Source organism: Salinibaculum sp. SYNS191, assembly GCF_037338445.1.
GTDB lineage: Archaea > Halobacteriota > Halobacteria > Halobacteriales > Haloarculaceae > Salinibaculum > Salinibaculum marinum.
Genome location: NZ_CP147838.1, coordinates 1,146,842 through 1,200,926, shown reverse-complemented (window position 1 = coordinate 1,200,926; position 54,085 = coordinate 1,146,842). Strand labels below are relative to the sequence as shown.

The window sequence follows — 54,085 nt, the reverse complement described above, 5'->3', positions numbered from 1 at the left end:
TTCCGGTCGCCCCGGCCCTCGCGGTCGGCCACGTAGGCCTCCGCGATTTCGACGGCGCGGTCGAGTTCCTCATCCGTCGGGGCGCGCTCGCGGGCGCGGACCTGCACGGTGGCGGCGTAGGACCCGCCGGCGATCTGCCCGCAGCGGGTGCAGGTCTCGCGGCCGATTTTGACGGGGACGGTCACCTCCTCGGCGACGGGCGTGCCCCGCAGGACGCCGGAGAACTGACAGTGCATCCGGATGGTGGTCTCGTCGACCTGCTCGGGCGCGACCTGCCAGGAGATGCTGTCGGCGGCGACGTGCACCGAGAGGGCTTCCGTGACCTCCTCGACGGCGACGTCGGTGTAGTCCTCGGCACCGACGTCGACCCAGCGGTTGCCGCGGTGGACCGCGCCGCACTGGCTGCAGACCCTGACCTGGACCCGCTCTGGCGCGTCCACGAGGTCGTATTCGTCGAGGTAGCACTCGTCGCACAGCGCCGCGTCGGGGCCATCGACGTCGAGCGACGTCGCTCGCTCGATTGGGTCCCCGCACCGCGGACAGAACTCCCCTGACCGGCTCATTGTCCCCCGATAGGCCGCTCCGGCGTTTAAGTCGCACGTTCGTGCCCGGCCACCCGGTCACTCTGGACTGTCCGCGGACGGAGCAGTTTTTGTTCGCCCCGGCCCTACACCCGGGTATGCAGTGGCGCACAGACTGGGGGCTCCGTGGCCGGATGCTCCTGACCATCGTCCTCCTCGGCGCGCTCTACGTCGTCTTCATGGCCGTCCTCTGGACGGCGTTCCGGAGCGTGCTGGCGATTGCCCTCCTCATGGGCGCGTTCTCGCTCGGCCAGTTCTTCTTCAGCGACCGCCTGGCGCTGTGGAGCATGGGCGCGAAGGAGGTCAGCCCGTCGGAGTACCCGGACCTCCACCGGAGCATCGACCGCCTGTCCCAGCAGGCCGACCTGCCGAAACCGACCGTCGCCGTCGCGGAGACGAGCGTGCCCAACGCCTTCGCGACCGGGCGCTCGCAGTCGTCCGCGACGGTCTGTGTCACGGAGGGGCTGCTGGGGACGCTCGACCGCGAGGAACTGGAGGGCGTGCTCGCCCACGAACTCGCCCACGTCAAGAACCGCGACGTGGCGGTGATGACCATCGCCTCTTTCCTGTCGACTATCGCCTTCCTCATCGTCCGCTGGGGCTGGCTGTTCGGCGGGGGCGGCGACCGGCGCGGCCACCCATCCATCTTCGTCGCCATCGCCGTCTCGCTGGTGGTGTGGGTCGTCTCCTTCCTGCTCGTGCGCGCGCTCTCGCGGTACCGCGAGTACGCGGCCGACCGTGGTGGCGCGCTCATCACGGGCAAACCCAGCGCGCTCGCATCCGCCCTGTTGACCATCGACGGCCGGATGGACCAGGTGCCCGACGAGGACCTGCGCGACCAGGCCGAGATGAACGCGTTCTTCGTCATCCCCATCGACCGCGGGTTCGTCGGCCGCATCGCCCGCACCCACCCGCCGACCGAGAAGCGCGTCGAACGACTCCGCGACCTCGAACGGGAGCTCGAGACCTGAGATGGGGGTCCTCGACGCGCTCAAGCAGGTGCTCGGCGTGAAGGCCGACGCCGACGCGACGCGGGACGCGGACCCCGACGACCTCTTCGGGATGAGCACCGCCTACGTCACGATGGAAGCCGACCTCGACTACGTCCCGGCGGGCGAGGCGGGGCTGTGTTTCGCCGGCGTCGACAGCACGCAGTTCGAGGCGGCCGTCGACGAGATCCGGACGATTCTCGACGCCGGCAGCGAGGAGACCGGCACCATCGCACAGCTCCACGAGGACGACCACGGCTACCGGTGGATCGTTCTGGAGGACGACGACTTCGAGGACCTGGTGACGACCATCCACTTCGCCGTCCGCACGCTGGTCGACCTCGACTTCGGGTCGCGGCTGCTCGCGGCCGTCTTCGCCTTCCGGAACCCCCGCGAGGACCAGACGGTCTACTGGATTTACTCCTTCCGGCGGGGCTCCTTTTATCCGTTCGTGCCCGAGGGCACCCAGGAGCGCGACCAGCGCGTCGAGTTCAAACTGGAGGGGGTTCTCGACGGCGAACTCACCGTCGAGGACGACAAGGCCTACTGGTACCCCCTCTGGCCGGACACCCCCGGCGGCCACCCCTGGGAATAGCCCACACACTCCCGTTCAGACCCTTCAACCCTTGCCGGCTCTCAGACACACGCCGCTTCCGTCCCTCTGTTTCACTTTCACCCTCCTGTTAACGGGGGTTTATGTGCGAGGGGGAGCAACCGACGAGTATGTCCACAGGTGAAGACCTCGAAGACCTGCCGGGAGTCGGTCCGGCGACAGCAGAGAAGCTCAAGGACAACGGGTTCGACAACTACCAGGGTATCGCCGTCGCCAGCCCCGGCGAACTCTCCAACACCGCCGACATCGGCGAGTCAAGCGCCGCCGACATCATCAACGCCGCCCGCGAGGCCGCCGACATCGGCGGCTTCGAGTCCGGTGCTGCGGTCCTGGAGCGCCGCGAGCAAATCGGCAAGCTCACCTGGGGCGTCGACGAGGTCGACGAACTCCTCGGCGGCGGCGTCGAGACCCAGTCCATCACGGAGGTCTACGGCGAGTTCGGGGCCGGCAAGTCCCAGGTCACCCACCAGCTCGCGGTGAACGTGCAACTCCCCGCCGAATACGGTGGGCTGGAGGGCAGCGCCATCTTCATCGACAGCGAGGATACGTTCCGCCCCGAGCGCATCGACGACATGCTCCGTGGCCTGCCCGAGGAGGCCATCGAGGCGGCGATGGTCACCCACGAGGTGGTCGAGGAGGAGGAGGACGCCGACGCCGACGACGACGCCCTCATGGAGGACCTGCTGGAGGCGTTCCTCGACAAGATTCACGTCGCGAAGGCGTTCAACTCCAACCACCAGATTCTCCTCGCGGAGAAGGCCCAGGAAATCGCCGGCGAGACCCAGGAGGAGGAGTTCCCGGTCCGCCTGCTCTGTGTCGACTCGCTGACCGCGCACTTCCGCGCGGAGTACGTCGGCCGCGGCGAACTCGCCGACCGCCAGCAGAAACTCAACAAGCACCTCCACGACCTGATGCGCGTCGGCGACCTGAACAACACCGCCGTCGTCGTCACGAACCAGGTGGCGGCCAACCCCGACTCCTTCTTCGGGGACCCGACCCAGCCCATCGGCGGCAACATCCTCGGCCACACCTCCACGTTCCGCATGTACCTCCGCAAGTCCAAGGGCGACAAGCGCATCGTCCGCCTCGTGGACGCGCCGAACCTCGCCGACGGCGAGGCCGTCATGCGCGTCGAGGAAGGCGGCCTGATGGAAGAGTAACGCCGCTCGGTCCGCTCCCGTTCCCCGTCGCCTCTTCGTTTCCTGACGTGTGTCTGACGAACCGGAGTGAAAGTGGCCCCTGTGAACGGCAACCACGGGAGGGCGCGGCAGTTCTAGCTGAAACGGACGGGTTGGAACGCGGCGGCTTACTCGGACAACAACTCGGGGACGGCGATACGTTCGTCGACGGCGAGGTCGCCGCCGCGCAGGCGCGTCCAGAGGACGAACGCGCCGACGCCGGCGGCGAGGCCGGCGAGCATCACGACGCCGCCCTCCGGGCCGAACGACCCGCCGGTCACGAGCGTCGGGCCGTCCGTCGTCACGGTCACCAGGGCGGTGTCGGTCGTCAGTCCGCTGACCGGGAGGCCGAAGACGGAGCCGACGCCGAAGTTCCAGGCGATGTGCGCGCCGATGGGGAAGGCCAGGCGACCGGTGACGGCGAAGACGAGCCCGAAAAAGAGGCCGGCGACCGCGATGTTGACCAGCGAGAGGACGGTGCCGCCGGGGTTGGCCGCGTGCAGGACGCCGAACAGGCCGGCGGTCCCGAGGACGGCGGCGAGCACCGCCGTCCGGCCGGTGTCGACCGCGCCGCGCAGGCCCTCCGCGACGTTGACGAGGAGATACCCACGGATGACGAACTCCTCGAAGAGGCCGACGCCGCCGAAGAAGATGAGTGCGTAGAGCACTCCCGCCGCGCCGCCGCCGAGAACGATGCTCGGGTCCGTCGGCGCGGCCGCCGCGACGGTGGCGAACCCGCCGGCGACGAGGATACCGACGCTGACGACGGCCATCAGCAGTCCGACCGCGAATCCGACGGCCAACTCCGCCAGCCACGCGCGGCCGCCGCCCAGCCCGATGTCCCGGAGGGTGCGGCGGTCGAGGAGGCCCGCGAGGAATGCGACGGCGCCGGTCAACAGCGCGAGTACCACCGAGTTCGCGACGGGGTCGGGCAGTGCCACGACGACCTCGACCCCCGCGACGAGGAGGACGACGACCTGTGCGACGAGCACCACGAGCACGAACATCGCGGCGATGCGGACCGGCGCACGCAGGCGTCGCTCCGCCGGATTCCAGAACACCTGCCTGAGGCCGTCGACCCGTTCGTCCATGCACGTCGCCATCCGCGCGGCCACCTTAACGTTCCCGGGTCACCTCCGTGATACCCGGTGACGACCGTGTAACGGAAACCCCTATGACGACGGCCGGGCAAAGGCGGGGTATGACAAAGCGCCACGTCTCGCTTCCCCCCGCTGCGGAGGAGGGCTTGCAGACGTTCATCACAGAGGTAGACGAGCGGCTGTCCGGTGAGGAGGACACCTGTGACGTGGTCGAGGACATCCTCGTCGACCTCCACGGCGACCGCGAGGCCTACGAGCGCTGGCAGTCCGGTGGCGACGTCTCCGCGGCCGAGCGGGTCCGTCTGCAGGGGTACGACCCCTGTAACTCGACGCTGGAGAGCGAGTACTACGCCGAGGTCGAGACGATGGACGACGGCGAGTACGAGCGCTCGAAGTACCTCCAGTGGCTCTGGCGGCAGTTCGACGCCACGCCGATGGCCGACAACATCGAGTTCGCACTGCGCTTTCGCCGGATGCTCGCCAAGCACCTCTTCGAGGAGTGTGGCGAGGGCTGTCGCTTCTTCAAGGGCATCACCTTCACCTACGGCCACAACATCTCCGTCGGCGACAACGTCGTCGTCCACGACGACGTCCACCTCGACGACCGCGGGAAACTCACCATCGGCGACCGCGTCTCAATCTCCGACAACGCGCACATCTACACCCACGACCACGACGTCGTCGACCAGACACACGTCGACAACTACCACACCATCATCGAGGACGACGCCCGCGTCACCTACGACTCGATGGTCCGCGCCGGCGTGAAGGTCGGCCGCAACTCGATTCTCGCGGCCAAGTCAGCCGTCTCGAAGGATATCCCGGACCACCACATCGCGGCCGGGTCGCCCGCCGAGTCCATCGCCGTCAAGCCCGGCTGGGAGTCCGTCGCCGACCCGCTCGACGAGGGCAACGTCGACCGCCGCGAGCAACGTCGCATCGAGTACGAGGTTCCCGACGACCTCCGCGTCTTCGACGAGTTCCAGCGCGACCTCAGTCCGCCCGACGCCTGACCGGCGCTGTCCCGGCCCGACCTGTTACGCGAGCCGAACACCCAAGTAGTGGGAACCGCTAGCATAGTATATGGACGCGTGGGCCTGGCTCATCGCTTACCTCATCGGGTTCGCACTGCTCCAGCTCGTGCTCTACCGGTACTTCCAGCGGGGCGAGTCGACCCACGAGGGGGACCGCGAGCCGGGGTACCAGCGGCTGGAGCGCCGGTCCGCCGCGGCGGACGTCGGCAGCGCCGAGGACGCGGACGGCGTCTACTGCCAGCACTGCGGCGCGCGCAACGACCGCGGGTTCAGCTACTGTCAGAACTGCGTCGAACCGCTCCGGTGACCACGCGCCACGCTTTTTGCCGTCTGCGACCGACGGACGCCTGATGCGGGCCATCGCCATCAACGTCGGTGCCAACACCAACGAGCCGGGCTTTCGCGCGCCGGTCCGTCCCGACGGCACCTTCGAGTACGTCCCGATTCCCGAGTCCGAACCCGCCCGCGACCCGCCGACCTACGGCGACCTCGCGCCCCACCTCGACACCCCGATTCCCGACGACCTCCGGGCCACGCCGGTCCACCTGGACCCCGAGTTCCCCGAGTACCCCCACTGCGAGCGGTACACCTACGGCGACGAGCACGGCATCAAGGCCGGTCCGCTGTCGGGGCTGGCGGCGGGCGACTACGTCTTCTTCTACGCGACGCTCTCCGTGACCGACCCCGCTCCGTGGCTCCCGCCGGCCTGGGGCGCGTTCCTCATCGGTCACTTCCGGCTGGCGCAGGACGCCATCACCGGCGAGGAGTACGCAAGGCTGACCGAAGCCGACCGCGCCCCGTTCGCGAACAACGCCCACGTCCGCCGGGAGACCGTCGACGCCCGCGTGTTCCTGCTCGGCGACCCCGACGAGTCACGGCTGTACGAACGGGTCCTCCCGCTCTCGCGGCCCACCGGCGGGACCGACGCCTCGCCGCTCGTGACCGCCCTCTCCAGTGACTCCGGGAAGGGGCCGTGGTGGCGGCGGCCGCTCCGGTTCGACGAGAGAGCGACCCGCCGGCTCCTCGCCCTCCGGGACTCGTTCGCGCACGGACTGTCCGAGTATCACGGCTGAGAACGGCGAGCAAACAACTATATCCGGACGCAGTCTTCGATTCACCATGCGCGTTCCGAGTGGCGTCCCTGGGTTCGACGAGCTCATCGAGGGGGGGCTGCTGGCCGACCGGCTCTACGTCGTCAGCGGGCCGCCGGGCAGCGGGAAGACGACGTTCTGCTCGCAGTTCATCGCCCAGGGGGCGAGAGACGGACACGATTGCCTGTACGTGACGATGCACGAGACGAAGGAGGAACTCCTCCGGGACATGTCCGGCTTCGAGTTCGGGTTCGACAGGGCGATACAGTCCGAGACCGTCCAGTTCCTGAACCTCGTCACCGAGTCGGGCAAACGCACCATCACCCAGTTCGGGACAGACGGCGGCCTCACCAACCGGCTCGTCGCCTTCATCGAGTCCCACGACGTGAACCGCGTGGTCATCGACTCCACGATGCTGCTCCAGCACTTCTTCTCGGACATGTCCGACGAGATTACCGGCTTTCTCTCGGCGCTGAAACAGACCGACGCGACCATCCTGCTCATCTCGGAGATGACCGACCCGACCTCCTACTCCGACGAGCACTACCTGGCCCACGGGGTCGTCTTCTTCCACAACTTCCTGGACTCCTCGGGGATGACCCGCGGCATCCAGGTCATCAAGATGCGGGGGACCGCCATCGACTGCGACATCCGCGAGATAAGCTTCTCCGACCAGGGGCTGCGGGTCCACCCGGACCGGAAGGTCCAGGGATAGCATGAGCAGGTACGAGCGCGCCTACGGCACGGACTGGGACGGCCTCGACAAGGACGGGGCCATCGACCGTGCCTACGCGCTCGGCGTCGCGGCGTCGCTGGGCGAGTACCACCCCGACGAACTCGAACGCATCCGCGGGGAGATGGACACCGCCTACAACAAGAGCGTCGTCGACCTGGCTTTCGACGAGGGGAAAAACGAGGCCCGGAAGGTGGACGTCGAGGCAGCGGAGAGCGAACAGCGCGCGGTCTGGGCGGAACTGGTCGAGGGCGAGACGGTCACCGTCGACGAGGACGAGGTTCCCACCGGTGGCCGCGACGGCCTCCCCGAGGCAATCGACCGGATGGAGGCGCTGGACAGGCCGACTCCCGACAAGAACGAGGCCGTCGAGCGCCCCGACTTTCTGGAGAAGGACTGACTCCCGCCCCCTCTCAGCCGAACAGCCGTTCGAGCAGCCCCCGGTCCGTCGCCGGTTCCGCCAGGGCGAACGAGCAGTCCAGGTCGTCGACGACGTCCAGATAGAGCGCGTCGCGGGCCAGCCGCGACAACAGCCCGCGCTCTGAGGCCCCGAGCAAGACGAGTGTGTGGTCCTCTGCCTCCCGGGCGATTGCGCCCTCTATATCCCCGGTATCGTCGACAATCCGGACGGCGTCCTCCAGGTCGTGCTCGGCCGCCCAGCCGGCGAGGAACCGTTCGCCGTGGTCACGTTGCTCCGGGCCGTCGACCACGTGCAGGAGGCTCACCTCGGAACCGTCGACGGCGCGAAGCGTCCGTGCCACGTCGGCATTTATGTCGGAGGCGGCGTCGCCCGCTGTCGGTAACAGCACCCTCGACGTGTCGAGGCCCCGGTCCTTGAGGACGAGGAAGTCACAGGGGAGCTGTCGCGTGAGTTCGTCGAGCGGTCGGTCGGCCCGGGCGGCTCTCCACACTCCCTCGTCCCCCCACTTCATGACCACGAGGTCGGCGTCCTTGCGCTCGGCGACGGTGAACAGTTCCTCGAAGGACCGGTGTGACAGCACCGTCGAGGTGTCGCAGTCGACGCCGTACCCGTCTGCGACGTCGTGGATGTCCGACATCAGCGCCTCCGACTCCTCGATGATGCGCCGGCTCTGCTCGACGCCGTAGCTGCGCGAGGACTGGCGCGGCATCTGGACGATGTGGACCACGTGGACGATGGCATTGTCCCTCTCACTGGCCAGCTTGCAGGCGAACTCCTTGAGCCGCGTTTCGGTGCGCGGGTTCGTAATCGGGACGACGATACGGAACTGGTCCTCGCCGGTCGCGGCGGCCGGCTCGGCGGTGTCGATGAGCGGGACGTACGAGCGGCCAGCGTAGCCGCCGAACAGCCACTCCTGTCGCGACAGCCGCCGGTCGGCCCCCTCGAACCTGGCGGATTCGAGCCGCTGTTCGGTCGTCTGGAAGTAGTTGACGACCGTCACCAGCACGACGCCACCCAGCGTGTTCCCGACCAGCACCGGCAGCACGAACTCGACCATTCCGACCAGCAGCGACAGGTCGCCCAGCAGAACCAGATACACCATCTCCGTGTACGAGACGACGACGTGGAACAGGCCGCCGATGGGGATGGAGAGGAAAGCGAGGTAGACGACGACCAGCCGTGAGATGGTGTCGCGGGCGGCGTACTCGACCCAGACCACCCCCGCGACGATGAGGCCCGCGAAGGCGGCTTTCGTAAAGAGCACCGATGACCCGGTCTCGATGCCCTTCGTGGCGATGCTGGCCGCGGCTGCACCGGCCTCCGGCGAGAGGACACCGCCCCACGCGAGCGCGATCGCACCGAAGGTCCCGCCGGCGAAGTTCCCGGCCAGGACGACGACCCAGTTGCGAAGGAGCGCGGGCACGGATGCAACCCGCTCCAGGGTTAGCGCCACCGGCGGCAGTGTGTTCTCGGTGTAGAGCTGGTACCCGCCGATGATGATGTAGATGAAGCCGAGCGGGTACAGCAACGCGCTGAGAACCGGGTCACCGCCCGTCGACGCTGTCAGTGAGACGTACAGGAGAAACGTGATGGTGATGGCGAAGCCGGCGGCCAGCCCGCTGAAGAACAGCTCCCGGCTGCCAGCGGTGATTTCCTCGTCGGCGGCGGCAACGATGCGCTGGAAGACCTCGTCGGTCGAGAAGCGGTCGCGGACGACCCGCCCGACAGCGGGCGCACCACTCCGTGACCGCTCGACGGCGTCTCGCAGCCGCTCTTCCCGGTCGTCCGGTTCTGTCTCGTCCATTCGCCGAACTGATGGGCGCCCCTCACTAAACCTCTGGCTATCTTGATGCAGCGAGTACCCGGCACCGAGACCGGGTCGCTGTCGCCGCCCGGTCGAATCAGGTCACGCTGACGACCGGACTCAGTTCTGCGAGGAGACCATCACCGGCCGGGTCGCGTCCAGCAGCACCGACTGGGTCACGCTCCCGAACAGCACCTTCCCGCTCGGACTGCGCTTGCGGCCGCTCATCGCGATGAGGTCGGCGCCGACCTCATCGGCCATCGAGAGAATCTCCTCGGTCGCCGCGCCGTGGACGCGGCGCTTGTCGACGGTGAACCCCTCGTCGGTCAGCATCTCGACGACCGTGCCCACGCTCTCCGGGTAGTCCGTCTCGTCGAAGAGTTCCTCCGTACTGACGCGGCCGGTCCCGTCGCCGACATCGTACGGTTCCTCGACGTTGAGGGCGACGACCTCCACGTCCTCGGGGTCTCTCGGCAGGCCCATCACGTCCCGTGCCGCCTGTTTCGCGCGCTCTTCGTTGTGGTCGACTGGCAGGAGTACTCGGTACACGTTGCAACCTCCAGATGACCGACACGTAATTCCTCCGGTCTGTTTTCACGACCCTGGGTTACGAGGAGCGTTTATGCCGTTGGACGCCAGTACGCGCGCTCACGACGGCGCTCCCCGAACCAGTCACCCTTCGCCGACGCGCCCGTCGTGTCCCTCCCACTCCCGCTCGCGGAGTTCGAACTTCTGAATCTTCCCGGTGGATGTCTTCGGGAGTTCGTCGACGAACTCGACCCGGCGGACGGCCTTGTAGGTCGCCAGGCGCTCCCGCGTGAACTCGGTTATCTCCCCGGCCGTCACGCCCGGGTTCTCCGGGTCGCCGTTTCTGGGGATGATAAATGCCTTCGGCGTCTCCCCCCACTCCTCGCTGGGCGAGGGGACGACGGCGACCTCACGGACCTCCGGGTGGTCGTACAGGCAGTCCTCCAGTTGCAGCGTCGAGATGTTCTCCCCGCCGGAGACGATGATGTCCTTCTTGCGGTCCTTGATGCGGAGCATCCCGTCTTCGTCGACCGAGGCGAGGTCGCCGGTGTGGAACCACCCCTCCGCGCGGGCGTTGAACGCCTCCTCCGTCTCCTCGGGCTTGTTCCAGTACCCCTCCATTATCTGGTTGCCCCTGACGACGATTTCGCCGATTTCCTCGTCGTTCTCGGCCACGTCGTCGCCGTGCTCGTCGACGACGCGGAGTTCGGTCCCGAGCATCGCGAAGCCCTGTCGTTTCTTGATTTCGAAGCGGGCGTCGTCGTTCTGGTCGAACAGGCGCTTGTAGTCGGAGGTGACGATGAGCGGGCCCGTCTCCGTCGAGCCGTACATGTGCTTGAAGTACCACCCGATGTCGTCCTCCAGCGTGCGCATCGTGGCTTCGGGCGGGGCCGCGCCGCCCGACGCGATGCGCAGGTCGTTGTCCCCCGTCGTCTGGGGGTCGTGGTCCTCCCAGTACTCGATGAGCCTGTTCATCACCGTCGGCGCACAGCACATGTAGGAGACGTCCTCCGCGGCGATTTTCTCGAAGGTCGTGCCCGGGTCGAACCCGCGCGCGCAGACGTGGCGTGCGCCGACGCCGGTGACCGCGAAGATGTGTCCCCAGCCGTTGACGTGGAACATCGGCAGCGTCCAGTAGTACACGTCGTCGCTCTCGATGGACTGCTGGTGGGCGGTCAGGTAGGCGTGGACCGTCTCGGTGCGGTGGGTCCGCATGACGCCCTTCGGGTCGCCGGTCGTCCCCGACGTGTAGTTGATAGTGACGAGTTCGTCCTCGTGCATCTCCGGGCGGTCGTAGTCGTCCGGGTCGTACTCGGCGATGACCGCCTCGTAGTCGGCCCACTCGGCGTCGGTGTCCGCGCGGTCGGGGTCGGTGCAGATGTAGGTGTGGACGTCCACCGCGTCGCGGATGGGGTCGACGTTGTCGACGAAATCCCAGTCGCAGACGATGACGTCGATGCCGGCGTCGTCGACGATGTACTCGTTCTCGCCCGGCTTGAGCCGGTAGTTCAGCGGCGTGTGGACCGCGCCAATCTGGATTGCGGCGTAGGCCGTCTCCAGGTGGTAGTGGGTGTTCGGGTCCAGCACGGCCACCCGGTCGCCCTTCTCGACGCCGCGGTCCTGCAGCGCCGCCGAGAGCCGGTCGACGCGGGCCCCGAGGTCGTCGTAGGTCAGCCGCTCGCCGTCGACTGTGAGGACGGCCTCGTGGTCCCCGAAGTGCTCGCGCGCCCTGTCGAGAAACTCCGTGGCGAGGAGAGGCTTCTCCATACTCTACTCTACCGACGGTAGCGCGCACGAAATGGGTACAGGTTGCTATGTAAAACTCGCCAGCGTTACAGCGAGACCCGTTCGTGGCCCGTCTCGCCGAGGTGGGTCGCGTCGCGGTCGCTGTAGCCCTTCCGCCCGATGGCCTCCTCGCCGAGCGCGCCGTAGATGGCGAGGCGAGCGTCCTCCTCGGTCTCGAAGTGCTCGTTCGGCAGCGTCTCCAGCACGTCGCCCAGCGTCGCCGCGCCGTTTGGCAGTTTCAGTTCGACGTCGCCGTGGTCCTCGACGAACTCCGCAGCGGTCGACGGGAACGTGTGCGTGGCAAACGAGTCCTCTGCATCTCTCACGATTCTCATGAACGACCGTGGGGAATCCGCAGGCATAAACCTTCACTATTTATAATCTCATTCTGGTAAAGGACCTCTAGTGGATACTAGGGACAGTCCCGGACGGCGAGCAGAAAAACCGATGTAGCGCCGGGCCGTCCGGCCGGTATGGTCGTCGCGGACCTCCACGTCCACACCACGAACTCCGACGGGTCGCTCACGCTCGAAACCATCCCCGACGCGGCCCGGGCAGCAGACGTGGGGACCGTCGCCGTCACCGACCACGACCGCGTCCATCCGGACCTGCGGACCCCGGTCGCCGTCGTGGACGGCATCACCGTCGTCCACGGCATCGAACTCCGGGTCGACTCGCCGGCGGGGAAGGTCGACCTGCTGGGCTACGGCGTCGAGCGGACCGACGAACTCGTCGCGGAAGTCGACCGGTTGCAGGAGAACCGCATCGAGCGCGCCCGCGCCATCGTCGACTGCGTCGAGGACCGCCTCGACGTCTCGCTGGATGTGACCTTCGAACCCGGCGTCGGTCGCCCGCACATCGCCCGCGCAGTCGCCGACAGCGACGCCGACTACGGCTACGACGACGCCTTCGCGGACCTCATCGGCGACGACTGCCCCTGCTACGTCGCCCGCGACATCGTCGACTTCGAGCGCGGCCGGGACCTGCTCGCCGACGCCTGCGGCCTCGTCGCGCTGGCCCATCCCTTCCGGTACGACGACGTCGAGGGGGCGCTGGCCCTCTGTGACTCTCTCGACGGCGTCGAGCGCCACTACGACTACGGCCGCGAGGTCGACCCGCGACCGGTCGAGCGGGCCGTCGAGCGGTACGACCTCGTGGTCACGGGCGGCAGCGACGCCCACGACGAGGTCCTCGGCAGGGCGGGGCTGGACCGCGACGAGTACCACCGCTTCCGGAGCTACGTGTAGGCCCTCGACTGCCCCCGTGTCGCGGTCACCGTCCTGTCGGCTCCCCGCTGGGTGCACCGAAGCGACGCCTGCGGTGCGTCCCCGTTCTATCTCTCGTCTTCGCCGTCTCTCTCGGCGTCGGATGCGTAGCCTTCAATGCCGTCCCTCTCGAAGGGTCGCGTATGGAGTGTCACTACTGCGACCGGGCGGCGGACATCGCGGTCGAGAAAGACGGTATCAAGGTCGGGGTCTGCAAGGAGCACTTCAAGGAGCAGATGGAGCAACTCGCCGACTCCGATTGGCTCGACGGCGTCGAGGAGGACCTCGACATCGACCGTCGGGAGTGACACGACAGGGACAGAGCGGTCCTGTTCTCGCTCGAACGGGGTTCAGTCGTCAGCGGGCGTTCCGGAACTCGGCTGTTCGGTGGCTCCGGTCTCGCGGCCGACGACGTTCTGATTCGCAGCGACCCAGCGCAACAACAGGAACGCGAACACGTATTTTGCGAGGATATCGAGCCCGGAGTACCCCCACGACGTGACCCCGACACCGAGGACGGCGAAGCCCTCCGAGCCGAGTGCCCACAGTATCGGGTAGCCGAGCCACAGAACCACAGTCAACGTCTTGAGGGTGTTGAATATCTCCGCAGTGCCGGCAGCGGCCGCGTCGGCCGGCCACTCGACCAGGAGGACGTAGAGGACTGCGACGAAGAACGCACAGCTGAGTGCGTAGAACACCCACCGCAGGAGGTAGGAACCCGTCGTCAGCGCGGCGGCCAGCCCGGTCACGCACATCCCTACGTCCATCGTAATCGCCGTGAACAGTTTCGCCCGGTCAGTTCCGGCCAGCAACCCGAGCGCGGTCAGAATCATCGGGGTCGATAACGCCCACGTGAGATACCGTCCCCACGGGGAGAACACCCCTCCTTCGCCCGCGAGCGCGTGCCCAGCGGGCATCTCGAGGAAGCCGACAGTCAGGCCGGAGACCAGTCCGAGGTAACTCGAAAGAGAGACCAGCGGGACCAGCAGGGTTGCGACCCAGATGAGCTGTGCCCGCGTCCCTTCGATGTTCCTGCCCATGTAGACGAACAGTAGAATCGACACGCCCGCCAGGGCGACGTTCGTCCACAGCGACGACGCCAGCAGGCTGTCGCTGTGGATGAAATCGAAGGCCTCGGACTGCGTCATCTGGAGTGCCGTTTCGAACTGTACTACCGTCGCAACGTCCGCGAGTGGCGCAGCTATCATTGGTGTTGGTTCGCGCTACCGGTCGCCCCAGCGATGCCGGCCACCGTTGGCTCGCTCCGTGCTGGTTCCGGGAGGGTTCGTATTCCGTCGTCGATTCGGGACATTCAATCGTTAATATGTCACTGAGTGATAAAAACGGATGGGGCAAACGTATCGGTACCGGTGGCTGTGGCTCCATCGGCCCTGCGAGCAGGGACCGTCCGCTTCCGGCCGTCGGTCAGTGCTCTCCCTCGTCGCTCGTCTCGAACTCGCTGTACGGGGTCGTGTACTCGTTGCGGCTGCGGTCTTCGTCGTCGACCGCCACCCGACGAACGCGGTTGCGGACTGTGTTCGAGGAGGCGCTGCTGCAGGAACGCTCGCCAACTGTCCAAGATAAAATGTCCGCACGGGAGACGACGAATCCCGTCACCGCTCCGCCGACGAAATCGAGGTCGTGTCGGTTACTCTTCGTCGTGCAGTTCGTGACTGTCGACGATGAGCACCGGCAGGTGGGTCCGCCGCAGGACCTTCTCGGCGACGCTGCCGAGGATGACCCGCGACAGGCCGGAGCGCCCGTGCGAGCCCATAACGACGAGGTCGATGTCGTTCTCCTCGACGAACTTCCGGATGGCCCGGGCGGGTTCGCCGACCTGCAGGTGCTGTTTGACATCCAGTCCGTGTTCGGCGGCCCGGTCGGCGACGTAGCTGGTCGCCTCCTCGGCGTCCGCTTTCACCTCGGGCATCTCGTCCAGGTGGCCCTGGCGGATGCGGTCGACCTGTTCGGTGCCCAGCCCGTAGCTGGTGGCGTCGACGTCGATGACGTACAGCGCGTGTACCGTCGCGTCGTACTTCTCGGCGATGTCGATGGCGTTGTCGACCGCGAACTGCGACGTTTCGCTACCGTCCGTCGGAACGAGGATGTGTTCGTACATGGTTTTAGTCGTCTGCTGGGGCGTCGCTGCCGGTCACGACGTCTTCTGCGCTCTGTTGCTGCCCCATCGGCTCGGGGCTGTGACACTGCCGGACCATCCGCTTGGTCCGCATGTCCGGTTCGGGCGTCATCAGCGAGACCGCGATGGTGACGATGAAGACCGCGGGCGTGCCGACGAGGGCAGCACCGATTGCCGGCACCCACTCCGCGAGCAGCGGGCTGAACGGTTCCGAGAGGACGGTGCTGTTGACGGTCGCAGTGATCCACAGGACGAGCCCGAAGATCATCCCGGCGAGTGCGCCCTGGCGGTTGGTGTTCTCCCACCAGAGTCCCAGGAAGAACATCGGGAACAGCACGATGCCGGCCAGCGAGAAGGCCAGCGCGACGAGCTGTCCGATGAGTGCAGGCGGGTTGAAGGCCGTCACCGTCACCAGCGCGCCGATGGTGATAATCGTCGCGCGGCCGATGAGGACCTGCTGGCGCTGGGTGGCGTCGTCGTTGATGAGTTCGCTGTAGATGTCGTGGGCGACTGCGGACGAGGCCGTGATGAACAGGCCCGCCGTCGTCGCGATCGCGGCGGCCATCGCGCCGGCCGCGACCAGCCCGACGAACCACTCGGGGAGGTTCGCGAACTGTGCTGCCAGCACGACGATGACGTCACCTTCGGCACCGCTCATGCCGCCCTCTGCTGCGAACGCGCTGACGCCCTGCGTGACCTCGAACAGGTTGACGCCGAAGGCCGCCATCGCGGGTGCGGCCCAGTACAGCAGCAGGATGAAGAACAGGCCCCACACCGTCGACCAGCGGGCGGTCCGCTCGTTTTCGACCGTGTAGAAGCGCACGAGCACGTGCGGGAGTCCGCACGTGCCGACGATGAGCGAGAACGCGGTGCCCGCCCACAGCCACGGCGAGGAGTTCGCGAACGGCTCGGAGAACTCGGCCCCCAGTTCGCTGAAGAGCGCGCCGTACTCTATCTGCGGGAGAACCGTCGAGTAGCCCTGCGTGAAGCCGACCACGTACACGCCCGCCAGGAACGCCACGATGAGGATGACGTACTGGACGGCCATGTTCTTGGTCGCGCCGAGCATGCCCGACAGCGCCAGGTAGCCGACGGTGATGGTCATCATCACGATGATCATCGGGATGATGTCCAGCCCGAAGACGTACTGGCCGACCAGGCCCATCCCGCGGGCCTGGCCGACGGAGTAGACGTACGCGATGAGCAGCGTGGTAAACGCCGCGAGCGCACGTGCGGTCGGCGAGTTGAAGCGGTCACCCACGAAGTCGGGTGCCGTGTACTTCCCGAACCGGCGCATCTGCGCGGCCAGGAAGATGAGCAGGATGAAGTAGCCGGTGGTCCAGCCGACGATGAAGGCCAGCCCGTAAAAGCCCGCGAGGGCGACCAGTCCGGCCAGTCCGAGGTAGGACGCGGCGGACATCCAGTTGGCGCCGATCGCCATGCCGTTCTCGATGTTCCCGATGCCACGGCCGGCGACCCACATGCCCTCGGTGTCGGCCACTTTGAACACGTAGCCGATGACGAGGAACGAGGCCATCATCAGGAAGACGATGATGGCGGGCAGGAGCTTGAACCCGATGTTCAGCGCGTCTGCCTGCAGGGGAAGTGTCTCCATCATTCCTCGATACCCCCGTCAGTGGCCGTGACTTCCTCGCTGGTACCGCTGCCGCTGCCGCTCTCGACGCTCGAGGGGTCGATACCGTACTTCTCGTCGAGTTTGTCCCGCTGGCGGGCGTAGATGCCGGCCAGGAGCAGTGCGCCGGTCGGCGCACCGATTGCGATGAGGAAGTAGTGCAGCGGGAAGCCACCGGGAATCGTCTGCGTCATCGTCTCCGGGGCCAGCCACGTGGCGATAAAGGGCCCCCAGACGATGAGCACCCAGGCGGCGAACGTCCCCCAGACCACCTTCAGGTGGTCGCGCATGAAGGGGGTGCTGGGGCTGAGTAGGTTGATTTCTGTTTCGAGGTAGTTGACGTCCGCCTCCTCGGCGGCCACACCTCCGTCCGTTTCGAGTTCGTGCGAGCTATCTTCGCTCGCGGTATCAGTGTCGCTCATTGTCTTGCGTGGGTATGTGGAGGGTCAGTTGCCGCGGACCTTCTCCGCGATCTCCTCGACCACGTCGGGGTTGCGCAGCGTCGAGGTGTTCCCGAGTTCGTCGCCGTTGGCGATGTCCTCGAGCAGACGCCGCATGATTTTGCCCGAGCGCGTCTTCGGCAGTTCGTGGGTGAACACGACCGCCTCTGGCCGTGCGATCGGGCCGATGCTGCCCTCGACGGACTCGATAATCTGCTGGCGGAGGTCCTCGTCGCCCTCGTAGCCGTCCTCGGTGATGACGTAGGTGTAGACCGCTTCGCCTTTCATCTCGTGGTCGCCGCCGACGACTGCGGCCTCGGCGACGCCCGGCACGCCGACGATGGCCGATTCGATCTCCATCGTCCCCAGGCGGTGGCCGGAGACGTTGATGACGTCGTCGACGCGGCCGAGAATCGTGATGTAGCCGTCGTCGTCGATCTTCGCGCCGTCCTCGGGGAAGTAGACCCACTGGTCCTTCTCCGGGATGGAGTACTCGTCCCAGTACTCGTTGATGAAGCGCTCGTCGTTCTTGTACAGCGTCCGCAGCATGCCGGGCCAGGGCTTGTTGACGATGAGGTAGCCCGCGCGGCCGGCCTCGACCGGGGAGCCCTTCTCGTCGACGATGTCGGCGCTGACACCCGGGAGCGGCGGCCCGGCGGAGCCGGGTTTCATGTTCTTGATGGCCGGCAGCGTGGTAATCATCATGCCGCCGGTCTCGGTCTGCCACCAGGTGTCGACGATGGGACACTCCTCGTTCCCGATGTGCTTGTAGTACCACTTCCACGCACGCGGGTTGATTGGTTCGCCCACCGTGCCCAGCAGGCGGAGGCTGGAGAGGTCGTGCTGTTCGGGGTACTCCTTGCCCCACTTCATGAACGCGCGAATCGCGGTGGGCGCGGTGTAGAGCTGGGTGACGTCGTGGTCGTCGACGATCTCCCACATGCGGTCCTTGTCGGGGTAGTCCGGGGTGCCCTCGTACATGACCGAGGTGGTACCCAGCGCGAGCGGGCCGTAGACGATGTAGGAGTGTCCGGTGATCCAGCCGATGTCGGCCGAGCACCAGTAGTTGTCCTCGGGCTTGACGTCGAGGACCGCGTGGCTCGTGAAGGCGGTGTAGGCCAGGTAGCCACCGGTGGTGTGCTTGACGCCCTTCGGCTTGCCCGTCGTCCCCGACGTGTACATGAGAAACAGCATGTCCTCGGCGTCGCGGGAGACCGGCTCGACGTCCGCGCCCTCCTGATCGGCCAGCAGGTCGTGGTAGTCGTGCTGGCTCGGGCCGAGGTCGTGGTCGAACTCGTCGCCGAGGCGGTCGACGACGACGGTGTCGACGTCCTGGTCGACCTGTTCCAGACCCTCCTCGGCCTTGTTCAGGTGCTCCAGCCCGTCACCGCGGCGGTAGTAGCCGTCGCAGGTGACGAGGTACTCGGAGTCGGCGGCGTTCATCCGGGTGGCGAGTGCGTCCGCCGAGAAGCCCGCGAAGACCACCGCGTGCGGTGCGCCGATGCGGGCACACGCGAGCATGGCGACGGGCAGCTCCGGTATCATCGGCATGTACATCGTGACCACGTCGTCCTCCTCGACGCCCATGTCGCGGAGGACGGCCGCGAACTCGTTGACCTCGCGGTGGAGTTGTTCGTAGGTATAGGTGCGCTCCTCGCCGAGTTCCCCCACCCACTCGATGGCGGCCTCGTCGCCGCGGTCGTCGAGGTGTCGGTCCAGGCAGTTCGCGCTCGCGTTGAGCGACCCGCCCGTGAACCACTCGTAGAAGGGTGCTTCGCTCTCGTCGAGCACCTCGTCGTAGTCCTCGTCCCAGTCGAGGAGGTCGGCCGCACGCTCCCACGCCTCCGGCCAGTTCTCGTCGAACTCCTCGTAAATCGATTCGTCTGTCACGTTCGCCTGCTCGACGAACGATTCCGGGGGCTCGAACTCGTCTTGCTCCTCGAGCCTCGCCTCCAGTTCGACCTCGATGTCGTCGTCATCTGACATTGCAACCATGTATCCAGCAACGTCCATATTAATGGACGCCGCTAATTATCCCAATCTATAATTATTCCTCCGTGTTTCCGTGAAAAATTCCGGTCTGTAAATGGTGCAAAATACTGCCGTTACCACCGGTTATTTATACGTACAGCCCTGCGCACCGCGACCACCCCTGGGTTACCCGTGGTTTCGGGGTCCCGTCTAGATCGTCGGGCACACCCTACCCTAGACATCTAGTGGTAGCGGTTGACATGGGTGACATACGCAAGTGGCAACTACTCCTCATCAAACGCGACGCCGAGGAGTTTCTGCTGGGCGCGTCTGAGGTGGTTGTGCAGCGTCGGCGAGGAGATGTCCATCGACTCGGCCAGTTCCTCGGCGGTCGACCCGCGGGGCCACTCGAAGTAGCCCGCGTGGTAGGCGGCTCGTAACACCGACTGCTGCTTGTCGGTGAGCCGCTCGTCCATCGATTCGCGGAACCCGGTCGGCGTCTGCTCGGTCGGCGTCACCTCCTGTTTGCTCCGCAGCGACATCGACGGGTACTGCCGGCTGAGTTCGTCCACGAGCGCGCGCACTCCGACGTTGGGCGCGAACTCCGCGACGACCTCGGCGGACGCTCCCTCGACGGTTAGCTCGGTGACCGTTCCGCCCCGCTCGGTCAGCGCCAGCATCGGGGAGCCACACTGCACGATCACCTCCAGGAGCGCGCCGTCCTCGTAGCCGCGGATGAGCCTGGCGTCGCCGATGCGGTCGGTCTCGGAGACCCAGCCCAGCACCGTGTCCCCCGAGACGCCCTCGACCGTGAGAAAGCACAGCAGCGAGTGGGCGTCGGCCGCCACGACGCCCTCCAGGTCGACGGCACAGCCGAGCGTCGCCGCGAGGTCGACCAGCACCGCCTCCCGGTCGGTGTACCGCAGCGTCAGGGCGACGACGGTGTCCCCGAGCAGGAGTTGCCGGCGCTCCGTGGCGGTTATCGTCAGCCCGATGCGCCGCCCGAGGTCGGCCAGCACGGTCCGCTCGGGGTCGTCGAAGCCCCCGCGTCCCTCGGCCCGGACGACGAGCGCCCCGTAGTTAGTCTCCCCGTGGACGACGGGGACCGCCGCCAGCAGCCCCCGTTCGTCGGCTCCCGGCCGCGGGTGGTCCGGCGCGACCAGCACCCGGTCGGTCTGGAGCGCCTGCTTGACGATTGTGGTGTTGCCGGCTCCCGAGAACCGGTCGGGGTCGTCGCCCGCGTGGTCGCGGACGACGATGCGGTCGCGCTGGCGCTCGCGCTCGGTCATCCACGCCGCGGTGTACGTGTCGTCCGCGACCAGCGTGGCACACACCGCCGACTCGATTTCCTCCCGCGACCCGGCCGCCGACAGCGCCTCCCCCACGCAGTCCATCGTCGCGACGACGCCGCCGAGCCGTCCCGAGCGGCTGACGGTCTCCTGTGGCTCGCTCAGCCCCTCGAACGCCGCGGCAATCTCGTCGCGGGTGGGCTCGTCCAGCGCCGGCAACAGCCCGTCGACGCCCTCCCAGCCGCCGACGGCGGTGACGATGCGTGGGTCCACGCCCTGCTCGACGAGCAGTTGGCGGGCGAAATAGCGCCGGAGGACAGAGGGAGTCACCGACTGGAGGCTCGGCCGGCCGGTCCAGTCGGCGGCGCGCTCGCCGACCTCGCGGACCAGCATCTGGACCCGGCGGGTCGAGACGTCGATGACCGGCTCCGTCGTGTCGATGTCGTTGCTCCTCACGTACTGCCAGAAGTCGTGGGCGACCCGCGAGGGCAGGTACGTCTCGCGGGTCCCGCCGTCGCTCTCGTGGACCTCCAGGAAGTACTGCGTCCGCCCCTCCCCGCCCTGGCTCGTGACGTCCGCCGGCGTCACGCGCGGAATCTCGGCCGCCCGGAGGCCGACCTCGCCGCACAGGCGCACGAGCAGTTCCTCGCGGTAGGTCTCCGTCGACTGCCGCAACTGCTCGTACTCGCGCTCGGTCAGCCGAATGTCCTCGGCGGCCTCGCTCATATTTCGAACTACGTTGAATATGCGAAACCGTGTATATAGATTTTGCCCCCGGTCAGAGCCGAGCACCTCGCGTCCCTGCGGGTTTTCCGGGCGCACTGGGGCGGACTACCCGATTCGCAATCTCTGCGAGAACCGAAACACCTCGTTCAGTCGGGGTCGACGGCCGACTCTATCTCGCCGACGACTTCGGGGTTGCGCAGCGCGCTCAGGTCGCCCAGGTCCTCGCCGTTGGCGATGTCCTCCAGCAGGCGGCGCATGATTTTGCCCGAGCGCGTCTTCGGCAGGTCCGGCGTGAACACCACTGCCTTCGGGCGGGCAACCGTCCCCACCTCGTCGGTGACGGCGTCGATGATAGCCTCGCGGAGGCGGTCCTCGTCGCCGCACTCGGCCGTCGTGCTGACGTAGGCGTAAACGGAGTCGCTGCGCACCTCGTCGGTGCCGCTGACGACGGCCGCCTCCGCGACGCCCTCGACGCCGACGATGGCGGATTCGATCTCCATCGTCCCGAAGCGGTGGCCGGAGACGTTGATGACGTCGTCGACGCGGCCGAGAATCGTGATGTAGCCGTCGTCGTCGGCGAGTGCGCCGTCCTCGGTCGGGTAGGCCCAGTCGAAGGAGTCGAGCGGCGGCGCCGCCTCGGTGACGCGCTCGACCCAGTCCCGCCCCTCGCAGAGTTCCTGGGGCATCCCCGGCCAGGGCTGGTCGATGACCAGGTAGCCGCCCTCGCCGGCCGCCACCTCGTCGCCGTCGCCGTCGATGATGGTCGCGCCGACGCCTGGCAGCGGCGGCCCGGCCGCCCCCGGCTTCATGTCTTTGACCGCCGGCAGCGTCGACACGAGAATCCCGCCGGTCTCGGTCTGCCACCAGGTGTCGACGATTGGACACTCCCCGTTCCCGATGTGTTCGTAGTACCACTTCCAGGCGCGGGGATTGATTGGTTCGCCCACCGTGCCCAGCAGGCGGAGGCTGGAGAGGTCGTGTTGCTCGGGGTACTCCTCGCCCCACTTCATGAACGCGCGGACCGCGGTGGGCGCGGTGTAGAACACGTCGACGGCCTGGCGCTCGATTATCTCCCAGAGCCTGTTCTTCTCCGGGTGGTCCGGCGCGCCCTCGTACATGACGGTGGTCGTCCCGAGCGCGAGCGGGCCGTAGACGATGTAGGAGTGGCCGGTAATCCAGCCGATGTCGGCCGAGCACCAGTAGGTATCCGCGGGCTTGATGTCCAGCACCGCATGAGATGTCCAGGTGGCGTAGGAGAGGTACCCCCCCGTCGTGTGGGTCACCCCCTTGGGTTCGCCGGTCGTGCCGGAGGTGTAGATGCGAAAGAGGTCGTCCGTGGCGTCGCGGGCGACCGGTGTGACCCGCTCCCGGCGGTGGTCCTCGACGAGGGGACCGTACTCGTACTCGTCCTCGCCCAGCGTGTACTCGAAGCCGTCGAGGCGGTCGACGACCACCGTGGTCACGTCCTCGTCGACGGTGACGCAGGCCGTGTCGGCCTTGTTCTTCAGCGAGACGGCGTCGCCGCGGCGGTAGTAGCCGTCGCAGGTGACGAGGTATTCGGAGTCGGCAGCGTTCATCCGGGTGGCGAGTGCGTCCGCCGAGAAGCCCGCGAAGACGACCGAGTGGGGTGCGCCGATGCGGGCACACGCCAGCATGGCGATTGGCAACTCGGGAATCATCGGCATGTAGATGGTCACCACGTCGTCCTCCTCGACCCCGAGGCTCCGGAGGGCGGCCGCGAACTCGTTGACCTCCTGGTAGAGTTCGAGGTAGGTGTAGGTGCGCCGTTCGCCGAGTCGCCCCTCCCAGACCAGCGCGCGCTGGTTCTTGCGCTCGTCCAGGTGGCGGTCGACGCAGTTGTAGGCGGCGTTGAGCCGGCCGCCGTCGAACCACCGCAGGGGTTCGCTCTCGCCGGCGAGGACGGTGTCGTACTCCTCGTCCCACTCCAGCATGTCGGCTGCGCGCGCCCAGGCGTCCGGGTCGGTGAACTCGTCGTAGACCGCCGGGTCGGCGACGTTGGCCTGGTCGACGAACGACTCCGGTGGCGTCAATCGCTCGTCAGCAGGCTGGTACGTGTCCAGCTCCGGCTCGTTCCCGTCCGGCATCTCTCCTTTGTGACTCAACGCGCTTTAGCGGATAAACTTTCTCACCTTTCTCAGCAACTGGACCATTCGTATCCACTCTCGCCTGGCCCGCTGGCACTCGCCGAGGCGGTCGAGCCCTGACAACGAACAGCATATCCGGCCCCGGATGCACGTCTGTCACATGGAGCGGACCCGAATCGACGACATCGACAGCTGGATGAGCCCCGCGAGCAGCAAGCGGTCCGTCTCGAAGGCGCTCGGGGCGGAACACCTCGCACTGAACCACTACGAACTCGCCCCCGGCGAGACCTTCGGCTTCGGCTACCACCGCCACGCCGAGCAGGAGGAGCTGTTCTACGTCCTGGAGGGCGAAGCCACCTTCGAGACCGAGGAGGGGGACGTGACCGTCGGGGCCGGCGAAGCCATCCGCTTCGCGCCCGGCGAGTGGCAACTGGGGCGCAACGCTGGCGACGAGCGCGTCGTCGCACTCGCCATCGGTGCCCCTGCGGAGACGGGTGAGACGGAGATTCTCCGGGAGTGCCCGGAGTGTGGCGAGCGCCGGGAAGTCCGCATAGAGGCCACCGAGGACCGCGACGCGCTCGTCGCAATCTGCGAGGTGTGCGGTGCCGAGACGGTGCGTCACTCCTGAGCGGTCGCCCCGTTCCCGCTGGGCTGCCAGGTCGCGTCCCAGTCACGGGAGTCGATGATGTCTGCGTAGACGGATGTGCTGTCGCGCAGCGTCCGGGTGTGGTCGTCGTAGTCGACGGCCGCCAGGCCGAAGCGCGGCCAGAAGCCCTTGTCCCACTCGAAGTTATCCGTCAGCGACCAGTGGAGGTAGCCGTTGACGGGCGCACCGGCCGCCCGCGCCCGCTCGATGGCCTCGATGGACTCGCGGATGTACCACCCGCGGTGTTCGTCGTCGCTGTCGGCCAGGCCGTGCTCGGTCACGAGTAAAGGGAGGTCGTACGCGGCGAGGCGGGTACACAGCGCCTCCAGCCCGCTCGGCGAGAGCGGCCAGCCCATGTCCGAGCGCGGCTTCGACCCGTTCAGGAGGTTCCGACCGAGCACGTCCACCTCGTACTCGACGTAGTAGTTGATGCCGATGAAGTCGAGGTCCGGCAACAGTGCCTGCAGGAAGCCGTCGTGTTCGACGTACCGCAGCAGCCAGGCGAGTTTCCTGTTGAGGGCGTTGTCGGTGTAGGGTTCGAACGACCCGGCGGCCAGCGAGACGCCGACGAGGTTGTCGGTGGTGTGCAACGCGTCGAAGGCGCGGCGGTGGCCGCGGACGAGGTTCCGCCAGGCTCGCGGTGCCTGCCACAGCTTCGTCTGCGCCGGCGGGAACCCGCCGAAGACGTACGAGGCACGGACGTACGCCGACGGCTCGTTCATGGTTATCCAGTAGGTCACCAGGTCGCCCAGCGCGTCGTGGACGCGCCGTGCGTAGTCGTGGAACTTCGCCGGCGCGAGGGAGTGGTGCCAGCCGTAGTCGTCGACGAACCACTGGGGGTGCGCGTAGTGCCACACCGTCACGACGGGTTCGATGCCCCGGTCGCGCAGCGCCCGAATCTTCTCGCGGTAGTGGGCGACGGCGTCGGCGTCCAGTTCTCCCTCGGTCGGTTGCAGGCGCGACCACTCCAGCGAGAACCGCAGGGCGTTCAGCCCCATCTCCGCCGCGAGGTCGGCGTCCTCCTCGTAGCGGTTGAAGTGGTCCGTCGCCTGCCCGGAGATGTAGTTCGACGGGTCTGCGGCGGCCGACGGCGGGTTCGCCTGTCCGAGCGCTCGCCTGGCCCGGCCGAGCAGGCCCGGTTGCGCCCACTCGTCGGCGTTGCGACGTTCCCAGCGGGTCCAGTCGTTCTCGACGCCCCCCTCGACCTGGTGGGAGGAGATGGAGGCACCCCAGAGAAACGTCATCTGCGCGCACCTCCGACGGGGCGGACTGGTGGTCGCTGTGGCTGTCTGTGAACTGGGCGGCCCTGCATGTGCTCTGACGTTGTGTACGATGGGGCTGAAGGCGTATTTCCTTTGCGGCCGGGCCGAACGCCGGATAGTTCCGTCGTAGGTATCTGCCGGCGCAAGGCGGCAGCGACAGGTGGTACTCCAGAATGCGGTCCCGGGCGGGCCGGGGTTCAGTCGTCGGCGCTGACGGCCGACGCGTCGCCGTCGCGGGCGTGCCGGCGGACGTAGTCGGTAAAGTTGTCGAACAGTTGCTTGGCCTCGCAGGCGGCGTCGTAGTTCTCGGCGGTGATGCCGTCGAGGACCCGCTGGATGCGCTCGTCGGGCAGGTCCTTGCCGGTCGTCACCGTCTCGGCGGTCTCCATGTCGTACTCGGGGTGGAACTGCACGCTGAAGACGTGGCCCTTCCGGAAGCCGTGGATGCCGTAGTCGTTGCGGGCGAACACCGTCGCGCCCGGCGGGGCCTCGGTCACGCGGTCGGAGTGGGTCGTGAAGACGGTGAAATCGCCGTCGACGCCGGCGAGCAGGTCGTTCTCGCCGTCGTGTTCGACGCTCCGGTAACCGATTTCGTACTCCCCCATGTCCTCGACCGACCCGCCAAGGACGTCCGCCAGCAACTGGTGGCCGTAACAGACGCCGAGCATCGGCAGGCCGGTCTCGATGGCATCGCCCACCCAGGACTTCAACTCGCCAATCCAGGGCTCGTCCCAGTAGACCGAGGCCCGGGACCCGGTGACGACGCAGGCGTCGAACTGGAAGGTCTCGGGGAGGTCCCGCGAGGGACAGTGAAACTCCACGAGGTCGGCGTCCAGTTCGCGCCGGAAGTTCCGGCGGGTGTCCTCGGGGTCGTGGGCTGCGTTCAGCAGGGCGATGCGCAGTCGGCTCATCGGCCACACGTACCGCCTCGACCCGTAAAAACGTGCGTATCGTCGGTCAGCGTTGCCGGTCTCTCTCAGCCCAGCCACTCCAGCACCGTCGCCGACCACGTGTAACCGGTGCCGGCGGCGAGAAAGAGCACGACGTCGCCGGCGTCGACCCGGCCCCGTTCCAGTCCCTCGTCGAGTGCGAATATCTGGTCGACGCTCTGCATGTGGCCGTACTCGTCGAGGTAGTAGCCGTCCGTCTCGGGGTCGACACCCAACTCCTCCAGCAGGGTGTGATGGAAGGACCGCTTCATGTGCGTCACGGCCACGAAGTCCAGGTCGTCGCGCTCGAAGCCAGACTTCGACAGGGCCTCGTCGGCCACCGAGAGGTAGTTCGGCAGCGACACCGGCGCGATGCGCTCTTTCATCCCGTCGGGGTCGGGCACGTCCAGGTAGTGCAGGTCCTGTTCGACGGTGTCGTGGGAGGCCGGATTGCGCGACCCCCCGGCCGGCATCACGACGTCCTCGGAGAACGACCCGTCGGTAATCGCGCCGCTGCCGTGGACCCGGGCGAGCGTGCGGTCCTCGTCGGGGTCGGCCTCCATCACGTACGCCGCCGCACCGCTGCCGAAGTTGAACATGAAGGAGGAGTCGGCGTTCTCGTAGTCGAGCAGGTCCTCCTCGCGGGATGCGGTCACCACGAGCGCCGTCTCGACGTCCTCGGCTATCATCTGTGCACGGACCTGTCGCATGGCGATTGGACAGCCGGCACACAGCGTGTAGCTCTCCGTCGCGTAGGCCTCGTCCGCGCCGATTCGTTCGGCGACGTTGGCCGCGGCCGACCACACTACGAAGTCCTTGTACTCGCTGCCGTGGTACAGCACCAGGTCGAGGTCCTCGGCGGCGACGCCGGCCCCGGCCAGCGCCTCCTCGCCGGCGGCGATGGACATGTCCGTGCAGTGGTCGTCGTCGGGCGGACAGACCCGCTTCTCGCGCATCCCCATCTTCTCCGTGACGATCTCCTCGGGAATGCCGCTGTGCTCGGCGATTTCCTCGCCCGTCACCACCTCGTCGGGCGTGTACCGCCCGTAGCCGGTCAGTCCGACGGTAGTCATACCACGGCGTGGACGCCCCCGGGGAAAGAAGCTTCCCATCCTTCACGATTTTTCGCCGGTGACTCCCAGACCCTACCCGCCGTACTCCTCCTCGATGGCCTGCCGGTCTATCTTCGACGGCCCGCTCGTCGGCATCTCCTCGATGAACGCGATGTGCTTGGGAATCTTGAACTTCGCAATCCGCCCCTCCATGAACGCCTGCAACTCCTCCAGCGTCAGCGAGTCGTCGCCCTCGATGACCGCTTTACCGACCTCGCCCCACGTCTCGTCGGGCACCGGCACGACGATTGCCTCCTCGACCTTGGGGTGGTCGGTAATGACGCCCTCTATCTCCGGCGGGTAGACGTTCTCGCCGCCGGAGACGAACATGTTCTTCTTGCGACCCTCGATGTAGTAGTAGCCGTCCTCGTCGACGCGGGCCAGGTCACCGGTCGCAACCCACCCCTCCCCGAACACCTCGTCGGTCTCCTCCTCATTGCGCCAGTAGCGGTCGCCGGCGTGCGGGCTGGCGAGTTCGAGTTCGCCGACTTCGTCCCGGTCGACCGCTGTGCCATCCTCGTCGACGACGCGAGCGTCGACGTACAGCGCCGGCATGCCGATGCTGTCGGTCTTTTCCCGGGGGAAGTCGTCGGGCATCGCGAAGTTGTTCGGGCCGCACTCGGTGAGGCCGTAGCCCTGCGAGAGGTCGATGCCGCGGTCGCTCCAGGCCTCGATGATGGCGTCGCGGCAGGGGCCGCCGCCGCTCTTGGCGAAGCGCAGCGACGAGAGGTCGGTCTCCTCCCAGCGGTCGTCCTGGACCATGAAGCGGAGGACGGCGGGCACCGCGACGAGCACGGAGGCGTCGTACGCCTCGATGAGGTCGAGCACCTGGCGGGCGTCGAAGTCCCGCGAGATGATGACCGTCCCGCCGAGGTGGAAGAAGGGGATGGTCAGGACGTTCCAGCCGCCGGTGTGGAACATCGGGAACACCATCGGGGTCACGTCGTCGGGCCGGAGCCCCCAGGAGAGGATGGTGTTGAACGCGTTCCACATGATGCCGCCGTGGGTCTGGACGACCTCTTTGGGCAGACCGGTCGACCCGCCGGTGTGGAGAAAGAGGTGCGGGTCCGACAGCGCGAGGTCGGCCGTCTCGACCGGGGAGTCGTCGTCGGGCACTGCGTCCTCGTAGCGGTCCCAGTCGTGGTCCGCGACGTCGCCGTCGTCCGCGAGGCCGACCACCGGCGGCACCGCGAACTCGCGGTCCTCACTGGCGAGCGCCTCGCCGACCGCCTCCTCGAAGGGTGCCTCGACGACGAGCATCGCCGGTTCGACGTCGTCGAGCATCTCCGTGATTTCCCGGGACGAGAGCCGGTGGGACAGCGGCGCGAGGACCGCGCCAACCTTCGCCGTCGCGAAGTAGAGGTCCACCAGTTCGGGCCGGTTCCGGGCGACGGCCGCGACGCGGTCGCCCTTCTCGACGCCGCGTTCGCGGAGGAGGCGTGCGGCGCGGTTCGCCCGCTCGTCGAGGTCGCTGTACGTGTACTCCGCGCCCGTGTCGGCGTCGACCAGGCCGACCCGGTCGGGTGACAGTTCGGCCCGTCGCTCGCTTATCGCCCCGACCCAGCCGTACGGTCGCGCTCCGTGGGTGTGTACCGTCATCTGTGGTCACCTGTCGCCGTCGTCTCGGACCGTCCGCAGCGGGGAGGGCCCCACCAGGGCGGTGGTCGCAACGGCCCGGTACAGGCCGGGCCGCCGTCCGAGTGCGAGTCTGACACACGGCGGTACAGACCCGCCGGCAAAAACGTTTGGCCCTCCAGTGATTTCCCGTCGCTGTCCCCGCCGCGTGCCACCGACTCTCCCCCCGCCGCGTGCCCCCAGTGACCACACCGGCGTGATAAACTGAGATGGCACACCGGTGTGATAAACTGAGGTGGAATTGACAAGCGTTTTGTCGGGACGGCGGTACGCGTCTGGCACGAACCATGGACGACGGAGAGCCGACTGGACTCAGGCAGTCACTCGACGAGGGCGCAGGGGACATCGGGGAATCGACGGCCGCGGACCTCCCGGACACGGTCGCGGAGGTCAGGGGCCGGTTACCGGAGACAGTCGACACGGTGCTCGACGCCGACCGCTCGACTGACGACTTTACTCTCGAAAAGGTCCTGGAGGGGACGCCGCTCGCTGGCGTGTTCACTCCGGGCCGCGGGGACGAAGAGGCCAGCGCGGACGACTGAGTCACTCACCGTCGCCGTACTCGTCTAACTGTTCGAGGAGGCGCTCGGTGACCGCTCGCGAGTGTTCCACGAAACAGAGGTGGCGACCCTCGACCGGTTCGTAGCGTCCGCGGGGCAGGTCCTCGGCCAGGCTCTCGCCCGCCGACGCCGGGACCACCGGGTCGTCGACGCCGTGACAGACCAGCGCCGGCAGCGATAGCTCGTACAGCGGGCCGGCCTCGAACCCTGTCATCGCCGCCATCTGGGCGTCGAGGGCTGCACCGACTGCGTCCTCCTCGCGTCGCCACTCCCGAATCTGCTCGACGAGGTCCGGCCGGGCCTCGCGGAACGCCGGGGTAACGGCCCCGTCGAGCGAGTCGTCGAGGCCGCTCCCGTCGTCGGGGTGCAGCGCCCGCAGCGCCGCCCCGTCGACGGCGTCGCCGCTGGCCGCCGTCCCGAACACCGTCAGCGTCCGCGCCCGGTCGTACTCGCGGGCGTACCGGAGCGCGACCATCCCGCCCAGGCCCGCCCCGACGACGTGGGTCCGCTGGACGCCAGCGTCTGCGAGGACGGCCTCGAAGTCCGCGGCGAGGGCGTCCACGTCGTACGGACCGGGTGGGGCGTCCGAGCGACCGGTCCCGCGGAGGTCCCACACCAGCGCCTCGCGCGGGCCGGCGACGGCCCCGTGTTGCCAGCCCCACAGCCACGCGCCGTAGCCCACGTCGGAGACGAACGCCACCGTCTCGCCGTCGCCGTCTGTCTCGTAGTGGAGCGTGACGCCCTCGCGTGTCGCCGTCGGCATGTCCCCGCCTTCGGTGGCGGCTGCCGAAACCCTGGCGTTTCCAGGTTCGATAACCGAGCCACACGGTTTTTGGGAGTCTGGGACCAACCCGACCCAATGACGCTCGCGGACATCATCGACGACGTCGATTCCCGTCAGCACACGCTGACGGTCCTCAACCGGGAGGAGTACGACCCGGTGGTGAACCTGCTGGAGAAGATGTTCGACTCCGAGCACGTCGACGTCAGGGAGGGGGGCACGGAGCCGGCGGCACCGGGGAACGTCCTCATGCTGCAGGACGAGGAAGGCCTGGCAGTCGCCACGTCGACGCTCGACGAGGTCCGCGACCAGCTGTTGCTCGTCAACTCGGACCTGTACATCACCGGCACCCGCCCGCTCGCCGAGGTCGAGACCTCGGACGTCGTCGCCAACATGGACGACACGACCTTCACCGTCTCGGGCAAGAGCAAGTTCCTGCTCATCCACATCTCGCGCCACGTCGAGCGGATGGCCCTGGAGACCGGCGGGGGGGTCCTGCACTCGGGTTTCCAGGAACTGTCGCGCATCCACGACGAGCGCGGCACGGACGCGGCCTACCGGCAACTCGTCGACACCGACGTCGACGTCCACGTCTACGGCATCCCCGACTGGGACGCCCCGCCGGAGAGCATGTACGTCCACGCGGCGACCGACGGCGAGATTCCCGAGGCGTGGTTCGTCGTCCACGACGGCGACGGCCGGGACGAGCGAAAGGCCGCGCTGGTCTGTGTCGAGACCGGGCCCAACGAGTACGAGGGCTTCTGGACGTTCCAGCCGGCTATCGTCGACGAGGTCCTGGACTACCTGAAGGAAACGTACGTCGAGAACTGACCGCAGTCAGGCGTTTTGAACCTGCCGGAGGATGTCGGGCGCGTCCGCCAGCGCGTCGTCCAGGCTGTCGGCGTCGGGGCCACCACCCTGTGCGAAGTCCGGCGGGCCGCCGCCGCCACCGCCGACGCGACCGGCGAGTTCGCCGACCACTTCACCGGCGTTGACGGCGACGCCGTCGGGGACCGCGACGACGAACTTCGCGCCGTCGGCACCGGAGCCGATGACGGCCAGTTTCCCCTCCTCGACGAGCGCGTTCGCCGTCGCCCGGAGTTCGTCCATGTCTGCGTCGAGTCGCTGGACGACCGCCGTCGTCCCGTCGAGGTCTATCTCCTCGCCGGCCCCGCCCCCGCTGGCGCGGACCTCTGCCAGTTCTTCTTTCAGGCTCTCGATTTGTTTGCCGCGTTCCTTCCACTCGTCGAAGAACCGGGCCGCTGTCTCGGGCACTTCCTCGGGGCTGACGTCGAGCACGCCGGCGGCCTCGTAGAGGGCGTCCTCGGTGCGCTGGGTCGCGTCGATGGCGGCGTCGCCGGCCGCGTAGCTCAGGCGGATGACGCCGTCCTGGATGCGCTCGGTCCCGAGCAGTTTGATGGCCCCGATGTCGCCGGTCCGTGAGACGTGCGTGCCGCCACAGGCCTGGGTGTCACGGGCGGCGTGGATGAGCCGTATCTGCTCGCCCGTCGGGATGCCCCCCTGGTAGATGTCGAAGCCGTAGTCGGCCTCGGCCTCGTTCCGGTCGACCCACTCCTGGGTGACGGGGGTGTTGTCCATGACCACCTCGTTGGCGACGTGCTCTATCTCCCTGACCTGCTCGCGGGTGATGGACTGGTAGTGTTTGATGTCCAGTCGGGCGCTGCCGGTGTGTTTCTGCGCGCCGGCCTGCCGGACGTGGTCGCCGAGCACCTGCCGCGCCGCGTGGCCGACGATGTGCGTGGCGGTGTGGTGGCGCATCAACTGCCGGCGTCGCGTCGCGTTTATCTGTCCGCGGACGAACTCGCCGGTCCCGGGGTCCTTGTCGGTGCGGTGCAGGATGACGTCGCCGACGCGCTGGACGTCGGTCACCTCGCAGGTGACGTCCTCCGCCGAGAGCGTCCCGTGGTCGGCGGGCTGACCACCGCCCTCCGGGTAGAACATGGACTGGTCGAGCACCACGTCGTAGCCGTCCTCGCGCTCGAACACTTCCAGCACCATCGCCTCGAACTCCATCCGGGACTGGTCCTCGTAGTAGAGCCGTTCGGTCGCTGGCAGGCCGGTGATTCGCTCCGTGTCGACGCCCTCCGTCTCCTCCTCCTCTCCCGCCGTCTCGCCGCTGTGGCGGTCCGCGACGAGCGCGTAGAAGTCGTCGGGGACGTCGACGGTCGCCCCGTAGTCGGCGGCTATCTCCTCGACCATGTCCGGCTGGATGCCGTGGGAGTCGTAGAGTTCGATGAGTTCCGCTGTCGGGATTGGCTCGTCGCGGCTGGCGTACTCCTCGGCCAGGGACTCGACCTTCCGTCCGCCCCGTTCCAGCGTCTCGCGGTACTTCTCGACCTCCGTCCGGACCACGTCGCGGATGGTGTCGCGGTTCTCGTAGCTGAGGCGCTCGGCCTGCATGTCGACCAGTTCGTCCAGCGGGGCGTCCAGCCCGATGGTGTCGACCAGGCGCTTGGTCCGGCGCAGGACCATCCGCGTGAGATAGCCCGTGCCGACGTTCGAGGGGACGATGCCGTCGCCGAGCATGTACGCCAGCGTCCGGCAGTGGTCGGCGATGGCGTAGATGGTCTCCAGCGGCTCGACCAGTTCCCGCAGGTAGTCGACGTCGACGCCGAGTTCGTCCGCGATGTCGCCGCGGGCGGCCTCCACGTCGTCGACGTCGTCGATGTCGAGGTTGCCCGACAGCCGTGCGGCGTCGTGGACGATGGCGGCCTCCTCGTCGGTGTGTTCGACGCCGGCGTTTTCCTTCAAGAACGCTATCATCTCTGGGTAGACCGCCTCGTAGATGGTCGGCGTCCCCTGGCTCATCCAGGTCCACCGCTCCAGGCCGTAGCCGGTGTCGACGACGTAGGTGTCCATCCGCGAGTAGCTATTCCCGTCTTTCATCTCGAACTCGCCGTCGGGGTCCTGCTCCAGCGACATGAACACAAGCGTCGCCAGTTCCGCGCCGCGGTAGATGACCTCGAAGGCCGGCCCGGCGTTGCCGCCGCCGACCCACGGGTCCTCGATGTAGGTGACCTCGTCGAGGTCCGCGCCGAGTTCCTCCAGCAGTTCGTCGCAGTACTGCACGGTCTTGTCCTTCCAGTACACCTCGCCCTCGTAGGCGTACTCGTCTTCGACGTCCTCGCGGGCGTTGAAGGCGTGGTGGGCCATCATCTCGAAGGCCATCGTGTGCCGTCCGGTCTTGCCCACGTTGTCGATGTCCTGCATCCGGATGCAGGGCTGGCTGATACACAGCGGGTTCGCCGGCGGCGGCGTCTCGCCGGAGGTCACCAGCGGCTGGAAGTCGTAAATCGATGCCTGGGTCAACAACACGTCGTCGCGCCAGCGGTTGGCGGCGACGGGATACGGGTCGACCCGGGTGTGGTCCCGTTCCTCGAAGTACGAGAGGAACGCCTCCCGCATCTCTTCGAGGGTGTACGCCTCGTCGAAGCCGGGGTTGTCGATGAACTCGTAGGTGTCGCAGGGAGGCTCACCGCAGGTCGAGCGCGTCTCGTCGCGCGTCCAGAAGTGGGCGCCACACGACTCACACGTCAGTCGGTGGAACCCGTTCTCGTCGAAGTAGTCGAGTTGATACTCCTCCTCGAGGTCGCTCATTCGTTGCCCTAGGGTGGCCTACCAGCGCGTAAAACTGTTCCGAACGCGCGACACAAGTCCTCTCACCCCGCTGCCGTCCCGTGACTCGCGCCTGTCACACCGCCGCGAGTGTGCCTACTCGTCCAGCGCCAGCGACGCCAGCAGCGCCTCTAGCTGGATGCGTTCGTTGGCTCCCGCGGTGATGCGGTAATCCGCCTCGCCGATGCGGTCGAGCAGGCGCACCGCCGCCTCGTCCTCCAGGTCGAACTCCCAGACCGAGCGGTGCAGTTGGTCGATGATGTCGCCGCCGGCGATGCCCTCCTCGGTGACGAGCTGGTCCAGCCGCGAGCGCGCGGCCGTGAAATCGCCGGAAAGCGCCAGCGTCACCATCTCCCGTATCTCCTCGGGCCTGGCGGTCGACGTAATCTCGAAGACGGCCTCCTCGTCGACGACGCTGCCGGTGACGGCGGCGGCCTGGAGCCCGTTGATGGCCTTGCGCATGTCACCGTCGGCCGCGTAGACTAACGCCTCGACGCCGTCGTCTGTCACCTCGATGTCCTCCCTGGCGGCGATCGTCCGGACCTGTTCGGCGACGGCCTCGTCGGCCAGCGGCGAGAACCGGAAGACCGCACAGCGGGACTGGATGGGGTCGATGATCTGCGAGGAGTAGTTACACGAGAGGATGAAGCGGACGTTGTTCGAGAACTGCTCCATCGTCCGGCGGAGTGCTGACTGGGCGTCAGACGTGAGGGCGTCGGCCTCGTCGAGGAATATGATGCGGTAGTCGACGCCGCCGAAGGAGGTGCGCGCGAACGACTTGATGCGGTCCCGGACCACGTCGATGCCGCGCTCGTCGGAGGCGTTGAGTTCGAGGAAGTGTTCCTCCCAGTTCTCGCCGTAGAGTTCTCTAGCAATTGTGACACTTGCGGTGGTCTTCCCGACGCCGGCCGGCCCTGCGAACAACATGTGGGGCAGGTCGCGGCGCTCGACGTAACTCCGGAGTCGCTCGACGATAGTCTCCTGACCCACGATCTCGTCGAACGTCTGCGGCCGATACTTCTCCAGCCAGATTTCCTCGCGACCGGTCCCCGTCTGCTCGGCCTCGCTCATGCACGTGGGGAGTGGCGGGGCCGGCATAAACCCCCCGAGTGCCGATGCCCGCGGGGCACTCGCACCGGAACCCGACACGCTGAAACTGCCGCGCGTGCAAGCGTTCCCATGGTCACGGTCGAACTCGTCGGCGACGAGACCCGCGAGGTCGCAGTCGACGCCGGCGGGACCTACGCGGACCTGCTCGCGCCCTTCGACGTGAGTACCCACGAGGTCACCATCACCGTCGACGGGACGCCGGTCCCGGAGGACGCGCCGGTCGAGGACTCGGTCGACCGGGTGCGGGTCATCCGCCTCATCAAGGGCGGGTAGCCCGACCGCCGCGTCCGACCGACTGGTATTTTGGCGGCCCGTGCCTACGCGTGGTATGCTCCCAGCCGACAGTCGGGACCGCATCGCCGTCGCGCTCATCGCGCTGTTGGTCGTCCTGACGCCGGCGGTGGTGCTCACGCTGACGCTTTCGTTTCTGACCGTCACTGGCGACATCGCCGCCGGCCAGCTGACCCCGCTCGAACTGCTGGAACTGTACCTCCTCGACCTCGCGCTGTTGCTCGTCGTCGGCTACCTCCTGTACCGGCTGTTGATGCGGCTGGTCGTCCACGACCTCTCGGCGTCGCTCGACGCGCTGGAGGGGGACGAGTCGGACGACTCCTCCGAGTGACGGCCCGACCGGTCGGACCCGACGGTGAAGCGGCGGGCGGCATAACCCTTGCCGCAACATTGGCCGGGGCCTCGGTCAGCAGGGATTTGACGGCCCAGGCCCTACGTGGCGGTATGGCCGAACCACGCCCCACGCTCGACTTCTCGCTGCCGAACGTCGGTCCCGGTCCGGACCCGTGGTCGCTGTCGACCGTCGCCGCCGACCACGACTTCGTGGTGGTCTACCTCCAGCGGGACCACCTCTGTACGAACTGCCGCAAGCAGGTCCAGCAGGTCGCCGACCGCTACGCCGACTTCCGGGACCGCGGTGCGGAAGTGGTCTCCGTCGTCCCCGAACCCCGCGAGAAGGTCGAGGACTGGCAGGACAGTTACGACCTGCCGTATCCGCTGCTGGCCGACCCCGACGTCGCGGCCGGTGACCTCTTCGACCAGCCGGTCCGCTTCGGCTTTCTGGGGAGCATCAGCGACTTCCTGGGACGGATGCCGGAGGTCGTCGTCCTGGACGCACGCGACGGGGAGCCACGCGTGGCCTGGACCTACAGCGGGCGGTCGACGTTCGACCGGCCCGACGTGGACGACGTGCTCGCGGAACTCGACGGACTGCGGGAGGGTGCGACGACGTGACCGAGAACGGGGACGTCCGGGTCCGCGATGCGACGGTCGCGGAGCTACCGGACGTGCTGAACGTCCTCGACGGGGCCGCGCTGCGGACCGACAGCGGCCGCCTGCGCGCGGCTATCGACCGCGGCGAGGTCCTGGTCGCGGTCGCCGGTCCCGACGAGCGGCGGGTGCTGGGCGCGCTGGTACTCGACGGCGAGGAGATAACCGCCGTCGCGGTCCGTCCGCGACGCCGCGGACAGGGCATCGGGACCGAACTGGTCGAGGCGGCCGCCGAGCGCCGTGACCGGCTGGTGGCTGAGTTCCACCCCCGGGTCCGGCCGTTCTGGGCTGCGGTCGGCTTCGACGCGGTCCCGGTTGAGGGGGACGACGCGACTCACGAGGGGACTGCTGACCGGTTGCGCGGCGTGCGAACGACTGACGCTGACGACGCCTGAGTCACGGGCCGTGGCTGTACGTACACACCGGACAGACGGCGTACCCGAGGTCGTCGTACCTGATGGCGGTCGCGACGCGGCGCGTGCCACACACCTCACACTGGAAGACGGCGCGCTCGCCGTCCTGCTGTGCTGGATTCACACCCTGAGTTCCCATAGGGTTCCCACATGGGGCCAGCATCTGGTTAGTTAATCGCCCGTTAAAGACGTGTAGGCAACACTCGGTCGCGCGGTAGACCCTTCCTACTCACACGAGCGGTTCGACGACGTCCGCGCCCGCCGCCAGGAGTTCTTCGACCCGTTCGTCGGACCCCGCCTCGGCGTAGACCCGGAGCTTCGGTTCCGTGCCGGAGGGGCGGATGAGCAGCCAGGTCCCGTCCTCCAGGGCGATTTTGAACCCGTCGACCGTGTTGACGTCGGCGACGGGGGTGCCCGCCACCGCGTCGGGCAGGGCCGACTCCAGGTCGGACAGGACGGCCGCCTTCCGGTCGTCGGGGCAGTCGACGCTGATTCGGCTCTGGCAGACCTCGCCGTGCTCGGCCAGCAGCCTGTCGGCGCGGTCGTCGATGGGCTCCGCGACGTGTGCGGCCGCGGTCAGCAGCGCGAGCAGGACGCCGTCCTTGTTGCGGAGGTGCGCGGTGACGCCGAAACCGCCGCTCTCCTCGCCGCCACAGAGGGCGTCGTGCTCGCCCATCGCCTCGGCGACCCACTTGAATCCGACCGCCGTCTCGTGGACGGCCTGTCCGTGGGCCGCGGCCACGCGGTCGACGAGGCTGCTGGTCGAGACCGTTCGCACAGCGTCGCCGGCGTCGGATTCGAGCAGGTAGTCGTACAGGACGGCGAGGTAGACGTTCGGGTCGAGGAAGCCGCGGTCGGGCGTGACCACGCCCAGGCGGTCCGCGTCGCCGTCGTTGATGATGCCCAGCGGGGCCGCGCCCTCGGTGACGCGTTCGACCAGTTCCGCGGCCCGCTCGGGGACCGGTTCGGGCGGGGTGCCGCCGAAGGTCGGGTCGCGCTCACAGCGCAGGCGGTCGACGTCCGCGCCGGCGCGTTTCAGGAGGGCATCCGTGACCCCGCGGCCGCTGCCGTGCATCGCGTCGTAGACCACTGGAAGCCCGTCGAGGTCGGTCTCGACGAACTCGACTGCGTGGTCGCCGAAGGGCGTGACGAGGTCCCGCTCGGTGACGGCCCCGAACTCGCTCTCCGCGACGGGGTCGGGGTCCGCCAGTCGGGCCTCGATGTCGTCCGTCGCGTCGGGCAGGGCGGGGGACCCGTCCGCGGGGACGAACTTCACGCCGTTGTACTCGGGTGGGTTGTGGGACGCGGTTATCATCAGGCCGCCAGCGTAGTCCCCGTCGGCGACGGTCCACGCGAGGACGGGCGTGGGGCAATCCCGCTCGGCGATTGTCACGTCCCGGCCGTTCGCGGCGAGGACGCGGGCGAGTTCCTCCGCGAACCCGCGGGACGTCTCGCGGGCGTCGTAGCCGACCGCTACCGGGCCGTCCACGTCCGTGTCGTCCAGGTACGTCGCGACCCCCTGTCCGACCATCCGGACGCGGGCCTCGGTGAACTCCGCTAGCGTCGCGCGCCAGCCGTCGGTTCCAAACGAGATAGCCTCGCTCGCGGCCTCGTCTCCCATGTGGGACAGTGCGACGCGTGCCCACAAAAAGGCCTGCCGTTGCCGTCGCTGGTCGCGCGAGGTCAGGAAGAAGTGTGTCCGTCGTCACCCCACTGCGCCGCCGTGGCGACCGGTCCCGGCCGCGCGGGTCGGGAGAGACCTCGCGGGCTTCCGGTCGCGGCGACGGTCAGGCTCGCTGTGCGCGCTGTTTCGCTACCTCAGCGATTCCCGCGTTCGCGGAGCAACTCGGACAGGCGTGGATGATTCCGCGTTCGTCACCGAACACGCGTGCGAACCGTTCTGAAACGTGCGCGCCGCAATGGTTACACTCTGGCATTGTATTCTCCGGCGACCCACTGCCGGTAATACAACAGAGGTTGGGCAGAGGCAATATCATTGTGCCCAATATATTTGGTATGGGTACGACACTCACTCTGAGACGAGAGATTCCTTTCCAGAGCGACTGAGCTGCTTGATTTCGTGTTCGCGCGACATCGCGGCCGACCGGGAGGCGAACGATTCGACGTGGACGAGTTCGACCGGCGTGCGCCCGCGCGTGTACTTCGCGCCCTCGCCGCTGTCGTGTTCGGCGACGCGGCGGTCCACGTCGGTCGTGTAGCCGGTGTAGAGCGTGTCGTCGGCACACCGGAGCACGTAGACGTAGTGGTCGGCCATCGTCACTCGCGGCGGGCGGCGTCGGCGCGCCGCGCTACGAGCCCCGCCTGCGCGCCGGCCGTGAACCCGGCGTCGACGTTGACGACCGACAGCGCGGTACAGGACTGGAGCATCCCCGACAGCGCCGCCTCGCCCTCGCCGCCGTGGCCGTAGCCCGTCGAGACCGGCAGGCCGATGACCGGCACGTCCACCAGGCCGGCGACGACGGTCGGCAGCGCGCCCTCCCGGCCGGCGGCGACGACGAGCACGTCGTGCTCGCGCAGGCGCTCCAGCTGGTCGGTCAGCCGCGTCAGCGCCGCCACGCCCACGTCGGAGATGCGGTCGACGTCGGCGCCCATCTCACACGCGATTGCGGCCGCCTCGCCCGCGGGGACGGCGTCGGACGTGCCGGCGGTCACGACGGCGACGCTCGCGTCGAGGGCGGGCGGTTCGAAGTCGGGACTCCTGGCGACGAGGACGCCCGCCCGGTCGTGTAGCCGGATGGACGCCGCCGGTGCCTCCTCGTCGAGTCGTTCCCGGACAGCGCGGACGTGCTCCTCCGTCAGACGGGTTGCGATGGCCCGGTCGGTCGATTCGAGGCTCGTCGCGACGAGCGCGGCCACTTCGGCGGGCGTCTTCCCGTCGGCCAGTACGGCCTCGGGGACGCCGCTGCGGCGCTCGCGGGCGGCGTCGAACCGGCCGGCCTCGCCGGTGACGTAGCCGCGGAGCTTCGCTTCGGCGGCCTCGGGGCTCAACTCGCCCGCTGCCACCGCGTCGAGGATGTCACGCATGCCCGGTCACAGGGCGGCCGACTACTCGTGTGTAACGGTCGGCCGTAAGACTCTCAAACCCCCGTCAAGGCGGCCGAGAGCGCCGTCAAACGGGAAGGCTTATAAACTACCCTCCGGATAGGACGACTTGTATGGCAGACCTAATTGTCAAAGCAGCCGTCAAGGAAGAGCTCGACGACATGAATGTTGCCTCCGACTTCTACGACGCGCTCGACGCGGAAGTCGAGGAACTCCTCGCCGACGCCGCGCGACGCGCCGAAGAGAACGACCGCAAGACGGTCCAGCCGCGCGACCTGTAAACAGGCGACCACTGTGTACTGTCTCCGGCAGTACACAATTCTCCTCCAGTAGTTCTCACCTCGGCAGCGGCCGCGCCGTCCGGCACTCAGACCTGCCTGACGGTGACGCCCGCGTCGCTGCCGACGTGGATTTCGTCCGCGAGGCCGACGAACAGTCCGTGCTCCACGACGCCCGGCACCGCCGACAGCGTCGCCGCCAGCGCGCCCGGGTCCTCGATGGTCCCGAACGCACAGTCGAGGACGAGGTTCCCGTTGTCGGTCACGACGGGGCCGTCCTTGCGCTCGGCGGCCCGCAGCGTCGGGTCCCCGCCCGCCGCCTCGATTTCGTCGGCCGCCGTGGAGCGCGCGTCGGGCAGCACCTCGACTGGCACGGGCGCGTCGAGTACCTCGGCCTCCTTCGTCGGGTCCGCGACGACGAGCAGGCGGTCCGCTGCCGCATCGACTATCTTCTCGCGGGCGTGTGCGGCCCCGCCGCCCTTGACGAGGTCGCCGTCCGCGACCTGGTCGGCCCCGTCGATGGCGACGTCGGGCGTCGCCTCGTCCAGCGCCGTCAGCGGGATGCCGGCCTCGCGGGCGAGTTCCCGTGACTGGAACGAGGTGGGGATTCCTTCGATGTCCAGCCCGCTGTCGACCTGTCGGCCGAGGTCACGGATGGCGTGGGCGGCGGTGCTCCCGGTGCCGAGGCCGACGACCATGCCGTCGTCGACGGCCGCCGCTGCGCTCTCGCCCGCCCGCCGCTTCGCCGCCTCGGAACCACCGCGTTTCATACCAGCAGGGACCACCCCCGGGCGGAAAAAGAACCCGGTGGCCCCACCCTTCTTTGCCCGCTGTCGCTAACGGCCGGCCATGGCGACCACCATCGAGACGCCCGACGCCGACCAGGCCTGTGCATACTGCGGCTGTGCCATCTTCGACCACGACCCCGTCTGCGTGCGCGACTGCACCGACGACTGCGGGTCGCCGACGTACTACTGCAACTACGGCTGCCTGGCGGCCCACGTCGACGAGGAGGGGCTGGCGACCGGCACGTCCTGCCGGTTGGACCCGTAACTCCTCCTGCCAGGAGTGACGGGTTTTTCCTGTCGCGTCACTATCTCTTGGCATGGAAACGTCCTCGACTGACGACGCAGTGTCCCTCCAGGGGGTGCGCAAGACCTACCAGGTCGGCGAACCCGTCCACGCCCTCGACGGCATCTCGCTGACGATTCCGCGGGGCTCGTACACGGCGGTGATGGGTCCGAGCGGGTCGGGCAAATCCACGCTCATGAACCTCATCGGCTGTCTCGACACGCCGACGGCGGGGACCATTCAGGTCAACGGCGAGGAGGTCACGACGATGACCGACCGCGAGCGCACGCGCGTCCGCGGCGAGGAGGTCGGCTTCGTCTTCCAGACGTTCAACCTCATGCCGCGCCTGACCGCACTGGAGAACGTCGCCATGCCGCTTGTCTTCCGCGGCGTCGACCGCGACGAGCGCACCCGGCGTGCCACTGACGTCCTCGAACGCGTCGGACTCGGTGACCGCCTCGACCACCGCCCGAACGAACTCTCCGGCGGCCAGCGCCAGCGCGTCGCCATCGCGCGCGCGCTCGTCAGCGACCCCGCGCTGGTGCTGGCCGACGAACCCACCGGCAACCTCGACTCCGAGACGGGCGAGCAGATTATGGGTCTGTTCGCGGACATCCACGCCGAGGGCAACACCATCCTGATGGTGACCCACGAGCGCCACATCGCCGAGCACGCCGAGCGCATCGTCCACATGCTCGACGGCGAAATCGAGCGCGTCGAGGACCTGGCGACGCCGGCGGGCGAGGCCCCCGGCGAGGGGCCATGAAGCTCCGCGAGAACCTCCGCCTCTCCTGGCGCGCAATCCGCGGCCACAAACTCCGCTCGACGCTGACGACGCTCGGTGTCATCATCGGCATCGCCGCCGTCATCACGTTCGTCACGCTCGGGGCCAGCCTCCAGGAGGACGTCGTCGGCCAGGTCGGCGGCGAGGAGGCGTCGGACATCTTCGTCTGGGCCGGCCCGGAGGACCAGAACCAGGGCCCCGGCTTCGGTGCCGAACCCGTCTTCACGCGCAACGACACCGAACGCATCGCCGGCTTCGAGGACGTCGCAGCGGCGATACCGTACACGATAGCCCGCTCGGACAGTCTCACGTACGGGGGTGATTCGGTAACCCGCGGTGAGGCCGTCCGCGCGACCACGCCAGCGTACCTCGCCGGCGAGGAGTTCCGGGCCGGCGGGAACTTCGCGGCAGGCACGACGGAGGCGGTTCTCACCCCGAACGCCGCCGCGATGTTCGAGACAAACGTCTCCGTCGGCGACGCTATCGGCGTCGTCCGTGGCGATGAGACGACGACGCTCACCGTCGTCGGTATCCTGAACTCCTCGGAGTCGCTGAGTGCCTTCGAGGGCTTCCAGGGGACGCCCCGCATCTACACCGCCCCCGAAGCCGTCGGCGAGACCCGCTTTCTCTACCTCGTCGTGACGGCGGCAGCACCGCAGGCCGTGGACGCGGTCACCGAGCGCGTCGAGACCTACTTGCAGGACGAGTCGGCGGCCACGTCCTCTCTGCCCGACGACTACGTGTTCAAACTCCAGACGAGTGAACAGTTGCTCGACCAGCTCCGGGAGCTGTTGAACGTCCTGACCGGGTTCGTCACGGGCATCGCGCTCATCTCGCTGGTCGTCGGCTCCATCGGCATCGCCAACATCATGCTCGTCTCCGTCACCGAGCGCACGCGGGAAATCGGCATCATGAAAGCCGTCGGGGCACAGCGCCGTGACATCCTGACGCTGTTTCTCACCGAGGCGGTGATTCTGGGGGTCATCGGCGCAATCGTCGGGGCCGCACTCGGTGCCGTCGTCGGCTTCGCCGGCACGCAACTCATCGGCTTCGACGCCTACGTCTTCCCGCTGGAGTGGACGCTCATCGCTGCCGCCGTGGGTATCCTCGTCGGCATCGTCGCCGGACTCTACCCGGCCTGGAACGCGGCAAAGACCGACCCCATCGACGCGCTGCGCTACGAGTGACGGTCGGCGCGCCGGAAGCGACCGCCTACTTTTTGCGACTGCCCCGCACCACTCGGAGTATGTTCGGAACCAGCGGTATCCGCGGCCCGGTCGGCGACGAGGTGACGGCGGACCTCGCCCTCGCCGTCGGGCGTGCAGTTGGCATCGACGCCGAGCGGGTCGTCGTCGGCCGCGACCCGCGAGAGAGCGGCGCGTTCCTCACCGACGCGCTCACCGCCGGCCTGCGCGAGTCGGGAACCGACGTGGTCGACCTCGGTCTCGCCGCGACGCCGACCGTCGGCCGCGCCGTCGCCTGGGAGAGCGCCGACGCCGGCGTCTCCATCACGGCGTCGCACAACCCGCCGCAGGACAACGGCATCAAGCTCTGGCAGCCCAGCGGCCAGGCCTACGACGCCGACCTGCGCGAGCGCGTCGAAGACCGCATCCGCACCGCGGAGGCAGACCTCGTCGCCTGGGACGCCGTCGGCGAGCGGACCACTGTCGACGCCACCCCCCGACACCGGGACGCACTCGTCGACGCCGTCGACCTCGCCGAACCCCTCTCAGTCGTCGTGGACGTGGGCAACGGCGCGGGGGGTGTGACCGTCGACGCGCTGACCGCACTCGGCTGCGAGGTCGAGACGCTGAACGCCCAGCCAGACGGATCCTTCCCGGGGCGACCGAGCGAGCCGACCGCCGAGAACTGCCAGTCGCTGGCTTCGCTCGTGGGTAACACAGACGCCGACCTTGGTATCGCGCACGACGGCGACGCCGACAGGATGCGTGCCGTGACCGCCGACGGCGACTTTTTGTCGGGGGACGTGCTGCTGGCGCTGTTCGGGCGGGCGGCAGCAGACGCCGGGGAGACGGTCGCCGTCCCCGTCGACACCAGCCTCGCCGTCGCGGACTACCTCGCCGAGGCAGGCATCGAGACGACGCGCACCCCCGTGGGCGACGTGTACGTGGCCGCGGCGGCGAGCGAACCGGGTGTCGCCTTCGGCGGCGAACCCAGCGGTGCGTGGATATGGCCGACGGAGACGCTGTGTCCCGACGGGCCGCTGGCGGCCTGCAAGATCGCGGCGATGGCGGGCGAGCGCCCGCTGGCCGACCGGGCGGCCGATATCGAGACGTACCCAATCCGCCGGACGAGCGTCGATGTGGCGGACAAGGCGGCGGTCATGGAACGGGTCCGCGAGCGGGTTGCAGACAAGTACGATTCTGTGTCCACGCTCGACGGCGTCCGCGTCGACCGGGGCGACGCGTGGTTCCTCGTCCGGGCCAGCGGGACGCAACCGCTCGTGCGCGTGACCGCGGAAGCCCGCGAGGAAGACCGCGCAGCGGCCGTCTTCGAGGAGGCACAGACGCTTCTCTCGAAGGCAACGGTTTGACGAGAAGGCGTCCAGGGTCGGACCTCGGCGGCCCGGGAGGGTTCGTCAGCTTCGTCGAGTCGACCGCGCCTGTCGCACGTCGGCACCGTCCCGTATCTTGTCTTCACACTGCGGGCAGACCCGCGGTTTCTCTGTCCCGTTCGGCGTGAACACCCGTGCATAATCAGCCGTGACGAAGGCACCGCAGTTCTGGCATTCCGGCATACAGGCGGACGAAAGTAGCGCGCCATCTTAATGCTTGGTGATTTGGTATGAACCCACACTTTTGCCGGCCCGGCCCGTTGCAGGAGTATGTCACGTACCGCTGTCATCGCCGGCGTCGGTCCCGGCCTCGGCGCGTCGCTGGCGCATCGCTTCGCCGACGAAGGCTGCGAACTCGGCCTGCTCGCCCGCTCGACGGAGTTCATCGAGGACCTCGCCGACGATATCCGCACCGGGACGCCCGGTGATGCACTCGCCGTCGGCACAGACATTACAGACAGAAAACAGGTCGCCACAGCGTTCGACTCCGTCCGCGAGCGTTTCGGTCCCGTCGACGTTCTGGTCAACCACGCGAGCGGCGCGTCGTGGGCGGGCGTCGACGTCGACCCGGACGCCTTCGAGCGCAGTCTCCAGGTCGGCCCGATGGGGAGCCTCCACTGCACGCAGCAGGCGGTCCCCGACATGCGCGAGGACGGCGGCACCGTCATCTTCACCGGTGCCACCTCCGCGCTCCGGGGCCGGGGCGGTGCGCTCGGCTTCAGCGCGGCGAAGTTCGCCACTCGCGGGATGGCTGAGTCGCTGGCCAGAGAACTCGGGCCGGCGGGTATCCACGTCGCCCACGTCGTCATCGACGGCCAGATTGCGACGCCGGCCGCGCTGGAGGCGGCCCCCGACCGCGACGAGGTGGAGTTTCTCGACCCCGACGCAATCGCCGACTCGTACTGGCACCTGGTCGAACAGGACCGCTCCGCGTGGACGCTGGAACTGGACCTGCGACCCCACGTCGAGGAGTTCTAGAACTCGGCGGTCAGCGAACCGTCCTCGTCGAGCGTGAGGACGCTGTCGAACAGCGACCGGAACTCCTCGACGACGGCGTCCTCGTGGACCTCGTCGGCGAGGTGGAACAGGCCGACGGCGTCGTACTCCGCCAGCAGGTCCTGGATGGCAGCGACTGCCTCCAGGGCGCTGTCCTCGTCGGCGTAGTAAATCATCTCCGTGATAGAGTCGAGGCTGACGCGCCGCTTCCCGTTCTCCTCCGCGAGGAAGCGACGGGTCTGTTCGACGATGCCGTCGAGGTCGTCCGGGGAGGAGACGTAGCGGACCCCCTCGCTCTTGCGGCGAGTGTACCCGCGCTCGACCGAGAGCGCGTCGAGTATCGTCGCCTTCGACTCGTCGACCTCGTAGTGTTCGAGCTTCTGGGTGACCTCGCGAGCGGTCGTCCGCGTCGAGATGACAAGCAGGTGGTCGGTGTCGGTCTTCAGGAAGTCCGTGTCGACGCGGTCCGTCTCGACGGTGCTCGGGTGGACGAGCAGGATACTCGTGCCGCCGGATATCGTCTCCGGCGCGCCCTCGATGGCGAGCGTGTACTCCATATAGCCGGGAAACCGGCTGGAATCGCCTTAAGCCTGCGGGTCACCACAGTCACCTCTCCGGCACGCCGCGGGCCGAGGGTTTTTGACCGACGACGGGACCAGCCCCGTGCGATGTCTCCGAGACCCGAGCCGGTCTGTGAGTGGGATGGCTGAGCGCGCGGAACTCGCCCGCCAGCGGGCAGACGGGCGCTACGACCTCTCCCGCGCACGGTGGGGTGGGACCAACGCCGCACTCGCGGCCGTCTCCGACGGCACCCCGCCTGCGGAACTCCCCGTCGAGTGGCGGCACTGGCGCGCGGGCGTCGATTTCGCCGCGCTCGTCGCCGACCTCGACTATCTCGCGACGAGCGTCTGCTACCGGGTCGGTGAGTCGGAGACGACCGTCTTCCTCTCGCTGTGGTTCGGGGTGCCACTCGTCGACGAATCCGCGAATCCGGGTGCCGGTGCACTCGTCGCCGTCGACTCGCTCGACGACGCTCGTGCCGTTCGCGCGGCGTTTCGGGCGTTCAAGGGTGCGCTCGCCGACGCACTGACCGCTGGCGACCTTCCCCCAGTCGCTGCACCGTGTGTCATCTCGGCGTGGCTCCGCGGACTCGCCGCCCGCGAGACCCACGTCGCCCCACCCTTCCCTCCGCCCGAGCGTTTAAACGGGATGGGCCGGCCAGACGGCACGTGACCTGACGCCTGCCGCGGCGTGGCCAGCGGTCGCGTGGCACACCACGTCGCGTCGCGGTCGCGTGCCACCTGCTCGCCCCCGCGTCGGACAGTGCCGCTTTTGTGTCCCGGCCGACTACCGGCGGGCGTGACAGACGGTCCCCGGACGGCGACGACTCCCGACACCGAACAGGCCTGCGGGCTGGTCAGCGACGGCATCGAGGCCGGCGCACTCGTGACCCTGTTCGGCCACTGCACCGTCGACTACGAGGGTCGCGCGGCCAGTACACTCGGGCCGGGTGACCGGCTGGTCGTTCTCAAGCCCGACGGCACGGCGCTGGTCCACACCGACGAGGGGCAACAGCCCGTCAACTGGCAACCGCCGGGGTGTGCCCACTCGGTGTCGGTCGACGGCGACGCGCTGGTCATCCGGAGCGAGCGCGAGACGCCCGAGGAACTGCTCGTCGTTCGCTTCGAGTCCGTCGACCACGCCGCGCTGTTCGACCCCACCGACCCGAGCGACCTCTCGCTGGTCGGGACCGAGGCCGACCTCCGGGACCGCATCCTCTCGGACCCGGCGCTCGTCGAGGACGGGTTCGAGCCCCGGGCGACCGAACGGGAGACCCCCGCCGGCGCGGTCGACATCTACGGGGAAGACGCCGACGGGACGGCCGTGGTCGTCGAACTCAAGCGCCGCCGCGTCGGTCCGGACGCGGTCGGCCAGCTCACCCGCTACGTCGACGCGCTGGAGCGGGACCTCCACGCCGGGCGGGAGGTGCGGGGTATCCTGGTCGCCCCGTCGGTGACCGACCGGGCCAGACGGCTCCTCGCAGAGCGCGGCCTCGAATTCGTCTCCGTCGAACCGACGGCAGACGGACAGTCCGCGGACCGGTAGTCAGCCGCTGTCGGCCGTCGTTGCAGACTGCTCGCGCCCGATGGACTCCAGCCGGGCGGCCATGGTCGCGACGGTCGCGCCGGCCGCGTCCAGTTCCTCGACGGTCACGCGCGTGAACGGGATGTCGTAGGTCACCGCCTCGCCCGTGACGGTGACGACGCCCGGCGTCTCGACGGCCAGCAGTGCCGACTGGACGTCCTCGCTCAGGAGCGCGGCGACGTTCCCTTCTTTTCCCCGGACGACGAACCGGTCGTCAATGTCCGGGTGTCCCGTCGCGACGCCCCCTTCGGCTCCCGCGCCGTCGGCCTCGATGCGGATGGTGAAGGAGGCGTCGACGCCCTCGACCGTCGCACGGACCTCCAGGTGCGCCTGTGAGAGGATGCCCGACACGTCGGTGGTCACCGTCACCGACTGGCCCTCGATTATCTGCTGGAGGTCGCTGGTGTGGGCTTCCATCCCCTCGTCGAACGACGATGCCGCGGTCAGCCGCTGCCAGTGGCGGCGCTCGCGCAACCCGAGTACGACCAGCCCGAGCACCCACGCGCCCCCGACGCCGCCGACCAGCAGGAGCGGCGAGAGGGCGTCGGTGACCGTCAGTACGGCCAGAACTAGCACAGCGAGGGCCGTCCAGCCGGTCTGGAGGGTCTTCGTCCCGGTGTACCGGCGGCGGTCTGCCATTGGTCCCGTTGCTCCGCGGGACGGTAAAAATCCCGCGGGGCCCCGCCTCAGTCGTCCAGTTCCCGCTTGAGCTGTGCTAGCGTGTTCAGGGCGTCGAGCGGAGTCATCGTCGCCACGTCGACGCCGAGAATCCGCTCTCTGACGCTTTCGGGTATCTCCTCGCCGGTCGCTGGGCCGGCATCCACCTCGGACGATTCCACACTCCCGCCGTTCGCCCGCCGTCTGTCTGCCTGTCTCCCGTCGACCACGTCGATTCCGCTCTCGCCGGTTTCCGGTCCGGCACGGCGGTGGCCGTTCGTCCCGGCGTCGTTCTCGTCAAGGAGGTCCCGCGCCCGGTCGACCACGCCGTCGGGCACGCCCGCGGTCGAAGCCACTTCGACGCCGTAGGAGGCTGCTGCGGCACCGCGCTCGACGGCGTGCTCGAAGACGACGCCGTCGTCGTGGTGTGTCCGGAAGTGGAGGTTGAACACCCCGTCGAGGCGCTCGGCCACGCTCGTGAGTTCGTGGTGGTGGGTCGCAAAGAGCGTCAGCGCGCCAACCTCGTCGTGGAGGTGCTCGGTCACCGCCCGGGCGATTGCCAGCCCGTCGGCGGTGCTTGTGCCCCGGCCGACTTCGTCCAGCAGGACCAGCGACCGCTCGGTAGCGTGGTCGAGGATGTCCGCGAGTTCGGTCATCTCGACCATGAACGTCGAGCGCCCGCCCGCGATGTCGTCGCTGGCACCGACCCGTGTGAACACGCGGTCGACGAGTTCGATGCGCGCGGCGCTCGCCGGCACGAAGCTCCCGGCCTGTGCGAGCACTGCGATGAGCGCGACCTGGCGCATGTACGTCGACTTCCCGCTCATGTTCGGGCCGGTGATGACCGCGAAGTGCTCCTCGCCGTCGAGGTGGACGTCGTTCGGCACGAACGACTCCTCCGTGCGTTCGACCACCGGGTGGCGGCCATCCTCCACATGGATGCCGTCGACTGCTGGCCCGTCGCTACCGTCGTCCGCCTCGGGGTCTGCGACGACCGGTCGCGTGTAGCCGTACTCCGCGGCCACGGTCGCGAAGGAGACCAGCACGTCCAGTTCCGCGAGCGCGTCGGCCAGCGACTGGACCCGCTCGGACTCGTCGCCGACCGTCGAGCGCACCTCACAGAACAGTTCGTACTCCAGTTCGTCGGCGCGGGACTCCGCGCTCAGAATCTCGTCCTCCCGTTCCTTGAGTTCGGGTGTGTAGTACCGTTCGGAGTTCTTCAGGGTCTGGCGGCGCTCGTAGTCGTCGGGCACGCTGTCGAGGTTCGCGTCGGTCACCTCGATGTAGTAGCCGTGGACGGCGTTGTGACCGACCTTCAGCGATTCGATGCCGGTCCGCTCGCGCTCGCTCGCCTCCAGGTCGTCTATCCACGCCTTCCCGTCGCGTTCCGTCTCCCGCAGGCGGGCGAGTTCGTCGTCGTAGCTCGGCTTGACGATGCCGCCCTCCGTAATCTCCCGCTCTGGGTCCTCCCGGATGGCGTCCCCGATCAGCGAGCGCACGTCCCCGAGCGGGTCCAGCCGCTCGCGCAGCGACCGGAGTTTTTCGCAGTCGGCGTCGGCTAACGCCTCCCGGAGTCCGGGGACGACGTCGAGCGTCTCCTTCAGCGAGCGGAGGTCCCGGGCGTTCGCCCGGCCGCGAGCGATGCGCGAGACCAGCCGTTCGATGTCGTAGACGTCGCGCAACCGCTCGTGGAGGCGTTCGCGGGTCTGGACCGCACTCCGGAGTTCCCCCACGGCGTCGTGGCGGGCGGCGATGCGCTCGCGCTCGACCAGTGGCCGGCGCAGCCAGTCGGTCAACTTTCGCCGGCCCAGCGCACACGCCGTCTCGTCGACCACGTCCACGAGCGTCAGCCCTTCGCGGCCGTGGACCGCGCGGCGCTCGAACAGTTCCAGGCTCTCCAGTGCCACCCGGTCCAGCACCATGAACTCCCGCGGGTCGTACCGCGTCAGGTGGTTCAGGTAGTCCAGCCGCCCCTCCTCGCCGCCGCGGGCGTACTCGGCGTAGTCGAGCAGGGCCCCGCAGGCCCGGATTTCGGCGTCGCTGGCCAGCAGCGACTCCGGCGAGCCGAAGTATTCCGTCAGTTTCTCCCGGGCCTGTTCGCCGTCGAAGACCCGCTCGTCGTAGGGGCTGACGACGCAGGCGTCCGCGAGCAGGTCCGTCGGGGCGTCGGGGCCGACGATGCCTTCCGCCGGGTCGAAGCGGCCGAGTTCGTCCGCGATGGTGTCCCGGTCCCGGTCGCTGGTCGCGTAGAAGTCGCCGGTCGAGACGTCCAAAAGCGCCAGCGCGTACTCCTCGTCGCCGGCGAGCGCGGCGACGTAGTTGTTGTCGTCGCTGTCGAGCAGTTCCGCCTCGGTGAGCGTGCCGGGCGTGACGATGCGGGTCACCGCGCGGTCGACCACGCCCGTCGTCTCCTCGGGCTCTTGCACCTGGTCGGCGACGGCCACGCGGTAGCCGGCATCGAGCAGGCGCTCGATGTAGGACTCGGCGTTGTCGATGGGGACGCCGGCCATCGCGTACTGGCCGGTGGAGTCCTCGCGCTTGGTCAGCGTAATCTCGCAGAGCCGCGCCACCTGCTCGGCGGCCTCGCAGAAGGCCTCGTAGAAGTCACCCACCTGGAAGAGCACGAGTGCGTCGTCGTACTGGCTGCAGAGTTCGAAGTACTGGCGCATCATCGGGGTCAGGTCGTCCTCCCGGTCGGCCATCTTCTGGGGTGGCCCGAGCGCCGCGTCCATGGCTGTCTGGCGGGCGTCCGCGCTCAAATAGCTTTCACTTCGGGTGGTCGCCGCCGGCGTCGGCCGTGCGAAGGCAGATACGTCACCAGCCCCAACTGAATCCATGCGCGTCGAGGACATCTACGTCGCCGAGGCCGCCGGCGAACCCATGCAGCGCGTCGAGTCCGTCCGCGCGGTGTCGGGCGGTCTGGAGGGGGACCGCTACTGCACCGGCCGCGGCCACTACTCGCCGTTCGACGTCTGTCAGGTGACGTTCGTCCAGGCAGAGGCGCTGGAGGAGATTCGCGACCGGACGACGCTGGACGTGACCGACGGCCAGCACCGGCGCAACGTCGTCGTCCGCGGCGGGGACGTCCACGACCTGCTGGACCACCGCTTCACGGTCGGTAGCGCCCGACTTGAGGGGACCCGGACGCGCCCGCCCTGTCGCTACCTGGAGCAGGTGACCGGCCAGGACGGCCTGTTGCGGGCGCTGGCGGACGGGAACGGCGGCATCTGCGCGCGCGTCGCCGACTCCGGAAGCTTCTCCGTGGGCGACGAAATCCGCGACGTCGAGGACCTGAACGACTTCGAGTCGCTGGTGGCCAACATCCGGGAACGCGTCGGCCGGTGAGCGGCGCGCCCGGGCCGGGCGAGATTTCTAGCTGATGTCCGACCCCTTGAACCGCCAGTAGCCGAGCGCGACGGGGACGACTATCCAGGCAATCATCAGCCCGAAGACGAACCAGTCCTGGAGGTAGACCGGCGCGCCGGCGGTACTGACGGGGGCGCTCCCGGCAATTCCGCCGGCACCGAGTCCGCCGACCAGGTCGGGCAGGATGACGCTGTTGAACAGGCGGCCGTAGCCGCTGGCGGGCGACAGTATCGTCAGGAACTGGACGGTTTCCTCGGCCAGTTCGATAGAGAGCCCGAAGTCCGCGACGAACCGGATGGCCGCGACGATACCGGACCAGAGCGGGCCCAGAACGATGACCAGCCCGATAGCGGGGGCCATCGCCCGGGTTCGCGTGCTCGTCGCCGCCGAGAGTCCGACCGAGAGTCCGACGAAGGCGATGCCGAGCAGTGCGGTCAGCCCCGTCGTCAGGAGGTAGGGGACCAGCGGCAGGTCTCCGTAGACGAGGAGGCTCACGACCGCGCCGATGACGAACGCGATGGCGATGGCGACGCCGATGACGGCGCTCCGGCCGAACAGTTTCCCGACCACGACGTCCCGGCGGGAGGGCGGGAGGCTGAGCAGGATCTTCAGGCTGCCGGCCTCTCGCTCGCCGGCGATGGCGAGATACGAGGCGACGACAGCGGTGACGGGAACCAGGATGCCGGCCGGGAGGGTGATGAGGACGACGGCGGCCCGCCCGCCGATGGGGGAGTCCGACAGCAGGCCGGGCAGCGCCGTCACGAGGAAGACCAGCACGGAGAAGACGCCGATGACGCCCCACAGCAGGTAGGACCGTCGGGCGTTCTCGAAGTCGCGCTTGGCGACCACCAGCGAGCGGTTCATGCTTCCACCTCCGTCGGTTCGGGCGCGTCGTCGCGTTCGCCCGTGTAGGCGGCGAACAGGTCCTCCAGCGAGGCCTGGGTCGTCTCGATGTCACGGACGGACGCGCCGGCGTCGCGCACCCGGTCGATGACAGTAATCTTTGACGCCGGGTCGGTGCAGGTGACGCGGACGGTCGAATCCTCGCGGACGACGTTCGAGATGCCCGGCACGTCCGCGATGTCGACGTCGGGGACAGTGTCGAGCGAGAGTGTCAGCGTCGACCCGGTGCCGACCTCCTCGCGGAGGCCGTCGATGGTGTCGACGGCGACCATCGTGCCGTCGGTGAGGATGCCGACGCGGTCACAGACCGCCTGGACCTGTTCGAGGATGTGGCTGGAGAAGAACACGGTCGCGCCGCGGTCGGCGTGTTCGCGCACGATTTCGCGCATCTCGCGGGCGCCGTTGGGGTCCAGCCCGTTCGTCGGTTCGTCGAGCAGCAACAGGTCGGGGTCGCCGACCAGCGCCATACCGAGCGCGAGGCGCTGGCGCATCCCCTGGGAGTACTCGCCGGCCCGGCGCCGGGCGTCCTCCCGGTCGAGGCCGACGCGGTCGACGATGGCGTCGGGGTCGTCGTCGGCGTTCTTGAGTTCGGCGGCCATCTCGATGTGCGTCCGCCCGGAGAGGCGCGGGTAGAGGTCGTACCCCTCCGGCAGGACGCCGATGCGCTCGCGGATGGCCGTCGTCTCCGCCTGGGCGTCGTGGCCGAGAATCTCGGCGCGGCCGCTCGTCGGGCGGATGAAATCGAGCAGCATGTTGATCGTCGTCGACTTCCCGGCCCCGTTCGGACCGAGGAAGCCGAAGACCTCGCCGTCCTCCACGGTGAGGTCGAGGCCGTCGACGGCGTAGACGTCGCGGCCGAAGCGTTTCGTCAGGTCGTCCGTCTGGATGGCGGGCATAGCGGGGACCTCCGTCCCCGCCCTTCGAACGCCTGAACATAACGCTTGGTGGTCCCGGACGGGGGAATTTTGACCCCGGGTGGCGTCAGGGCGATTTGATGGACTCCCAGCCCGACGGGACCGACCGCCCCACGATGGCCGACTCCCCCGACGGTTCGTCCGCGGGTGTCGCGTCGCGTCTCGGCGGCGGGACGCCCGTGTGGCAACGCCGCTCCATGCGACGGGCTGTCGCCGCCGGCGTGACCGCCTTCGTCGTCGGGTACCTCCTGACCGCGGTCGCCTTCCTCGTCGAGATGCGGGCGCTGTCGCTCGGGAACGACTCGAGGTCCGGCAACCTCGTCTCGACGATTATCGACCAGGCGGTCGGCGTCGGTGGCCGGCAGGTCGTCGCCTCCAGCGGCGGCGAACTGGCGCTGGCGCTGCGCTCGGTCGGCTGGACCTTCTTCAGCGCCCAGGGCGTCCCGCTCTCCGGGACCGCATCGGGTCTGGGAGTGTCGGCGTCGGGAACGGTCGACGTGCTCACCCTCGCCGGCAAGGCCGTCGAGATTCCGCTGACGCCGCCG

At 68.2% G+C, this 54,085-nt stretch carries 58 protein-coding genes (2 of these 58 cut by a window edge); 27 read left to right on the top strand and 31 right to left on the bottom strand.

The window, feature by feature from the left end; all coding sequences use genetic code 11:
* Nucleotides 1–563: the 5' portion of a 60S ribosomal export protein NMD3 gene (locus WDJ57_RS06490; RefSeq protein WP_338904935.1), read on the bottom strand. The gene continues 538 nt to the left of window position 1, outside the view; the window shows 563 of its 1,101 coding nt (coding positions 1–563); it begins with the start codon at nucleotides 561–563; its stop codon lies beyond the left edge, outside the window.
* A gap of 116 nt (nucleotides 564–679) precedes the next feature.
* Between WDJ57_RS06490 and htpX the strand changes: the two genes are divergently transcribed.
* The 3 genes from htpX to radA all read left to right on the top strand — a co-directional run bounded on the left by htpX (nucleotide 680) and on the right by radA (nucleotide 3,343).
* Nucleotides 680–1,552, top strand: coding sequence for a zinc metalloprotease HtpX (htpX, locus tag WDJ57_RS06485; RefSeq protein WP_338904934.1), 873 nt, complete (start codon nucleotides 680–682; stop codon nucleotides 1,550–1,552).
* Between the two features lies 1 nt (nucleotide 1,553).
* Nucleotides 1,554–2,165 carry a PspA-associated protein PspAB gene (pspAB, locus tag WDJ57_RS06480; protein WP_338904933.1) on the top strand — a complete coding sequence of 204 codons (612 nt, stop codon included), beginning with the start codon at nucleotides 1,554–1,556 and terminating at the stop codon, nucleotides 2,163–2,165.
* Nucleotides 2,166–2,293: 128 nt separating this feature from the next.
* The gene (gene radA, locus WDJ57_RS06475; RefSeq protein ID WP_338904931.1) at nucleotides 2,294–3,343 is read left to right on the top strand and encodes a DNA repair and recombination protein RadA; all 1,050 of its coding nucleotides are present in this window, start codon (nucleotides 2,294–2,296) and stop codon (nucleotides 3,341–3,343) included.
* 146 nt (nucleotides 3,344–3,489) lie between these two features.
* Here the strand turns inward: radA and WDJ57_RS06470 are convergent, their stop codons facing one another.
* On the bottom strand, nucleotides 3,490–4,452 hold the full coding sequence (locus WDJ57_RS06470) for a CPBP family intramembrane glutamic endopeptidase (protein ID WP_338904929.1): 963 nt from the start codon (nucleotides 4,450–4,452) through the stop codon (nucleotides 3,490–3,492).
* A 110-nt stretch (nucleotides 4,453–4,562) separates the two neighbouring features.
* On the opposite strand from WDJ57_RS06470, the gene WDJ57_RS06465 reads away from it, so the two are divergent.
* The 5 genes from WDJ57_RS06465 to WDJ57_RS06445 all read left to right on the top strand — a co-directional run bounded on the left by WDJ57_RS06465 (nucleotide 4,563) and on the right by WDJ57_RS06445 (nucleotide 7,719).
* The gene (locus WDJ57_RS06465; protein WP_338904927.1) at nucleotides 4,563–5,474 is read left to right on the top strand and encodes an acyltransferase; all 912 of its coding nucleotides are present in this window, start codon (nucleotides 4,563–4,565) and stop codon (nucleotides 5,472–5,474) included.
* Nucleotides 5,475–5,544: 70 nt separating this feature from the next.
* A complete protein-coding gene (locus WDJ57_RS06460) occupies nucleotides 5,545–5,802 on the top strand; it encodes a DUF7577 domain-containing protein (RefSeq protein WP_338904925.1) in 258 nt (85 codons plus the stop codon).
* A gap of 43 nt (nucleotides 5,803–5,845) precedes the next feature.
* Entirely contained in the window at nucleotides 5,846–6,568 is a 723-nt protein-coding gene (locus WDJ57_RS06455) for a hypothetical protein (RefSeq protein ID WP_338904923.1), read from the top strand.
* Nucleotides 6,569–6,614: 46 nt separating this feature from the next.
* Nucleotides 6,615–7,301 carry an RAD55 family ATPase gene (locus WDJ57_RS06450; protein WP_338904921.1) on the top strand — a complete coding sequence of 229 codons (687 nt, stop codon included), beginning with the start codon at nucleotides 6,615–6,617 and terminating at the stop codon, nucleotides 7,299–7,301.
* Nucleotide 7,302: 1 nt separating this feature from the next.
* Nucleotides 7,303–7,719 (top strand): hypothetical protein, encoded by a 417-nt coding sequence (locus WDJ57_RS06445; protein ID WP_338904919.1) that lies wholly within the window; start codon nucleotides 7,303–7,305, stop codon nucleotides 7,717–7,719.
* A gap of 13 nt (nucleotides 7,720–7,732) precedes the next feature.
* On the opposite strand, the gene WDJ57_RS06440 is transcribed toward WDJ57_RS06445, so the two are convergent.
* The 4 genes from WDJ57_RS06440 to WDJ57_RS06425 all read right to left on the bottom strand — a co-directional run bounded on the left by WDJ57_RS06440 (nucleotide 7,733) and on the right by WDJ57_RS06425 (nucleotide 12,192).
* Entirely contained in the window at nucleotides 7,733–9,544 is a 1,812-nt protein-coding gene (locus WDJ57_RS06440; protein WP_338904918.1) for a formate/nitrite transporter family protein, read from the bottom strand.
* Nucleotides 9,545–9,664: 120 nt separating this feature from the next.
* Entirely contained in the window at nucleotides 9,665–10,093 is a 429-nt protein-coding gene (locus WDJ57_RS06435) for a universal stress protein (RefSeq protein ID WP_338904916.1), read from the bottom strand.
* Nucleotides 10,094–10,216: 123 nt separating this feature from the next.
* On the bottom strand, nucleotides 10,217–11,839 hold the full coding sequence (locus WDJ57_RS06430; RefSeq protein ID WP_338904915.1) for a long-chain-fatty-acid--CoA ligase: 1,623 nt from the start codon (nucleotides 11,837–11,839) through the stop codon (nucleotides 10,217–10,219).
* A 65-nt stretch (nucleotides 11,840–11,904) separates the two neighbouring features.
* A complete protein-coding gene (locus tag WDJ57_RS06425; RefSeq protein WP_338904914.1) occupies nucleotides 11,905–12,192 on the bottom strand; it encodes a DUF5789 family protein in 288 nt (95 codons plus the stop codon).
* A 138-nt stretch (nucleotides 12,193–12,330) separates the two neighbouring features.
* Here WDJ57_RS06425 and WDJ57_RS06420 point away from each other — a divergent pair, with 138 nt between their 5' ends.
* The gene (locus WDJ57_RS06420; RefSeq protein WP_338904913.1) at nucleotides 12,331–13,104 is read left to right on the top strand and encodes a PHP domain-containing protein; all 774 of its coding nucleotides are present in this window, start codon (nucleotides 12,331–12,333) and stop codon (nucleotides 13,102–13,104) included.
* A 161-nt stretch (nucleotides 13,105–13,265) separates the two neighbouring features.
* A complete protein-coding gene (locus WDJ57_RS06415) occupies nucleotides 13,266–13,430 on the top strand; it encodes a DUF6757 family protein (RefSeq protein WP_338904912.1) in 165 nt (54 codons plus the stop codon).
* Nucleotides 13,431–13,472: 42 nt separating this feature from the next.
* On the opposite strand, the gene WDJ57_RS06410 is transcribed toward WDJ57_RS06415, so the two are convergent.
* The 8 genes from WDJ57_RS06410 to acs (WDJ57_RS06375) form a co-directional block, all read right to left on the bottom strand.
* Nucleotides 13,473–14,330, bottom strand: a complete 858-nt coding sequence (locus WDJ57_RS06410; protein ID WP_338904910.1) for a bacteriorhodopsin — start codon at nucleotides 14,328–14,330, stop codon at nucleotides 13,473–13,475.
* A 217-nt stretch (nucleotides 14,331–14,547) separates the two neighbouring features.
* Nucleotides 14,548–14,739, bottom strand: coding sequence for a hypothetical protein (locus WDJ57_RS06405; protein WP_338904908.1), 192 nt, complete (start codon nucleotides 14,737–14,739; stop codon nucleotides 14,548–14,550).
* A 31-nt stretch (nucleotides 14,740–14,770) separates the two neighbouring features.
* Nucleotides 14,771–15,241: a universal stress protein gene (locus WDJ57_RS06400; RefSeq protein WP_338904906.1), complete on the bottom strand. Its 471-nt coding sequence runs from the start codon at nucleotides 15,239–15,241 to the stop codon at nucleotides 14,771–14,773.
* A 4-nt stretch (nucleotides 15,242–15,245) separates the two neighbouring features.
* The gene (locus WDJ57_RS06395) at nucleotides 15,246–16,874 is read right to left on the bottom strand and encodes a VC_2705 family sodium/solute symporter (protein ID WP_380630213.1); all 1,629 of its coding nucleotides are present in this window, start codon (nucleotides 16,872–16,874) and stop codon (nucleotides 15,246–15,248) included.
* Complete coding sequence (locus tag WDJ57_RS06390; RefSeq protein WP_338904902.1) at nucleotides 16,874–17,314, bottom strand: DUF4212 domain-containing protein; 441 nt, start codon at nucleotides 17,312–17,314, stop codon at nucleotides 16,874–16,876. Before WDJ57_RS06390 ends, WDJ57_RS06395 begins: the two co-directional genes overlap by 1 nt.
* A gap of 24 nt (nucleotides 17,315–17,338) precedes the next feature.
* Entirely contained in the window at nucleotides 17,339–19,318 is a 1,980-nt protein-coding gene (acs, locus tag WDJ57_RS06385) for an acetate--CoA ligase (RefSeq protein ID WP_338904900.1), read from the bottom strand.
* A 269-nt stretch (nucleotides 19,319–19,587) separates the two neighbouring features.
* On the bottom strand, nucleotides 19,588–21,318 hold the full coding sequence (locus WDJ57_RS06380; RefSeq protein ID WP_338904898.1) for a bacterio-opsin activator domain-containing protein: 1,731 nt from the start codon (nucleotides 21,316–21,318) through the stop codon (nucleotides 19,588–19,590).
* Nucleotides 21,319–21,464: 146 nt separating this feature from the next.
* Nucleotides 21,465–23,423 (bottom strand): acetate--CoA ligase, encoded by a 1,959-nt coding sequence (acs, locus tag WDJ57_RS06375; protein ID WP_338904896.1) that lies wholly within the window; start codon nucleotides 23,421–23,423, stop codon nucleotides 21,465–21,467.
* A gap of 160 nt (nucleotides 23,424–23,583) precedes the next feature.
* Here acs (WDJ57_RS06375) and WDJ57_RS06370 point away from each other — a divergent pair, with 160 nt between their 5' ends.
* Nucleotides 23,584–24,051 carry a cupin domain-containing protein gene (locus WDJ57_RS06370; RefSeq protein ID WP_338904895.1) on the top strand — a complete coding sequence of 156 codons (468 nt, stop codon included), beginning with the start codon at nucleotides 23,584–23,586 and terminating at the stop codon, nucleotides 24,049–24,051.
* Here WDJ57_RS06370 and WDJ57_RS06365 read toward each other — a convergent pair.
* The 4 genes from WDJ57_RS06365 to WDJ57_RS06350 form a co-directional block, all read right to left on the bottom strand.
* Nucleotides 24,042–25,313 carry a glycoside hydrolase family 1 protein gene (locus WDJ57_RS06365; RefSeq protein ID WP_338904894.1) on the bottom strand — a complete coding sequence of 424 codons (1,272 nt, stop codon included), beginning with the start codon at nucleotides 25,311–25,313 and terminating at the stop codon, nucleotides 24,042–24,044. The two genes, WDJ57_RS06370 and WDJ57_RS06365, sit on opposite strands and share 10 nt — an antisense overlap.
* Nucleotides 25,314–25,528: 215 nt before the next feature.
* The gene (locus tag WDJ57_RS06360; RefSeq protein ID WP_338904892.1) at nucleotides 25,529–26,242 is read right to left on the bottom strand and encodes a type 1 glutamine amidotransferase; all 714 of its coding nucleotides are present in this window, start codon (nucleotides 26,240–26,242) and stop codon (nucleotides 25,529–25,531) included.
* A 65-nt stretch (nucleotides 26,243–26,307) separates the two neighbouring features.
* Nucleotides 26,308–27,333: a 3-oxoacyl-ACP synthase gene (locus WDJ57_RS06355; RefSeq protein ID WP_338904891.1), complete on the bottom strand. Its 1,026-nt coding sequence runs from the start codon at nucleotides 27,331–27,333 to the stop codon at nucleotides 26,308–26,310.
* Nucleotides 27,334–27,405: 72 nt separating this feature from the next.
* Nucleotides 27,406–28,971, bottom strand: coding sequence for an AMP-binding protein (locus WDJ57_RS06350; protein WP_338904889.1), 1,566 nt, complete (start codon nucleotides 28,969–28,971; stop codon nucleotides 27,406–27,408).
* 323 nt (nucleotides 28,972–29,294) lie between these two features.
* Here WDJ57_RS06350 and WDJ57_RS06345 point away from each other — a divergent pair, with 323 nt between their 5' ends.
* A complete protein-coding gene (locus WDJ57_RS06345; RefSeq protein ID WP_338904888.1) occupies nucleotides 29,295–29,549 on the top strand; it encodes a hypothetical protein in 255 nt (84 codons plus the stop codon).
* Between the two features lies 1 nt (nucleotide 29,550).
* On the opposite strand, the gene WDJ57_RS06340 is transcribed toward WDJ57_RS06345, so the two are convergent.
* A complete protein-coding gene (locus WDJ57_RS06340; RefSeq protein WP_338904886.1) occupies nucleotides 29,551–30,330 on the bottom strand; it encodes an alpha/beta fold hydrolase in 780 nt (259 codons plus the stop codon).
* 96 nt (nucleotides 30,331–30,426) lie between these two features.
* Here WDJ57_RS06340 and WDJ57_RS06335 point away from each other — a divergent pair, with 96 nt between their 5' ends.
* Entirely contained in the window at nucleotides 30,427–31,179 is a 753-nt protein-coding gene (locus WDJ57_RS06335) for a DICT sensory domain-containing protein (protein WP_338904885.1), read from the top strand.
* A 6-nt stretch (nucleotides 31,180–31,185) separates the two neighbouring features.
* Here WDJ57_RS06335 and alaS read toward each other — a convergent pair whose 3' ends face one another.
* On the bottom strand, nucleotides 31,186–33,966 hold the full coding sequence (gene alaS / locus WDJ57_RS06330) for an alanine--tRNA ligase (protein ID WP_338904884.1): 2,781 nt from the start codon (nucleotides 33,964–33,966) through the stop codon (nucleotides 31,186–31,188).
* Between the two features lie 114 nt (nucleotides 33,967–34,080).
* On the bottom strand, nucleotides 34,081–35,055 hold the full coding sequence (locus tag WDJ57_RS06325; RefSeq protein WP_338904883.1) for a replication factor C small subunit: 975 nt from the start codon (nucleotides 35,053–35,055) through the stop codon (nucleotides 34,081–34,083).
* Between the two features lie 108 nt (nucleotides 35,056–35,163).
* On the opposite strand from WDJ57_RS06325, the gene samp2 reads away from it, so the two are divergent.
* The 4 genes from samp2 to WDJ57_RS06305 all read left to right on the top strand — a co-directional run bounded on the left by samp2 (nucleotide 35,164) and on the right by WDJ57_RS06305 (nucleotide 36,770).
* The gene (gene samp2, locus WDJ57_RS06320; protein ID WP_338904882.1) at nucleotides 35,164–35,367 is read left to right on the top strand and encodes a ubiquitin-like small modifier protein SAMP2; all 204 of its coding nucleotides are present in this window, start codon (nucleotides 35,164–35,166) and stop codon (nucleotides 35,365–35,367) included.
* 55 nt (nucleotides 35,368–35,422) lie between these two features.
* Complete coding sequence (locus WDJ57_RS06315; protein ID WP_338904881.1) at nucleotides 35,423–35,716, top strand: hypothetical protein; 294 nt, start codon at nucleotides 35,423–35,425, stop codon at nucleotides 35,714–35,716.
* A gap of 113 nt (nucleotides 35,717–35,829) precedes the next feature.
* A complete protein-coding gene (locus WDJ57_RS06310) occupies nucleotides 35,830–36,339 on the top strand; it encodes a peroxiredoxin family protein (RefSeq protein WP_338904880.1) in 510 nt (169 codons plus the stop codon).
* Nucleotides 36,336–36,770: a GNAT family N-acetyltransferase gene (locus WDJ57_RS06305; RefSeq protein WP_338904879.1), complete on the top strand. Its 435-nt coding sequence runs from the start codon at nucleotides 36,336–36,338 to the stop codon at nucleotides 36,768–36,770. Before WDJ57_RS06310 ends, WDJ57_RS06305 begins: the two co-directional genes overlap by 4 nt.
* 1 nt (nucleotide 36,771) lies before the next feature.
* Here WDJ57_RS06305 and WDJ57_RS06300 read toward each other — a convergent pair whose 3' ends face one another.
* From WDJ57_RS06300 to larB, 4 genes are all read right to left on the bottom strand, one after another.
* Nucleotides 36,772–36,927 carry a hypothetical protein gene (locus WDJ57_RS06300; protein WP_338904877.1) on the bottom strand — a complete coding sequence of 52 codons (156 nt, stop codon included), beginning with the start codon at nucleotides 36,925–36,927 and terminating at the stop codon, nucleotides 36,772–36,774.
* Between the two features lie 90 nt (nucleotides 36,928–37,017).
* Nucleotides 37,018–38,409, bottom strand: coding sequence for a phosphoglucomutase/phosphomannomutase family protein (locus WDJ57_RS06295; protein WP_338904875.1), 1,392 nt, complete (start codon nucleotides 38,407–38,409; stop codon nucleotides 37,018–37,020).
* Between the two features lie 408 nt (nucleotides 38,410–38,817).
* Nucleotides 38,818–39,063, bottom strand: a complete 246-nt coding sequence (locus WDJ57_RS06290) for a GIY-YIG nuclease family protein (protein WP_338904873.1) — start codon at nucleotides 39,061–39,063, stop codon at nucleotides 38,818–38,820.
* 2 nt (nucleotides 39,064–39,065) lie between these two features.
* The gene (gene larB, locus WDJ57_RS06285) at nucleotides 39,066–39,833 is read right to left on the bottom strand and encodes a nickel pincer cofactor biosynthesis protein LarB (protein WP_338904871.1); all 768 of its coding nucleotides are present in this window, start codon (nucleotides 39,831–39,833) and stop codon (nucleotides 39,066–39,068) included.
* A gap of 131 nt (nucleotides 39,834–39,964) precedes the next feature.
* Here larB and WDJ57_RS06280 point away from each other — a divergent pair, with 131 nt between their 5' ends.
* Complete coding sequence (locus WDJ57_RS06280) at nucleotides 39,965–40,132, top strand: DUF1931 domain-containing protein (protein ID WP_220617743.1); 168 nt, start codon at nucleotides 39,965–39,967, stop codon at nucleotides 40,130–40,132.
* Between the two features lie 86 nt (nucleotides 40,133–40,218).
* Here WDJ57_RS06280 and rpiA read toward each other — a convergent pair whose 3' ends face one another.
* Nucleotides 40,219–40,899, bottom strand: coding sequence for a ribose-5-phosphate isomerase RpiA (rpiA, locus tag WDJ57_RS06275; protein WP_338904869.1), 681 nt, complete (start codon nucleotides 40,897–40,899; stop codon nucleotides 40,219–40,221).
* A gap of 79 nt (nucleotides 40,900–40,978) precedes the next feature.
* Between rpiA and WDJ57_RS06270 the strand changes: the two genes are divergently transcribed.
* The 5 genes from WDJ57_RS06270 (at nucleotide 40,979) to WDJ57_RS06250 (ending at nucleotide 45,537) form a co-directional block, all read left to right on the top strand.
* Entirely contained in the window at nucleotides 40,979–41,182 is a 204-nt protein-coding gene (locus WDJ57_RS06270) for a hypothetical protein (protein ID WP_338904867.1), read from the top strand.
* A 52-nt stretch (nucleotides 41,183–41,234) separates the two neighbouring features.
* Nucleotides 41,235–41,966, top strand: a complete 732-nt coding sequence (locus WDJ57_RS06265) for an ABC transporter ATP-binding protein (RefSeq protein WP_338904865.1) — start codon at nucleotides 41,235–41,237, stop codon at nucleotides 41,964–41,966.
* Complete coding sequence (locus WDJ57_RS06260) at nucleotides 41,963–43,171, top strand: ABC transporter permease (RefSeq protein WP_338904863.1); 1,209 nt, start codon at nucleotides 41,963–41,965, stop codon at nucleotides 43,169–43,171. Before WDJ57_RS06265 ends, WDJ57_RS06260 begins: the two co-directional genes overlap by 4 nt.
* 59 nt (nucleotides 43,172–43,230) lie before the next feature.
* Nucleotides 43,231–44,538 carry a phosphoglucosamine mutase gene (gene glmM, locus WDJ57_RS06255; RefSeq protein WP_338904862.1) on the top strand — a complete coding sequence of 436 codons (1,308 nt, stop codon included), beginning with the start codon at nucleotides 43,231–43,233 and terminating at the stop codon, nucleotides 44,536–44,538.
* Nucleotides 44,539–44,829: 291 nt separating this feature from the next.
* Entirely contained in the window at nucleotides 44,830–45,537 is a 708-nt protein-coding gene (locus WDJ57_RS06250; protein ID WP_338904860.1) for an SDR family NAD(P)-dependent oxidoreductase, read from the top strand.
* On the opposite strand, the gene WDJ57_RS06245 is transcribed toward WDJ57_RS06250, so the two are convergent.
* Entirely contained in the window at nucleotides 45,534–46,112 is a 579-nt protein-coding gene (locus WDJ57_RS06245; protein ID WP_338904858.1) for a DUF7090 family protein, read from the bottom strand. The two genes, WDJ57_RS06250 and WDJ57_RS06245, sit on opposite strands and share 4 nt — an antisense overlap.
* 145 nt (nucleotides 46,113–46,257) lie before the next feature.
* Between WDJ57_RS06245 and WDJ57_RS06240 the strand changes: the two genes are divergently transcribed.
* Nucleotides 46,258–46,788 carry a hypothetical protein gene (locus WDJ57_RS06240; RefSeq protein WP_338904856.1) on the top strand — a complete coding sequence of 177 codons (531 nt, stop codon included), beginning with the start codon at nucleotides 46,258–46,260 and terminating at the stop codon, nucleotides 46,786–46,788.
* A gap of 126 nt (nucleotides 46,789–46,914) precedes the next feature.
* Complete coding sequence (nucS, locus tag WDJ57_RS06235) at nucleotides 46,915–47,661, top strand: endonuclease NucS (protein ID WP_380630211.1); 747 nt, start codon at nucleotides 46,915–46,917, stop codon at nucleotides 47,659–47,661.
* On the opposite strand, the gene WDJ57_RS06230 is transcribed toward nucS, so the two are convergent.
* Both WDJ57_RS06230 and mutS read right to left on the bottom strand, forming a co-directional pair.
* Entirely contained in the window at nucleotides 47,662–48,339 is a 678-nt protein-coding gene (locus WDJ57_RS06230) for a hypothetical protein (RefSeq protein ID WP_338904854.1), read from the bottom strand.
* Between the two features lie 47 nt (nucleotides 48,340–48,386).
* On the bottom strand, nucleotides 48,387–51,089 hold the full coding sequence (mutS, locus tag WDJ57_RS06225) for a DNA mismatch repair protein MutS (RefSeq protein WP_338904852.1): 2,703 nt from the start codon (nucleotides 51,087–51,089) through the stop codon (nucleotides 48,387–48,389).
* 103 nt (nucleotides 51,090–51,192) lie between these two features.
* Between mutS and WDJ57_RS06220 the strand changes: the two genes are divergently transcribed.
* Complete coding sequence (locus WDJ57_RS06220) at nucleotides 51,193–51,702, top strand: MOSC domain-containing protein (protein ID WP_338904850.1); 510 nt, start codon at nucleotides 51,193–51,195, stop codon at nucleotides 51,700–51,702.
* Between the two features lie 27 nt (nucleotides 51,703–51,729).
* Here the strand turns inward: WDJ57_RS06220 and WDJ57_RS06215 are convergent, their stop codons facing one another.
* Nucleotides 51,730–52,587: an ABC transporter permease subunit gene (locus tag WDJ57_RS06215; protein ID WP_338904848.1), complete on the bottom strand. Its 858-nt coding sequence runs from the start codon at nucleotides 52,585–52,587 to the stop codon at nucleotides 51,730–51,732.
* Nucleotides 52,584–53,522 (bottom strand): ABC transporter ATP-binding protein, encoded by a 939-nt coding sequence (locus WDJ57_RS06210; protein ID WP_338904846.1) that lies wholly within the window; start codon nucleotides 53,520–53,522, stop codon nucleotides 52,584–52,586. Before WDJ57_RS06210 ends, WDJ57_RS06215 begins: the two co-directional genes overlap by 4 nt.
* A 98-nt stretch (nucleotides 53,523–53,620) precedes the next feature.
* On the opposite strand from WDJ57_RS06210, the gene WDJ57_RS06205 reads away from it, so the two are divergent.
* Nucleotides 53,621–54,085, top strand: the 5' portion of a protein-coding gene (locus WDJ57_RS06205) for a hypothetical protein (protein ID WP_338904844.1). The gene runs 303 nt beyond the window's last position; the window shows 465 of its 768 coding nt (coding positions 1–465); its start codon is at nucleotides 53,621–53,623; its stop codon lies beyond the right edge, outside the window.

Bases quoted from the DNA above. Each gene is read 5' to 3' on its own strand.
- WDJ57_RS06215 (WP_338904848.1), bottom strand. From the start codon at position 52,587: ATGAACCGCTCGCTGGTGGTCGCCAAGCGCGACTTCGAGAACGCCCGA.
- WDJ57_RS06295 (WP_338904875.1), bottom strand. From the start codon at position 38,409: ATGGGAGACGAGGCCGCGAGCGAGGCTATCTCGTTTGGAACCGACGGC.
- WDJ57_RS06410 (WP_338904910.1), bottom strand. From the start codon at position 14,330: ATGATAGCTGCGCCACTCGCGGACGTTGCGACGGTAGTACAGTTCGAA.
- WDJ57_RS06210 (WP_338904846.1), bottom strand. From the start codon at position 53,522: ATGCCCGCCATCCAGACGGACGACCTGACGAAACGCTTCGGCCGCGAC.
- WDJ57_RS06240 (WP_338904856.1), top strand. From the start codon at position 46,258: ATGGCTGAGCGCGCGGAACTCGCCCGCCAGCGGGCAGACGGGCGCTAC.
- WDJ57_RS06245 (WP_338904858.1), bottom strand. From the start codon at position 46,112: ATGGAGTACACGCTCGCCATCGAGGGCGCGCCGGAGACGATATCCGGC.
- WDJ57_RS06390 (WP_338904902.1), bottom strand. From the start codon at position 17,314: ATGAGCGACACTGATACCGCGAGCGAAGATAGCTCGCACGAACTCGAA.
- WDJ57_RS06400 (WP_338904906.1), bottom strand. From the start codon at position 15,241: ATGTACGAACACATCCTCGTTCCGACGGACGGTAGCGAAACGTCGCAG.
- WDJ57_RS06440 (WP_338904918.1), bottom strand. From the start codon at position 9,544: ATGGACGAGACAGAACCGGACGACCGGGAAGAGCGGCTGCGAGACGCC.
- rpiA (WP_338904869.1), bottom strand. From the start codon at position 40,899: ATGAAACGCGGTGGTTCCGAGGCGGCGAAGCGGCGGGCGGGCGAGAGC.
- WDJ57_RS06220 (WP_338904850.1), top strand. From the start codon at position 51,193: ATGCGCGTCGAGGACATCTACGTCGCCGAGGCCGCCGGCGAACCCATG.
- WDJ57_RS06450 (WP_338904921.1), top strand. From the start codon at position 6,615: ATGCGCGTTCCGAGTGGCGTCCCTGGGTTCGACGAGCTCATCGAGGGG.
- WDJ57_RS06380 (WP_338904898.1), bottom strand. From the start codon at position 21,318: ATGAGCGAGGCCGCCGAGGACATTCGGCTGACCGAGCGCGAGTACGAG.
- WDJ57_RS06430 (WP_338904915.1), bottom strand. From the start codon at position 11,839: ATGGAGAAGCCTCTCCTCGCCACGGAGTTTCTCGACAGGGCGCGCGAG.
- WDJ57_RS06340 (WP_338904886.1), bottom strand. From the start codon at position 30,330: ATGCCGACGGCGACACGCGAGGGCGTCACGCTCCACTACGAGACAGAC.
- WDJ57_RS06280 (WP_220617743.1), top strand. From the start codon at position 39,965: ATGGCAGACCTAATTGTCAAAGCAGCCGTCAAGGAAGAGCTCGACGAC.
- WDJ57_RS06335 (WP_338904885.1), top strand. From the start codon at position 30,427: ATGACGCTCGCGGACATCATCGACGACGTCGATTCCCGTCAGCACACG.
- samp2 (WP_338904882.1), top strand. From the start codon at position 35,164: ATGGTCACGGTCGAACTCGTCGGCGACGAGACCCGCGAGGTCGCAGTC.
- WDJ57_RS06355 (WP_338904891.1), bottom strand. From the start codon at position 27,333: ATGACTACCGTCGGACTGACCGGCTACGGGCGGTACACGCCCGACGAG.
- WDJ57_RS06350 (WP_338904889.1), bottom strand. From the start codon at position 28,971: ATGACGGTACACACCCACGGAGCGCGACCGTACGGCTGGGTCGGGGCG.
- htpX (WP_338904934.1), top strand. From the start codon at position 680: ATGCAGTGGCGCACAGACTGGGGGCTCCGTGGCCGGATGCTCCTGACC.
- WDJ57_RS06290 (WP_338904873.1), bottom strand. From the start codon at position 39,063: ATGGCCGACCACTACGTCTACGTGCTCCGGTGTGCCGACGACACGCTC.
- WDJ57_RS06310 (WP_338904880.1), top strand. From the start codon at position 35,830: ATGGCCGAACCACGCCCCACGCTCGACTTCTCGCTGCCGAACGTCGGT.
- WDJ57_RS06300 (WP_338904877.1), bottom strand. From the start codon at position 36,927: ATGGGAACTCAGGGTGTGAATCCAGCACAGCAGGACGGCGAGCGCGCC.
- WDJ57_RS06360 (WP_338904892.1), bottom strand. From the start codon at position 26,242: ATGAGCCGACTGCGCATCGCCCTGCTGAACGCAGCCCACGACCCCGAG.
- WDJ57_RS06265 (WP_338904865.1), top strand. From the start codon at position 41,235: ATGGAAACGTCCTCGACTGACGACGCAGTGTCCCTCCAGGGGGTGCGC.
- WDJ57_RS06345 (WP_338904888.1), top strand. From the start codon at position 29,295: ATGGACGACGGAGAGCCGACTGGACTCAGGCAGTCACTCGACGAGGGC.
- WDJ57_RS06250 (WP_338904860.1), top strand. From the start codon at position 44,830: ATGTCACGTACCGCTGTCATCGCCGGCGTCGGTCCCGGCCTCGGCGCG.
- WDJ57_RS06315 (WP_338904881.1), top strand. From the start codon at position 35,423: ATGCTCCCAGCCGACAGTCGGGACCGCATCGCCGTCGCGCTCATCGCG.
- WDJ57_RS06445 (WP_338904919.1), top strand. From the start codon at position 7,303: ATGAGCAGGTACGAGCGCGCCTACGGCACGGACTGGGACGGCCTCGAC.
- WDJ57_RS06470 (WP_338904929.1), bottom strand. From the start codon at position 4,452: ATGGACGAACGGGTCGACGGCCTCAGGCAGGTGTTCTGGAATCCGGCG.
- WDJ57_RS06465 (WP_338904927.1), top strand. From the start codon at position 4,563: ATGACAAAGCGCCACGTCTCGCTTCCCCCCGCTGCGGAGGAGGGCTTG.
- WDJ57_RS06420 (WP_338904913.1), top strand. From the start codon at position 12,331: ATGGTCGTCGCGGACCTCCACGTCCACACCACGAACTCCGACGGGTCG.
- WDJ57_RS06230 (WP_338904854.1), bottom strand. From the start codon at position 48,339: ATGGCAGACCGCCGCCGGTACACCGGGACGAAGACCCTCCAGACCGGC.
- pspAB (WP_338904933.1), top strand. From the start codon at position 1,554: ATGGGGGTCCTCGACGCGCTCAAGCAGGTGCTCGGCGTGAAGGCCGAC.
- WDJ57_RS06370 (WP_338904895.1), top strand. From the start codon at position 23,584: ATGGAGCGGACCCGAATCGACGACATCGACAGCTGGATGAGCCCCGCG.
- WDJ57_RS06365 (WP_338904894.1), bottom strand. From the start codon at position 25,313: ATGACGTTTCTCTGGGGTGCCTCCATCTCCTCCCACCAGGTCGAGGGG.
- alaS (WP_338904884.1), bottom strand. From the start codon at position 33,966: ATGAGCGACCTCGAGGAGGAGTATCAACTCGACTACTTCGACGAGAAC.
- mutS (WP_338904852.1), bottom strand. From the start codon at position 51,089: ATGGACGCGGCGCTCGGGCCACCCCAGAAGATGGCCGACCGGGAGGAC.
- WDJ57_RS06270 (WP_338904867.1), top strand. From the start codon at position 40,979: ATGGCGACCACCATCGAGACGCCCGACGCCGACCAGGCCTGTGCATAC.
- glmM (WP_338904862.1), top strand. From the start codon at position 43,231: ATGTTCGGAACCAGCGGTATCCGCGGCCCGGTCGGCGACGAGGTGACG.
- WDJ57_RS06260 (WP_338904863.1), top strand. From the start codon at position 41,963: ATGAAGCTCCGCGAGAACCTCCGCCTCTCCTGGCGCGCAATCCGCGGC.
- WDJ57_RS06325 (WP_338904883.1), bottom strand. From the start codon at position 35,055: ATGAGCGAGGCCGAGCAGACGGGGACCGGTCGCGAGGAAATCTGGCTG.
- WDJ57_RS06425 (WP_338904914.1), bottom strand. From the start codon at position 12,192: ATGAGAATCGTGAGAGATGCAGAGGACTCGTTTGCCACGCACACGTTC.
- WDJ57_RS06395 (WP_380630213.1), bottom strand. From the start codon at position 16,874: ATGGAGACACTTCCCCTGCAGGCAGACGCGCTGAACATCGGGTTCAAG.
- acs (WP_338904900.1), bottom strand. From the start codon at position 19,318: ATGTCAGATGACGACGACATCGAGGTCGAACTGGAGGCGAGGCTCGAG.
- acs (WP_338904896.1), bottom strand. From the start codon at position 23,423: ATGCCGGACGGGAACGAGCCGGAGCTGGACACGTACCAGCCTGCTGAC.
- radA (WP_338904931.1), top strand. From the start codon at position 2,294: ATGTCCACAGGTGAAGACCTCGAAGACCTGCCGGGAGTCGGTCCGGCG.
- WDJ57_RS06455 (WP_338904923.1), top strand. From the start codon at position 5,846: ATGCGGGCCATCGCCATCAACGTCGGTGCCAACACCAACGAGCCGGGC.
- larB (WP_338904871.1), bottom strand. From the start codon at position 39,833: ATGCGTGACATCCTCGACGCGGTGGCAGCGGGCGAGTTGAGCCCCGAG.
- WDJ57_RS06415 (WP_338904912.1), top strand. From the start codon at position 13,266: ATGGAGTGTCACTACTGCGACCGGGCGGCGGACATCGCGGTCGAGAAA.
- WDJ57_RS06460 (WP_338904925.1), top strand. From the start codon at position 5,545: ATGGACGCGTGGGCCTGGCTCATCGCTTACCTCATCGGGTTCGCACTG.